The organism is Micromonospora sp. CNZ285 (assembly GCF_004637285.1).
Genome location: NZ_SPQD01000001.1, coordinates 4,771,146 through 4,827,662 on the forward strand (window position 1 = coordinate 4,771,146; position 56,517 = coordinate 4,827,662).

Consider the following 56,517-nt stretch of genomic DNA (forward strand, 5'->3'; position numbering starts at 1 on the left):
GATCACGTACTACCGCCAGCCGGGCGGGGCCTGGACGCCGTCGGTCATGTCGGCCTGCGCCGACCTGGGCCTCACCCCGCTGCACTGGAGTGTGGACCCGTCGGACTGGAAGGCGCCGGGCGCCACCACCATCGAGGCGATGGTCCGTTCGCAGATGGGGCCCGGCGCGATAGTGCTCATGCACGACGCGGGCGGGGACCGGTCCGGCACGGTCAGCGCGTTGCAGCAACTCCTGCCCGAACTGCTGGCCCGGTTCGAACTGGAGCCGCTGCCCGTCGGCAGCCCGTGACGAGCGCCACCGATCACCGTCGTCGTCGGACGCGAACCGCGGACCGCCGAGCGCTACCGTGACTCAGATGAGCAGCACCGAGCCGACGCGTGGTCCCGCCGCCGACCGGATCGACCGGGCGGACCGGCTGACGCCGGACGAGGTCGCCGAGGTGCTCGCGCTGGCCCGCGCCGCCGGTGACGCCGACGGCGCCGACCCGCTCGACGAGCACGTGCTGCTGCGGCTGCGCGACCCCGAGGCGCCCGCCGCGCACCTCACCGCCCGCACCACCGAGGGCACCCTCACCGGGTACGCGCACCTCGACACCACCGCACCGGCCGACGGCGTCGGCGTGGAGATGGTCGTGCACCCCGCGTACCGGCGGCGTGGCTCCGGCCGGGCGCTGGCCCGTGGCGTGGTGGACGCCGCTCCCGGGCCGCTGCGCGCCTGGGCGCACGGTGACCACCCGTCGGCCGCCGCGCTGGCTGTCGGCCTGGGCTTCTCCCGGGCGCGGGTGCTCTGGCAGATGCGCCGTCCGCTCACCGCCGAGATGCCGGCACCTGTCGTACCGGAGGGCGTGACGCTGCGCGCGTTCCGCCCCGGCGAGGACGACGAGGCCTGGCTGGCGGTGAACAACGCGGCCTTCGCCCAGCACCCCGAGCAGGGCAAGTGGACGCTCGACGACCTGCGCGTCCGCATCGCCGAGCCGTGGTTCGACACGGCCGGGTTCCTGCTCGCCGTCGACTCCGCCACCGGGCGGCTGCTCGGCTTCCACTGGACCAAGGTGCACGAGCGGCAGGGATCGGCCCGCATCGGCGAGGTCTACGTGCTCGGCGTCGACCCGTCCGCGCACCGGGGCGGGCTGGGCCGGGTGCTCACCGCCGCCGGCCTGACCCACCTGCGCGACGATCGCGGGCTGGACCGGGTGATGCTCTACGTGGACGAGAGCAACACCGCCGCTGTGGCGCTCTACGAGCGGCTGGGCTTCGCGCACTGGTCCGCGCACGTCAACTACCAGCTCGGCTGAGCGTTCACCGGCCCTGGAAATTCGCCACAAAGGCGATAGCAGGCTGCTAGTTCACGAAATGGACAACCCCTCCTCAGCGTACGGCCACCTCGTCGGCCGAACGTGTTCACCGCGCGTTCACTTGCGTCCGGCGAACCGTCCACCTGGCCCTCCTACCTTTCGTGTCAGCCGGTCAGCGCCGGCCCCCGGCACTCCGGGCGACCTGACCAAAGACGTGAAGGGAAACCCCTCAAGTGAAGCTCCAGCGGCACGGCGCCATCGCCTGTCTCGCTCTTACCGCGGTTCTCGGTCTCAGCGCCTGCGGCTCGGACAACAACGAGCCGGCCGGCGCGTCCGCCTCCGGTTCCGCCGCCGCGGTGGACTGCGCGACGGGCACGCTGAACGCGCAGGGCTCCTCCGCCCAGAAGAACGCCATGGCCGAGTGGATCAAGGTGTACCAGCAGAAGTGCGCCGGCACCACGATCAACTACGAGCCCAGCGGCTCGGGCGCCGGCATCCAGGCCTTCATCGCCGGCACCGCCGACTTCGCCGGCTCGGACTCCGCCCTCAAGCCGGAGGAGCAGCCGCAGGCCGACGCCAAGTGCACCGGCGGCCAGGCGCTCAACCTGCCGATGGTCATCGGCCCGGTCGCCGTCGTCTACAACGTCAATGGCGCGGACAACCTCCAGTTCAGCCCGGCCACGCTGGCGAAGATCTTCGCCGGCAAGGTGACCAAGTGGGACGACGCGGCGATCAAGGCCGACAACCCGGACGCCAAGCTGCCGTCGACCGCGATCCAGGCGGTGCACCGCTCCGACGAGTCGGGCACCACCGACAACTTCACCAAGTACCTCTCCAAGACCGCCGAGGCGGACTGGACGCTCGGCAACTCCAAGGCCTGGAAGGCCCCGGGCGGCGTCGGCGCGGCCAAGTCCGACGGTGTGGCCAGCAAGGTCAAGAGCACCGACGGCACCATCAGCTACGTCGAGTGGTCGTACGCCGAGAACTCCGACCTGAAGATGGCGAAGATCCGCAACGGCAACGGCGAGTTCGTCGAGCTGACCGGCGACTCGGCCGGCAAGACCATCGCCGGCGCCAAGTTCGAGGGTCAGGGCAACGACCTGAAGATGTCGATCGACTACAACACCAAGGAGGCCGGGGCGTACCCGATCGTCCTGGCGACCTACGAGATCGTCTGCAGCAAGGGCCTCGCCGCCGACAAGCTGCCGCTGGTCAAGGGCCTGCTCGGCCACGCCGCCAGCGCCGAGGGGCAGAAGGAGCTGGTCGAGCTGGGCTACGCGCCGCTGCCCGAGACCGTCCGCACCAAGGTCGAGGCCGCGGTCAAGAGCCTCTCCTGACGCTCTGACCGACACCTCCTCAACACGAAGCGAGCGAGCAGATGGGTGACACCCCTCACCGCTCGGCCCACGCCGGCACCGGCGGGAACCCCGTGACCACGAGTCACGAGCGACCCGCCGGTGCCTCGGCGCGTGTGGCCGAGCGCCCCGGTAACCCGGGCCGCCCCGACGGTGGCCTCGGCGGCGGCGGTGCCCTCCCCCGGGCCCGCGCCTTCGGCGCGGAACGGGCGTTCCGCGGCCTGACCCTGGCCGCCGGCACCACGGTCCTGGTGGTCATCGCGGCCATCGCGATCTTCCTGGTCGCCAAGGCCGTCCCGGCGCTGCGGGCGAACACCGAGTCGTTCTGGACGTTCGAGGGCTGGTTCCCGAACGACAACCCGCCGCAGTTCGGCATCGGCGCGCTCGCCTTCGGTACGGTCCTGAGCTCGCTGCTGGCGCTGCTCATGGCGGTGCCGGTCGCGCTGGGCATCGCCCTGTACCTGTCGCACTACGCGCCGCGGCGGCTCGGCAACGCCCTGGGCTTCCTGATCGACCTGCTGGCCGCCGTGCCGAGCGTCGTGTTCGGCCTCTGGGGCCGGGACTACTTCGCCCAGCCGGTCGCCGACCTGTCCGCCTGGCTGAACAGGTACTTCGGCTGGATCCCGATCTTCGGCGACGGCCCGTACGGCAACTCGATCCTGCTCGGCTCGGTGGTGCTCGCCATCATGGTGCTGCCGATCGTCACCTCGCTGTCCCGCGAGGTGTTCCGGCAGACCCCGACCGCCAACGAGGAGGCCGCGCTCGCGCTCGGCGCCACCCGCTGGGAGATGATCCGCACCGCGGTCCTCCCGTACGGGCGGCCCGGCGTCATCGCCGCGGTGATGCTCGGCCTGGGCCGGGCGCTCGGCGAGACCATCGCGCTGGCGCTCACGCTCGGCTCCACGTACGCCATCTCGTTCAACATCCTGGCCAGCGGCGGCAACTCGATCGCCGCGAACATCGCCAACCGGTTCGCCGAGGCGAACGACACCGGCCGGGGCGCACTCATCGCCTCCGGCCTGGTGCTGTTCGCGATCACGCTGATCGTCAACATCACCGCGCGGGCGATCATCTACCGGCGGCGCGAGTTCACGGAGTCGGCCGCATGACCACTACCCTCACCCCCCGCCGCCCGCGCCCGCCGGCCCAGCCGGCCACGCTGCGGGCGAAGCGGCTTCCCGCGTACGCCGCTCCGGCCATCGCCGTCGCGGCGCTGCTGCTCGCGGCGGCCCTGGTGTACGGCGCCGGCATCGGCGGCCCGGTCCTGGTCGTGGTGGTCGGCGCGCTGCTCTACCTGACCGGTCTGTTCGTCGCGGCGAACGCGGTGGAGGGCCGCCGGTCGGCCCGCAACCGCACCTGGAGCGCGCTGATCCACTCCGCGTTCGTGCTGGCGGTGCTGCCGCTGGCCTCGGTGGTCTGGACGCTGGTGAGCAAGGGCTCCGAGCGGCTGGACGCCGACTTCTTCGGCACCTCGATGAACAACATCGGGTCGCGGGACGCCAACGGCGGCGCGTACCACGCGATCGTCGGCACGTTGCAGCAGGTCGGCATCGCCACGCTGATCACGGTGCCGCTGGGCGTGCTCTGCGCGATCTACATCGTCGAGTACGGCCGGGGTCGGTTCGCGTTCACCATCCGCTTCTTCGTGGACGTCATGACCGGCATCCCGTCGATCGTCACCGGCCTGTTCGTGCTGGCCTTCTGGGTGCTGATCGTCTCGCCGTGGTTCAACGACGGCCGGCCGGGCTTCTCCGGCTTCGCCGCCGCGCTGGCGCTGAGCGTGCTGATGCTGCCCACAGTGGTCCGGTCCACCGAGGAGATGCTCCGGCTGGTGCCGGCGCCGCTGCGCGAGGGCGCGTACGCCCTGGGCGTACCGAAGTGGAAGACCATCCTGCGGGTCGTGCTGCCGACCGCGCTGCCCGGCATCGTCACCGGCATCATGCTCGCCATCGCGCGGGCCGCCGGCGAGACCGCGCCGGTGCTGCTCGTCGCCGGCGGCGGCGCGGCGATCAACTTCAACCCGTTCGAGAACAACCAGTCGTCGCTGGCCCTCTTCGTCTACCAGCAGGCCGGAGAGGCGTCGAAGTACTCGCCGGCACGGGCGTGGACCGCGGCGCTGACCCTGGTCGCTCTCGTCCTCGTCCTCACCGTGGCGGCGAAGCTGCTGTCCCGCCGCAACCGGCTCGGCCGATGAACCCCGGAGGTACCGCCACCATGGCCAAGCGCATCGAAGCCACGAACGTGACCGCCTACTACGGCGGGTTCAAGGCGATCGAGAACATCAACCTGACAGTCGAGCCGAAGACGGTCACCGCCCTGATCGGTCCGTCCGGCTGCGGCAAGTCCACCTTCCTGCGGTCGATCAACCGGATGCACGAGGTGCTGCCCGGCGCCCGGGTCGAGGGCAGCCTCACCATCGACGACCAGGACATCTACGACCGCGATGTGGACGTCACGGCGGTCCGCCGCATGATCGGCATGGTCTTCCAGCGGCCGAACCCGTTCCCCACCATGAGCATCTTCGAGAACGTGGTGGCCGGCCTGCGGCTCAACGGCGTCCGGCGCAAGTCGATCCTGGAGGAGGCGGCCGAGCGGGCACTGCGCTCGGCGAACCTGTGGGACGAGGTGAAGGACCGCCTGGCCAAGCCCGGCGCGGGCCTGTCCGGCGGTCAGCAGCAGCGCCTCTGCATCGCCCGCACCATCGCCGTCGAGCCGCAGGTCGTGCTGATGGACGAGCCGTGCTCGGCGCTGGACCCGATCTCGACGCTGGCCATCGAGGATCTGATGTTCCAGCTCAAGGACAAGTTCACGATCATCATCGTCACGCACAACATGCAGCAGGCCGCCCGGGTGTCGGACCGGACCGCCTTCTTCTCCATCGAGAAGACCGGCGATCCGGGCCGCCTGATCGAGTACGACAACACCCAGAAGATCTTCAGCAACCCGGCCCAGAAGAAGACCGAGGACTACATCACCGGTCGCTTCGGCTGAGCGGTGCGGCGAAGAACTGCCGCAGGTCGGCCACGAGCAGGTCGGGTACCTGGTGGGCCGCGAAGTGCCCGCCCCGGTCGTACGTGCGCCAGGAGACGATGTTCTTGTGGTCGCGCTCGGCGAGCGTACGGATCGACTGGAAGTCCCAGGCGAAGTTGGCGAGACCGAGCGGCACCGTGGTCGGCTCCGGCATGTCCGTTCCCCGTCCGTTCACCTTCTGCGTCGGGTGCACCACCTCTGCGTCCTCGTAGTAGTAGCGGGCCGCTGAGGCGGCCGTGTTCGTCAGCCAGTAGACGGTCGTGTGGGTGAGCACGTGGTCGACGTCGATCTGATCCCCCATCAGCTGGCCGAGCCAGCCGAGCAGGCCGACCGGCGAGTCGGCCAGCGCGTGCGCCACGTTCTGCGGCGCGGTCGAGTGCAGCTTGTCGTAGCCGCCCTGCCGCTGCACGAAGAACTCGGCGAACGCCACCTTGCCGCGTTCTTCCTCGGTGAGCGCGGCCAGCTCGGCCGGATCGCCGGACGGCAGGGAGAAGATCTGCGTGACGTGCACACCGAGCACGTGCTCCGGGTCGGCCCGGCCCACCTCGGGCGACACGAACGCGCCGAGGTCGTTGCCGGCCGCGCCGTACCGGTCGTAGCCGAGGCGGCGCATCAGCTCGGCCCAGGCCCGGGCGACCCGGTAGCGGTTCCAGCCGCGCTCCCGGGTCGGCCCGGAGAAGCCGAACCCCGGCACCGACGGGATGACCAGGTGAAAGGCGTCGGCCGGGTCGCCACCGTGCGCCCGCGGATCGGTCAGCGGACCGATCACGTCCAGCCACTCGGCAACGGTGCCCGGCCAGCCGTGGGTGAGGATCAGCGGGGTGGCGCCGGGCTCGGGCGAGCGGACGTGCAGGAAGTGGATCCGCTGCCCGTCGATCTCGGTGGTGAACTGTGGGTACGCGTTCAGCCGCGCCTCCCACTCCCGCCAGTCGTAGGTGGTGCGCCAGCGCTCGGCCAGGCGCCGTACCCAGCTCAGCGGAACGCCGTACTCCCAGCCGGGCGCGACGGGGCCGGCGGGGGCGGCCGGGTCGGGGTCGGGAGGTAGTTCCTCGGCCCAGCGGGTCCGTGCGAGCCGGTCGGCGAGGTCGTCCAGGTCGGCCTGCGGGACGTCGATGCGGAACGGGACGATCGCTGTGTTGTCTGCCATGCCCAGGAGCGTAGGAGGCAATTAGGAATATCCCGTTCCTAATGAACTGGCAGGATTCGCGAAATGTTGGAGACCTCCGCACGGCTGCTGCGCCTGCTGTCGCTGTTGCAGACCCCGCGTGACTGGACTGGCGCCGAACTGGCCGAGCGCCTCGCGGTGAGCACCCGGACCGTGCGCAACGACGTGGAGCGGCTACGCGAGCTGGGCTATCCCGTACACGGCACGCGGGGCGCGGTCGGCGGGTACCGGCTGGGCGCCGGTGCGGCCCTGCCCCCGCTGCTCCTCGACGACGAGGAGGCGGTGGCGGTGGCGGTCGGGCTGCGCACGGCCGCGGGCGGCAGCGTCGCCGGCATCGAGGAGACATCCCTGCGTGCGCTGGCCAAGCTGGAGCAGGTGCTCCCCCACCGTCTGCGCCGGCGCGTCGCCGCCCTGCACACCCACACCATCCGGGTGCCGCACGACCAGCCCGGCCCGACCGTGGACGCCGGGACCCTCAGCCTGATCGGGGCCGCCTGCCGGGACCGGGAGCGGCTGCGGTTCGACTACGTCCGGCACGACGGGACCGCCGATCGACGGGACGTCGAGCCGTACCGGCTGGTGAACTGGGGCAGGCGCTGGTACCTCGTGGCCTTCGACCCGGCGCGGGACGACTGGCGCACGTTCAGGGTGGACCGGCTCACCCCGCGTACCCCGACCGGCCCCCGGTTCGCGGCGCGCGAGTTGCCCGGGGACGTGGTGGACCGGGTCCGGCAGGGTGTCTCCTCGGCGGCCTGGCGGCACCGGGCGCGCGTCCGCGTGCACGCCCCCGCCGAGGCGGTGGCCGACCGGATCAATCCGGCCGTCGGCACTGTCGAGCCGGCCGGCGACAGCGCCTGTCTCCTGCACACCGGCGCCGACCGGCTGGAGAACATCGCGGTCTGGCTCGGCCTGCTCGACCTCGACTTCACCGTCGAGGAACCGCCCGAACTGGCCGATCTCCTACGTACCCTCGCGGCCCGCTACCTTCGCGCCGCCGGCTGACGTCAGGACAGACGGAAGCGGGGGGCCTCGACGTCGGAGAGGTCGAGGTGCGGCATGACGGGGACGCCGGGGTCGCGCTTCGCCGCCGCGCCGGCCACACCGCCCAGGTCGCCGGCGGCGGCCACCTCGGCCAGCGTGACCATTGTGGGCGGCAGCATGGTCAGCTCGCCGGCCTCCGCCCGGGCCAGGGCGTCCGCCGGACGCAGCCACAGCGTGTGGTCGGCCTCCCCGGAGACGTCCCGGGTCCGCTGCCCCTCGGGCAGCAGGGCGACGAAGAAGTACGTGTCGAAGCGGCGCGGCTCGAACTCCGGGGTGATCCACCGGCTCCACGGCAGCAGCAGGTCGGATCGCAGCGTCAGACCCCGACCGGCCAGCAGGTCCGCAAAGCCGACCCGCCGTCCCTCCAGATCCTGCCGGGCCGCCTCCCAGTCGTCGCCGCTCACGTCGCCGACGACCGTGCCGGGGTCCGGGCCGGCGAGCAGCACGCCCGCCTCCTCGAAGACCTCGCGGGCGGCGGCGCACACCACCGCCTGCGCAGCGGCCGGATCGAGCCGGAGCCGTTCGCCCCACGCCGCCGGCTCCGGGCCGGCCCAGCCCAGGTGCGCCTCCGAGTCGGAGCGGTCCACGCCGCCGCCGGGGAAGGCGTACATGCCGCCGAACGTCATCGCGGCCACCCGGCGGATCAGGTAGACCTCGAACTCGTCGCCGGCTGGGCGGAGCAGCAGCACTGTGGCGGCGACCCGGGGCACGGCGGGCACGCTGCCCTCGGCCTGGAACCGGCGGGCGTGCTCCACCAGGGCGGGGGGTGCGGCGAAGCCGTCGATCGTCATGCGCCGAGCCTAGTTCCCGCCGGGCGGCCCGGCCGGGGGCGGCCGGGCGGGGGCGCACGCCGCCTCACCCGCACTCCCCGACCACGCCACCTGGTCACGATGCGTAGCCCTCGGCCGAGCAACAGACACCCCTCCGCCGCCTTTGCTCTGCAGCCAGATCCGCAGCGGCAACCATCCGTGAGCGTTGCGCATAAGGCTGCAGAGCAAAGTCGGCGAGAGGTGGTCAGCCCAACTCGCGCCAACGCTGCCTTATGTCCGGTTGATCACCTTTGGACGTCTGACTTCGACGAGGAGGCGGTTGGCAGTCGTCACCCTGCGCGATCTTCACGCTACGTGTTCGCCGCGAAGCGGCATCAGCTCGTCGCGCCCGGTCGTGCGCGGCCGGCCGGACCACCCGGACCGGCGCCGGCACGGGGCAGCGTCCGCCGGTCGTGACTGGCAGGGTGGTGACCCGTGATCGACGACTTCGCGAAGCAGTATCTGCACAACGACCTGCGTCAGATCCGCGAGGCGATGCTGTGGAAGCTCGACGGGCTGTCCGAGTACGACGTGCGCCGTCCCCTGACCGCGTCCGGCACCAACCTGCTCGGCCTGATCAAGCACCTGGCGGCCGGGGAGGCCCGCTACTTCGGCGAGGTGTTCGGCAGGCCGTTCCCGGAGCCGTTGCCCCGGTGGGACGCCCCGGATCCGGACGACACCGACATGTGGGCAAGCGAGCACGAGACCCGCGAGGAGGTGATCGGCCGCTACCGGCGGACGTGGGAGCACGCGGACGCGACGATCACCGCCCTCGCGATCGACGCCCCCGGCCACGTGCCGTGGTGGCCCCGCCCCGACGTCAAGCTGTTCAACGTCATGGTCCACGTGCTGACCGAGACCAGCCGGCACGCGGGGCACGCCGACATCCTGCGCGAGCAGCTCGACGGCTCGACCGGGGCATGGGCCGAGTACGCGCACCTGGAGCCCGACCAGCCGACGCTGACGGCGCGTCGGGCGATGATCGAACGGGCCGCCCGGGCCGCCGCCGACACCCACGGCACCGCCTGACGTCCCGACGGGTGGATCACCCTGCCGGCCCCGGAGGGGGAAGGGATAGCGTGCCGGGCATGACGCGTTGGGGAATCCTGGCCACCGGACACATCGCCGCCCGCTTCGCCGAGGACCTGCGGCTGGTGCCGGACGCCGAACTGGTCGCGGTCGGCTCGCGTACCCGGGAGAGCGCCGAACTGTTCGCGCGCCGGCACGACGTGCCGCGGGCGTACGCCTCGTGGGCGGAACTGGCCGCGGACCCGGACCTGGACGCGATCTACGTGGCCACCCCGCACGCCGCCCACCACGAGGCGGCGCTCGCCTGCCTGGCCGGTGGCAAGGCCGTGCTGGTGGAGAAGCCCTGCACGCTGGACCTGCCGACCACCACCGAGCTGGTGGAGACGGCCCGCGCCCGAGGTCTGTTCCTCATGGAGGCCATGTGGATGCGGACGAACCCACTGATCCTGCGCGTGCTGGAGCTGATCCGCGACGGCGCGATCGGTGAGGTGACGCACGTACGGGCGGACTTCGGCGTGGCCGGCCCGTTCCCGCCGGAGCACCGGATGCGGGCCCGCACGCTCGGCGGCGGCGCGCTGCTCGACCTCGGTGTCTACCCGCTGAGCCTGGCCCACCTGGTGCTCGGCGTGCCGCAGCACGTGCAGGCGTGGGCCAAGCTGACCCCGGAGGCGGTGGACGAGAACACCGGCATGGTGCTCGGCTGGGACTCCGGCGCGATGGCGACGCTCAGCTGCGGCATGGTGGGCGCGACAGCGATCACCGCGTCGATCACCGGCACGACCGGCCGGATCGACCTGCCCGAGCTGTTCTTCCGGCCCGCGCACGTGGTGCTGCACCGGGCCGGCGCCGAGCCGGAGACGATCCCGGCGGACCTGACCGGCGGCGGCTACCAGTACGAGGCGATCGAGGTGCAGCGCTGCCTGGCTGCCGGGCTGACCGAGAGCCCGCTGGTGCCGCACGCCGCCACGCTCGAGGTGATGGGCCTGATCGACGACATCAAGGCCCGGATCGGCGTCTCCTACGCGTGAGGGGTCCCCCGCCACGGCGGGGAACCCCTCGACGTCAGCGCGCGGAGATCAGAACAGGGGCCGGACCAGCAGGTACGCGAGGCAGGCGATCGCGGCGGCGGCGGGGAACGTGATGATCCAGGCGATCACGATGTTGCCCGCCACGTTCCAGCGCACCGCAGAGAGCCGTTTCGTCGCGCCCACACCCATGATCGCCGAGGTGATCGTGTGCGTGGTGGAGATCGGCGCCTTCAGCACCAGCGCGTTGAAGTAGAGCACCGCGCTGGCGACGGTCTCGGCCGCGAAGCCCTCCGCCGGACCCAGGTCGATGATCTTCCGGCCGAGCGTCCGGATGATCCGCCAGCCGCCCGCGTACGTGCCGGCCGCCAGCATCGCGGCGGAGGTCCAGAAGACCCAGCCCGGGATGTGCGTCTTGCTTTCCTGGAAACCACCGGTGTAGAGCGCGAGCACGATGATGCCCATGGTCTTGGCCGCGTCCTGCATGCCGTGGCCGACCGACATGGCGGCAGCGGACGCGGTCTGCGCCCAGCGGAAGCCGCGGCTGAGCTTGCCCGGCTGCCCCTTCCGGAACAGCCACATGATCGCCAGCATCACCAGGAAGCCGAGGATCAGGCCGACCACCGGCGACAGCACCATCGGGAGGAGGACCTTCTCGATGATGGTGCCCCACTGGACGATGCCGTCGGCGGCGAACAGGGTCGCGCCGACCAGGCCGCCGAAGAGGGCGTGCGAGGACGAGGACGGCAGGCCGAAGTACCAGGTGATCAGGTTCCAGATGATCGCGCCGAGCACGCCGGCGAAGACCACGCCGAGGCTCTCCACCCCGGTCGGCAACGTCACCAGGCCGTCGCCGACCGTCTTGGCCACCCCGGCGCCGAAGTGCGCGCCGACGAAGTTGCCGACGGCGGCCAGCGCGAGCGCGATCCGGGGGGTCAGCGCCCGGGTCGAGATGCTGGTGGCGATCGCGTTGGCCGCGTCGTGGAAGCCGTTCGTGTAGTCGAACGCCATGGCGACCGCGATCACCGCCAGCACGGCGATGAGTTCGGGTGTCACTGGATCAGGACTCCTTGACCGCGATGGTCTCGACGGTGTTGGCGACGTGCTCGAAGGCGTCGCAGGCGGCCTCCAGCTCGTCGGCCACCTCCTTCATCTTCAGCACCGTGAGCGCGTCGTACTCACCGGAGAAGAGGCGGACCAGCAGCATCCGGTACGCCTGGTCGCCGTCGTTCTCGAGCCGGTTGCACTCGATCCAGTAGTCCTCGAGATCCTTCATCGACTTCAGCCGGGGCATCGCCTCGGCGGTGAGCTTGGCCTGCAGGTCGAGCACGTTGACCAGCTCGTGCAGCTCGCGCGGGAGCGACGGGAGCTTGGTCAGGCCGTACAGGTAGAGCAGGTTGCCGACCGCCTCCAGGTGGTCCATCACGTCGTCGAGCAGCGAGCCCAGCCGGTAGATGTCCTCCCGGTCGAACGGCGTGATGAACGTGGAGTTGATCTTCTTGTACAGCTCGTGCGTGATCTGGTCGCTGTCGTGCTCGATGTCGGTCAGCCGCTCGCTGATCGACTGCACGTCGGCGCCGGGCAGACCCAACTCGTTGAGCAGGTCGGTCCCCTTAACCAGGTTCTGCGCAGCCCTGGTGAAGAGCTCGTAGAAGGCGCCCTCGGTGGGACGGAAGGAAAACTTCACAGCACGGACCTCGTCGTGTCGGTGGAAGGGTGGCCGTCGCCCCCCGGGCGTCTGCTCTGCGCATGCTAGGGACCGCGCCGAACCCACTGTCGATCGGCCCACCCCTGGTCAGGCCCGATTCACCGCTCGTTCACCTTCTGTTCACCTGATCACTGACGGCGCTGGCTCCGTAACCGGTCACGCTCCCGTTCGACGTCGAAATCGGCAGGCGGATACCCCAGATCCAACCCGCCGAACGTCTCCCGCAGCAGGTGGGCGACCGCCCAGTCGCGGTACCACTTGCGGTCCGCCGGCACCACGAACCAGGGCGCGGCGTCCGTGCCGCAACGCTCCAGAGCCTCGGCGTACGCGTCCTGGTAGTCGCCCCAGCGTGCCCGGGTGTCCAGGTCGCTGGGGTTGAACTTCCAGAACTTCGTCGGGTCGGTGAGCCGCTCCATCAGCCGTTCGCCCTGCTCGGCGTACGAGATGTGCAGCATGACCTTCACCACTGTGACCGCCTGCTCGGTCAGTTCCCGCTCGAAGTCGTTGATGATCGCGTACCGGGACCGCCAGGTCGCCTCGTCGACCAGTCCTTCGACCCGAGCGATGAGCACGTCCTCGTAGTGGGAGCGGTTGAACACGCCCACGTACCCGGGTGGCGGCAGCGCCCGGCGTACCCGCCACAGGAAGTCGTGCCGCAGCTCCTCCTCGGTCGGCGGCCCGAACGAGCGGATGTGCAGCCCGAGCGGGTTCATCGCGCCCGCCACCCGCTTGACCGTGCCGTCCTTGCCGCCGCAGTCCATCGCCTGGAGAACCAGCAGCACCCGGCGCGGCCGGTTCCCGTCCAGCCCGGCGTCCGCCTGCGCCGGTGCGCTGGTGGCGCTGCCCGGCCCGGCGGCGCCCTGCGCCGAGGCGTACAGCATCTCCTGCTGCCGGCCGAGTTCCGCGCCGATCAGCTCGACCTGGGCCCGCGCCCACTCCTTGCGCGCCGGCCCGCGCCCGGCCGCCACCGGCAGCCCCGGCGTCGACCGGGGATCGACAGCCGGCAGATCGACAGTCCCCGGCCCCACCCGAAGCATTTCCCGCATAGGCCCGCCCTCGGGCCCCACCACCTCACTCATCCCCCGATCCTCACCCCCGGAGCCCTTCCTCGCTCGCCCCGCCCGCCGATCGTGCGGTTGCGGCCCCTGGCACGCCCGGAAAGCACCGTTTGCCGGGGCGGCAAGTGCAAGATCAACGAGGGTGGGTGTGGGTGGGCGGGGTGCCGTGGCGAAGGGTGGGGCGGGAGAATGTCTGGGTGGACGAGCTTGCGGGGGAGTTCGAGGCGGAACGAGGGCGTCTCCTGGCTGTGGCGCAGCGGATGCTGGGCAGCCGCAGCGAGGCCGAGGACGCGGTGCAGGAGACCTGGCTGCGCTTCTCCGGCGCGCTGAGCGACCCGGAGGAACGCGCCCGCGTACGCGATCTGCGCGGCTGGCTCATCACCACCTGCTCCCGGATCTGCCTGGACGTGCTCCGCTCCGCCCGGGTGCGCCGGGAGGCGTACCCCGGTCAGTGGCTCCCCGAGCCGATGGTGACAGCGGTGCCGGCGGCGGACGGGTTCGCGCCCGACCCGGCCGAGCGGGCGGTACGGGCCGACCAGCTCGGTACCGCGCTGCTGGTCGTGCTGGAACGGCTGACGCCGGAGCAGCGGGTGGCGTTCGTGCTGCACGACGTGTTCGCGGTGCCGTTCTCCGACGTGGCGGACGTGCTCGCGGTGACGCCGGAGGCGGCACGTCAGCTGGCGTCGCGCGCCCGGCGGGCGGTGCACGGGCCGGATGCGCCCCGGCACAGCGCCGACCTCGCCGAGCAGCGGCGGGTGCTCGCCGCGTTCGCCGCCGCGGTGGAGTCGGGTGAGCTGGAGCAGCTGGTCCGCGTGCTCGCCCCGGACGTGGTGTCGATCGGCGACGCCGGCGGCCACTTCCCGGCCGGACGCCGGCCGGTGGTCGGCGTCGACTCGGTCGCCCGCCTGCTCCTCGGCCTGTACGGCCAGGCCCGGCAGCGGGGTGGCCTGCGCGGCCGGCCGGTGCTGGTGGACGGGACGCTGGGATGGCAGTCGGAGTTCTTCCACCGCGACGGGCGGCCCATCCGCATGGTCACCTCGTTCGCCGTCCACGAGGGGCGGGTCACCGGCGTGTTCAACCAGCTCAACCCGGACAAGGTCGGCGAGCTGCCCGAACTGGGACCGGACGCCGTCTGGCCGCCGCGCTGGTGAGCCGGCTCAGACCACCAGTGCGAGCCACTTCCGGTACGACGTGGCGAACGGCTCGGTGCCGTCGCCGAGCGCGCCGAGCAGCCAGCGGGACGCCGCCTCGGCCTCGGTGACCACGTCCTCCGGGTAGCCCCAGCGGGCCCGGTGCACGGCGAACTCGTCCTCGTCGCGCAGCTCGACCAGGCCGGTCTCGCGGCGGCGCACCACGTCCAGGTCGAGGTCGATCAGGTGGACCGTCTCCTCGCCCTCCCAGCGGGCCGGGGTGGCGATGTCGCAGTAGACCTCGCTGGTGCGCGGCGGCGGGTTGAACATGCCGGTCCACCAGCCGTGGTGCGGCACCAGCAGGACGAACGGGATCCGCTCGACCGACGGGCGGCCGTGGTAGACGGACTCGGTGCCGGCGGGCACGCCGAGCCAGACGCCGAGATCGTCCTCGGCGAGCCGGCGGGCCGGGTAGTCGCGGTGTGCGCTGCCGTCGTACTTGCGGTAGATCACGCGGACCACATCGCTCGGCATGCCTGGCACCCTAACCGATTCCGGCCACGCCACGCGATCGGGAGGTAACCGGACGCGACCCGCCGTCCCGCCACGCCGTCGGAGCGGCCGGACCGCCGTCGGTGCCGGCAGGTACGGTCGCACGGTGACCCCGTCCCGCACCGCCACCGGCCCGGCCGTCCCGAAGAAGCGTCGCAAGGGCCGCGCCGGTGCGGGGGAGCTGCTGACCGCCGCGGTGGGCGCGGTTCCGGGCGGCGCGGCCCGGCCGGGTCAGCAGCAGATGGCCGAGGCGATCGAGCGCAGCATCGCCTCCGGCGAGCACCTGCTGGTGCAGGCGGGCACCGGCACCGGCAAGTCCCTGGCGTACCTCGCTCCGGCGCTGACAGTGGACGGGCCGGTGGTGGTCTCCACCGCCACGCTGGCGTTGCAGTCCCAGCTCGTCGAGCACGACCTGCCGAGGCTGGCCGACGCGGTCGAGCCGGTGCTGGGCCGCCGTCCAACGTTCGCCGTGCTGAAGGGGCGTCACCACTATCTCTGCCTGGCCCGGCTGGACAGCTCGGTCGAGGACGAGCCGGACGACGCGCTGTTCAACGCGCCGCGCTCCGGCAACGGCGGCGGCACCAAGTGGCTCGGCGAGGCGGGCCGGCTGGGCAAGCAGGTGCAGCGGCTGCGCGACTGGGCCGAGGAGACCGCCACCGGCGACCGCGACGAGCTGGATCCGGGCGTGGACGACCAGGTGTGGCGCAGCGTGTCCATGCCGGCCCGGGAGTGCGTGGGCGCGAGCCGCTGCCCGTTCGGGCAGGAGTGCTTCGCGGAGGCGTCCCGGGCGCGCGCCCGCGAGGCCGACATCGTGGTCACCAACCACAGCCTGCTCGCCGTCGACATGCTCGCCGGGCGCCACATCGTGCCGCCGCACAGGCTGCTCGTGGTCGACGAGGCGCACGAGCTGGCCGACCGGGTCTCGTCGGCCGCCCAGGCCGAGCTGGTGCCGGAGCTGATCGACAGGTCCACCCGGCGGGCCCGGCCGCTGCTGCGCCCCGACGTGGCCGAACGACTCACCGAGGCCGGTGACGCGCTCGCCGTGGGGCTGGCCGAGGCGCCGGCCGGGCGGCTCACCGCCGGCCTGCCGCCCGCGCTGCGCGAGGCGTGCACCTTGCTGGACTCGGCGACCCGGGCCGCGCTGGAGGGGATCGGCGACGTGAAGGCCGACGACCCCGATCCGGTACGCAAGCAGCAGGCCAAGGCCGTGCTGGACGAGCTGTCCACCACCGCCCAGCGGCTGCTGGAGGAGGCCGACCACGACGTCGCCTGGGTCGAGAAGCCGGACAACGGCAGCCGCCGGGCACTCGTCGTGGCGCCGCTGTCGGTGGCGGGCACGCTCGCCACCCACCTGTACGACGAGCGCACTGTGGTCGCCACCTCGGCGACGCTGGCGCTGGGCGGCCGCTTCGACACCGTGGCCCGGGCGCTGGGGCTGGACGCGCCTCCGCCCGCCCCGCCGTCCCCGGCCGCCGCCGCGATCGCCACCGCCGCCGCCGCGGACCGCTCCCCGGTCACGCCGGTGGCCGCCGCCGAGGGCAGCCGCGCGTCGATCGGCACCGTACCGGCAACCGAAGGGCCGGGCTGGAGTTCGCTCGACGTCGGCTCGCCGTTCGACTACGCCCGGCAGGGCATCCTGTACGTCGCCGCGCATCTCCCCCGCCCCAGCGTCTCCGGGTTGCCCGGACCGGCAGGTGAGGAGTTGCTGGCGCTGGTCCAGGCGCTCGGTGGTCGTACCCTCGGGCTCTTCTCGTCGCGGCGGGCCGCGCAGCAGGCCGCGGAGCTGGTCCGCGCGCGGACCGACCTGCCCGTGCTGCTCCAGGGCGAGGAGGCGCTGCCGCTGCTGGTGCGCCGGTTCCGTGAGGTACGGGAGAGCTGCCTGTTCGGGGTGATGTCGCTCTGGCAGGGGGTGGACGTGCCGGGCGACGCCTGCCAGCTCGTGGTGATCGACAGGTTGCCGTTCCCCCGCCCGGACGAGCCGCTCGCGGCGGCGCGGGCGGCGGCGGTGGATGCCGGTGGCGGCTCGGGTTTCGCGGCGGTGAGCGTGCCGATCGCGGCGGTCCGGCTGGCCCAGGGTGTCGGCCGGCTGATCCGGGCCACCGGCGACCGGGGCGTGGTGGCGGTGCTCGACTCGCGGCTGGAGACGGCGCGCGGGTACGGCCCGTTCCTGCGCCGTTCGCTGCCGCCGTTCTGGTACACCACCCGGCCCGAGGTGGCCCGGGGCGCGCTGGAACGGCTCGCCAAGAGCTGACGCCCGCGCCTCCCCGGGGCGGGGTGACGCGGGCGTCGGCGGATCGTGCCTGGTCAGGGCGCCTGGGAGGCGACCACCACCGCGTCCGGCGGGGTGTCCGGCACGGTACGCGCGGCGAGCCGGCGCACCGCGGTGTTCAGGACGGCGATCAGCGGCACCGCGACCAGCGCGCCGGCGATGCCGGCGAGCACCACACCGGCGGCGATGCCGATGATCACGGCGAGCGGGTGGATGGCCACCGCGCGGCCCATGATCAGCGGCTGGAGCACGTGGCCCTCGACCTGCTGCACGCCGATCACCGCGCCCAGGATGATCAGGGCGGTCACCGGGCCGCTGTCGACCAGCGCCACCAGCACGGCCACCACGCCGGACAGGAACGCGCCGACGATCGGGATGAACGCGCCCAGGAAGACCAGCGCGGCCAGCGGGAACGCGAACGGGATGTCGAACAGCACCAGGAAGATGCCGATGCCGACCGCGTCGATGAAGGCCACCAGCACCGTGGCCCGCACGTACGCGCCAAGCGTCGCCCAGGACGCGCGACCGGCGTCGTCGACCTTCCAGCGGGCGGCCACCGGCAGCAGCCGGACCAGGAACCGCCAGATGTTGTTGCCGTCGCGCAGGAAGAAGAACGTGGCGAACATGACCAGGACGGTGCCGGTGAGCACCTCGGCGAGCGTGGCGGCGGTGCTTATCGCACCGCTGGTGAACCGCTCGGTGTTGCCGTTGATCCAGTTCTGCGCCTCGTCGATGTAGCGGTTGAGCTGGCTGTCGGACAGATGCAGCGGGCCGGTCTTGAACCAGTCCTGGATCTGCCGGACGCCCTCGGAGGACTTCTGGCTCAGCTCCGGCACGCCCTTGATGAACTCGTTGACCACGAGCGTGAGCGTGCCGACGACGGCGGCCAGGCCGCCGACGAGCACCACTGCGGTCGCCAGCGAGCGGGGCAGCCGGGCCCGGAGCAGCCAGCCGACAGCCGGGGCGAGCAGCGCGGAGAGCAGCAGCGCGACGGTCAGCGGGATGATCACGATGCTGATGGTGCCGACGATCTTGAGCAGAGCCCAGGTGACGATGCCGATCACGATCAGACGCCAGCACCACGCGGCGGCGATGCGCAGCGCGTGCGGCACCTCGGTGTCGTCCCGGCTCACAGTCGAGGAGTGCAACGCCGCCGGCGGCTCGACGCCCACCACCGTCGCCTCCGGCGAGGCGGCCGGCCCCGGTGAGGCGGGAGAGGCCACGCCCCCGTCCGCCGCCTCCGCGGCTTCTGCTCGCCGGGTCCGGGCCGCATCCCGGCCCGACTCGTACGCACGGCGGAGCCGTCCGCGCATCCGCTCCATGCGGCTCAAGCGCACCTCCGGCAAATCGGCCCCACCGGGTCACAGGGGGCACAGGATACGTCCGTACGCCCCACCCTAGGGCGACTCGGCCACACATTGCCCGCCCGGCGCTCTCACCAACCACGCCGGAATCGACGGACGGCCACGCGGTAGCGTCTTCGCGTGACCGCCGACCAGAGTCTCGACGCCGGGCTGCCGATCCGCCTGCTGCACGACCGCGTGCTGGTGCGTACCGAGGGTGCGGAGGGGGAACGCCGCTCCACCGCCGGCATCGTGATCCCCGCGACGGCAGCCGTGGGCAAGCGGCTGGCCTGGGCCACCGCGGTCGGCGTCGGGCCGAACGTCCGCGCGATAGTGGCCGGTGACCGGGTGCTGTTCGACCCGGACGACCGCTCCGAGGTCGAGCTACACGGACGGGCGTACGTGCTGCTGCGCGAGCGGGACGTGCACGCCGTGGCGGCCGAGCGGGTGGAAAGCACCGCCGCCGGCTCCACCGGTCTCTACCTGTAGTCGCGCACCGGCACCGGTAGCTCTGCGGCGGCGCCGTTTGCGGCGCTGCCCGGCGGGAAGCCCAGGCACCTCAGCGCGCCCTGGGGAGGGACACCATGCCGGTAGTGATCAAGAAGATCCTCGCCTGGGGATTCCTCGCGTTCCTGATCTACTTCATGGCGTTCCGGCCGGACGGTGCGGCGCAGGTGTTCAAGGGCATCGGGGCCGCGCTGATGGCCATCGCCCAGGGGCTCGGCGACTTCCTGACCGGCCTGATGAGCTGACCGAGCCCGCACGAGCCGCGCCGGCGTCAGCGTCCGGGGTGCCAGGGCGCGCCCGGGTCGTGCCAGCCGCCCGGTCCGTGCCCGGCACCCGGACCGCCGTGCCAGCCGCCCGGACCGTGACCACCAGGGCCGTAGCCGCTCGGGCCGTACCCGCCCTGGGGGAAGGCGGGCGGCGGGGCCAGCACCACCGGGATCGGCACCACCGGGTCGTCCGGCGCCTCCACCGGGCGCTGCGAACCGTCCGGGAACCGCAGGTGGTAACGCTGACCGTCCCAGACCCCGATCGGCGCCTGCGGGTCACGACCGACGAAGAACGACCGGTACGCGGTGATCGCGTCCAGCAGCTCCCGTTCCTCCCGTGCCGTCCGCTCCCGCTCGGCGGGCTTGTGATCGAGTCCCCGGCGCATCCCGTCGCGCAGCAGCGCCAGCCGGGTCGCGGCGAACTGGTAGCCGCGCATCGCGCGTACCCCGCCCTCACCGGCGACCCGCCGGGCCCAGGTACGCGCCGCGTGCCGCCGGCCCAGGCTCCCCAGCGCCGCCACCTCGGGCGGAGTGAGCCAGCCCGCGCGGACGTAGTCGGGCAGCGTGCGCTCGGTGAGCCGGCCCTCCCAGGCGCGCAGCCAGATCGCCAGCCCCACCATCGCGAAGAAGATCGGCATCATCAGGCCGATGAAGCCGTAGAGCGCGATCACCGGCTGCCCGATGGCCTGGGCCAGCGACGGCAGCAGGTTCCAGGTGCCGTGCAGGATCATCGCCACGAGCAGCCCGGCGAGCGGCGCGAGCACCCGTACCCGGCGGTCGGCGGTACGCGCCGCGATACCGAGGCCGACGCCGGTCATCGAGGTGAACAGCGGGTGGGCGAAGCCGAACAGCAGGATCCGGCCGATGAACAGCGCGATCACCAGCTGCGTGCCGGTGGCCGGGCCGTACTGCTCCACGCCGGTGCGGTAGCCGTACCCGCCCAGGTAGAGGATGTTCTCCACCATGGCGAAGCCGACCGCGGAGAGCCCGCAGTAGACCAGGCCGTCGGTGATCCCGGAGAACTCGCGGCGCCGGAAGATCAGCAGCAGGAGCGGGCCGGCCGCCTTGGTCAGCTCCTCGATGAACGGGGCGACGAGCACCGCGGTGAGCGCGGCGGGCAGCCCCAGGTCGTCGAAGATCTGCGCGCCGGTCTGGTTGACCTTCAGCGAGATGGCGGTGGAGACGAAGGCGCCCCAGGCGAAGCAGAAGACCAGGTAGGGCAGCGGCTCGGGCTCGTAGCGGTCGAGCCACAGCAGGCACGCGACCAGCACCGGCACCGGCAGGACCGCCGCGACGGCACCCACCAGGAGCGCCTCCGCGCCCAGGCTCTCACTCAGCTCGTAGACCATGTAGAGCGCGCCGGCCGCGATCAGCAGCACCACCCCGGCCAGCACCATCGCCCGTCGCCAGCCGAACCGGCGCGACGGCATCCCGGGCGTCGGCGCACCCGCGGGCGGGGCGGCGGGCGCGTGCGGTGGCGGCGGTGCTGCGCCGGGCGGGGTGTCGGCCATGCGGTCAGCGTAGTCACCCGCGACCCACTGGTCCGGTCGCATCGTCACGGCTATGCTCCCGAACAGGTCACGAGCGCCAGCGTCAAGCCCCGGCTTGCTGGCCGGCAACCCTCGTCGAGGTTCGCGGTGGGGTGCCCCGGGTGATGACCGGGCCCGGTGCCGTTCCGCGTGCCGGGCAAGCGCGGACCCCGTCCCGGCACGCCTGGGGTCCCTGTGACCCGGAGGCTCCGGCATGACCGTCACCCTCGTACCCTCGCTGCCCGTGCTGCCCGCGCCGGCCCGGCCCGACCCGCTCGGCGTGCTCGGCGTACCGGGGGAGATCAACCTGGACCACGCCGCCAGCGCGCCGTGCGCGCGGGCCGCGGCCGATGCGGTGGCCGGGCTTCTTCCCTGGTACGCGAGTGTGCACCGGGGCGCCGGCGCGCTGTCGCGGCGCTGCACGCTGGCCTACGAACGGGCCCGGCAGACGGTAGGCGACTTCCTCGGCGCCCGCCCCGACGACCACGTGATCTTCACCCGGAACACCACAGACGCGCTGAACCTGCTGGCCCGGGCGCTGCCCGCCGGCACCACCGTGATCACGTTCGGCGGCGAGCACCACGCCAACCTGCTGCCCTGGCCGCGCGGCTCGGTACGGCTGCCGGTGCCGGACAGCCCGGCCGGCGCGGTCCGGTCCCTCGCGGCGGCGCTCGGCGAACTCGCCCGCGATGCCCGGCCCGGCCTGCCGGTGCTGGTGGCGGTCACCGGCGCTGGCAACGTCACCGGCGAGTGCCTGCCGGTCGCCGAACTGGCCCGGGTGGCGCACCGGTACGGCGCCCGCATCCTGGTCGACGCCGCGCAGCTCGCCCCGCACGCCCCGGTCGACCTGACCGCGCTGGACGTGGACTACGTGGCAGTGTCCGGGCACAAGCTGTACGCCCCGTTCGGCGCGGGCGTGCTCGCCGGGCGGGCGGACTGGCTGGACGCGGCCCCGCCGTACCTCGCCGGAGGCGGCGCCACCAGCCACGTCGGCGCGGCGACGCACGAGGTGCGCTGGACGACCGGCCCGGCCCGGCACGAGGCCGGCACCCCGAACCTGCTCGGCGCGGTGGCGCTCGCCGCGGTCTGCGAGGCGCTCGGCGCGGCCGACCGGGACGCGCTGCACGCCCGGGAACAGGCGCTGCTGGCGCGGCTGCGTACCGGCCTGGCCGCGCTGCCGGACGTGGTGGAGCTGCGCATGTTCTCCCCCGAAGCGCCCCGGGTGGGCATCGTCAGCTTCGTGGTCGCCGGACGGGACTCCGCCGAGGTGGCCGCCCACCTGGCGAGCCGGCACCGGATCGGGGTACGCGACGGCCTGTTCTGCGCCCACCCGCTGACCCGGCGCCTGCTGGCCGAGGCCGCCGCCCGTACCGGCCGCACCGACCTGCCCCCGACAGCCCTGCGCGCCAGCCTCGGCCTGGGCACCACGCCGAGCGAGGTAGACACCCTCCTAACGGCCCTGACCCACCTCCCCTAGCCCTCTCCCCCTCCCCCCCTCCAGATCTTGGTACGGACCCGCCCTTGTGGGGCGGGCCCGTACCAAGATCCCCCCGCCTCGTCGATCATGATGTTGACCGGCCCGGAAAGCGCTTTCCCGGCAGCCAACCTCATGATCACCACCGGACGGGTAGCCGGCGAGCCCGCCCCCGCGCGCAGCCTCACCCCCGCCCGGACCACACGCACGGCGGCCGGGCGGGGTCAGCCGACGGGTGGGGCTGTGGGTGGGTGGGCGGCGGGGTTCCGGGCTGCGGGTTCGCCCTGGCGGTTCTCGCCGAACGCCTGCCGCACCAGCCGGTTCGCCTCCTCCTGGTCGATTCCGGAGGCCACCATCAGGTCGCTCGCCGTGGTACGCACCTGCGCGATCACCACGCTGCCGGAGAAGCCGACCCCCTCGGCGTACGCCCGGCCGGCCTCGCTCACCGCGCGCAGCGACCGTTCGCGGGCCTCCTGGGGTTCCTGTCCGGCGGCGAACTCCTGGCGGAGGAGGCGTACCGACTCGGCCAGGTGACCTATCGCGTCCGGCATCGGGTCGGGGGCCGGTTCGTCGTCCTCGATCATGGTGACGGCGCGGCGGATCAGCGTGCCGGTGTTGCGCATGGCCCGGTCGATCGGGTCGGCCGCCTCCGCGTAGTGGGTCAGCTCGCTGCGCCGGTGCCAGCGGGCCGGGGACAGCGTGCTGGTCTCCTTGGCACCCTCGATCGCCTCGGAGAGGGCGGCCAGCTCCTCCTTGTTCTCCCGCAGCCGGAACAGCGCCTGCTGGGCCGCGTCCCGGTCCCGGCTGCGCACCGCGTCGGCGCAGGCGTCGAGCTGGCCGGCGAGCAGGTCCAGCGCGGGCCGGGCGGCCCGGTTGATCACCCGTAGCGGGTTGAGCGGCAGCAGGATGGCGGTGACCAGCAGCGCGATGCCGCCGCCGAGCAACGCGTCGATGAACCGGGGGAACTCCAGGTTCTCGGTGGACGGGCTGAGCGTCACGATCAGCACCGCGGTGGCCGCGGCCTGGATCACGATGGCGACACTCGCCCCGGCGAAGATGCTCAGCAGGATCGCCGAGGTCACCACGAGCGCGAGCTGCCAGGCGCCGGTGCCGACGAAGTAGATGAGCGCGTCGCCGACGAGCACGCCGACGGCCACCCCGGCGATCAGCTCGACCGTACGCCGGAACCGCTGCCCCACCGAGGCGGCGAGCGTGCCGACGGCGGAGATCGGGGCGAAGACCGGCTGCGGGTTCTTCAGCAGCCGGTGCGAGATCAGATAGGCCAGGCCGGCCGCGAGGCCGGCCTGCACGGCGAGGCCGAACGCGGTACGGACCCGGTGCAGCCGGTCGTGCAGCGTCGCCTTGCCCCGGTGCCGCAACTCCTCCATCGCGGAGGCGATCCGCTGCCCGTCCCGGTCCGCCAGCCCTTCGCGCAGCTTGCCACGACGCAGGAACTGCAGTCGTCCGTCCCGGGCCATGGCCGGTACTACCCGTACCGCTCCGGCTGAATCCCTCCGACCGGGCCGGAGTGGGGCAGACTGCACCCGATGGACGACCTGACGGCACGGTGGCGGGACACGGCACGGGCGGCGGGCGCGACCGATCCGGCGGCTGTCGACAGGGCCGGTGCCCGGCTGCTGGCGGGCTGGCGGGAGCCGCACCGGCGCTACCACGACGAGGCGCACCTGCGGGCGGTGCTCGACGTGGTCGACGCGTACGCCGGTCTGGCCCGCGACGCGGACCTGGTCCGGCTGGCGGCGTGGTGCCACGACGCGGTCTACGACCCGCGCGCGGCGGGCGACGCCAACGAGCGGGCCAGCGCCGACCTGGCCGGGGAACTGCTGGCCGCCGCCGGGCTCCCGGCCGCGACGGCGACCGGGGTACGCCGCCTGGTGCTGCTCACCGCCGGTCACGTGGTCGGGCCGGACGACCCGGACGGCGCGCTGCTGTGCGACGCGGACCTGGCGGTGCTCGCCGCCCCGCCGGAGCGCTACGACAGGTATGCCGCGGCGATCCGCGCCGAGTACGCGCACGTGCCCGATCCGGACTTCCGGGCCGGCCGGGCGGCGGTGCTGCGGCACCTGCTCGCCCTGCCGGCGCTGTACCGCCTACCCGAGCCGCACGCCCGCTGGGAGGACCGGGCCCGGGCCAACCTGTCCCGGGAGCTGGCCGCGCTCACCTGAGACGCGGTGCTTCGGGCGGCGCAGACCGGCGTCCCGCAGCAGGCGGACGATCTCCCGCGACGGCACGACCGTGGCGCCGAGCCAGACCGCCGCCCGGAACCGCTCGGCGGGCACGTCGTAGTGGTCGCGGTCGAAGCCGCGCCGGGGCGCGCCGAGCATCTCGGCGAACGCGTGCAGCTCGGCGTAGGAGACGTCGCTGATCAGGTGCGACCAGAGCCGGCCGCGCCAGGGCACGGCGGGCGGGTCCAGGTAGAGCACGGCAACAGACGGTACGCCGGTAGCCTTCCCGGCATGGCCGCCCATCCCCTCCTCGACGACCTGCGGGCCGCGCTCGGTGACGCCGCCGTGCTGACCGACCCGGATCTGCTGGCCGGGCACGAGCGCGACGAGGCCGACCTGTGCGACTCGGGCACCCCGCTGGCGGTGGTGCGTCCCCGCGACACCGACGAGGTGGTGGCGGTCATCCGCGCGGCCGGGCGGCACGGCGTACCCGTGGTGCCGCAGGGTGCGCGGACCGGGCTGGCCGGCGCGGCGAACGCGGTCGACGGCGCGGTGGTGGTGAGCACTGTGGCGATGGACGCGGTGCGGGAGATCGACCCGGTCGGCCGGATCGCCGTGGTGCAGCCGGGCGTGGTGAACGCGGCGCTGGCCCGCGCGGTACGGGAGCAGGGCCTCTGGTATCCGCCGGACCCCGGCTCGTGGGAGTCGTCCACCATCGGCGGCAACGTGGCGACGAACGCCGGCGGCATGTGCTGCGTGAAGTACGGCGTGACCAGCGAGTACGTGCTGGGCCTGGAGGTGGTGCTCGCCTCCGGCGAGGTGCTGCGCACCGGGCGGCGTACCGCCAAGGGGGTCGCCGGGTACGACCTGACCCGCCTGTTCGTGGGCTCGGAGGGCACGCTCGGCGTGATCACCGAGGTGACTGTGGCGCTGCGTCCGGCCCCGGAGGAGTCACTGACCCTGGTCGCGGTCTTCCCCACCGTGGCGACCGCCGGTGGCGCGGTCGCCGGGATCGCCGAGCGCGGGCTCACGCCGAGCCTGCTGGAACTGCTGGACCGGACGCATCTGCGGGCGATCGAGGCGTACCGGCCGATGGGTCTGCGCACCGATGCCGAGGCGCTGCTGCTCGCGGCGGTGGACACCGGCACGCGGGCCGCCGACGACCTGGCCCGGCTCGCCGAGGTGTGCACGGCGGCGGGCGCCGACGAGGTCTACGCGGCCACCGACGCGACCGAGGCGGCGGCCCTGCTCCAGGCGCGGCGGCTGGCCCACCCGGCGATGGAGCGGTTCGCCGCCGAGACGTTCCCGGGCGGCAACGGCGGCCTGGTCATCGACGACGTGGCGGTGCCGCGCGGCCGGCTGGCGGAGCTGCTCGACGGGGTGGCCCGGATCGCCGAGGCGTGCCGGGTGCCGATCGGGGTGGTCGGTCACGCCGGCGACGGCAACATGCACCCGAACATCGTGGTCGACCGGGCCGATCCGGCGAGCCTGGCCCGGGGACGGCAGGCCTTCGACGAGATCATGCGGCTGGGGCTGGACCTGGGCGGCACCTGCACCGGGGAGCACGGCGTCGGGCTGCTCAAGCGGGACTGGCTGGCCCGCGAGGTCGGCCCGGTGGGCGTACGCGTGCACCAGGCGATCAAGGCGGCGCTGGACCCGGCCGGGCTGCTCAACCCCGGCAAGGTGTTCTAGCCCTTGTCCTCCGCGGGCGTGGCCTGGGTGACGAGCAGCAGCACGTCGTAGGCCACCTTCGGCTTGGGCTCGCCCGGGCAGTCCTGGATGGTGACCGTCAGGTCCGGCGGCACGAGCAGCGTCGAGGTCAGCACGCCGATGCAGCCCTGCTTGTAGCTGCGGGCCTGGTCGGTCTCCTTCGCGATCGCCGGGTCGGCGAGCATCCGCTGGAGCCGCGTGGTCTGCTCCGGGCTCAGCGTGCCGGTGGCGTCCACGCCGTCACCGGCGCAGTCGCGGCACTGCCAGCGGCCGGACGGGTCCACCTCCAGGTTGCGGACCGGGCCGTCGCCGAGCCGCTGCACCAGGGAGACGCGTCTGCCCTCCGGTGTCGGGCTGGCCGTGCCCGCCGCCCCGGGTGTGGTGGCGCCTTCCGCCCGGCCGAAGGAGCAGCCGGTCAGAGCCAGCAGCACGACGACGGACAGGGCGGGGACGCGCGACCAGGAGGGGCGAACCACGCCGGGAAACCTACACTTCCGTAGGTAGCGCGCACCAGCGGCCGAGCGCCCGGGGCGGGATCCCCTACCTGGGGGAGGCCGGAAGTTCAACGCCCGGGCCGTCGGTGCCCCGGTCTGCCGCGAATCCGCGTACGTCGGGCGCGCCGAGGCGGGCCGCGTCGGCCGCGATGTCGTCCGGCATGAGCTGCGACTCCCGCTCGGCCAGCACCCGCGCCCGGTAGTGGGCGACCTCCCGGTCCCGGGTCGCCGCGTCCCAGCCGAGCACCGCACCCATCAGCTCCGCGGCGTGCTCCGCCGACTCCAGGCCGCGGTGGCTGGTCTCGATCGAGATCCGGGTACGCCGGGTGAGCACGTCCTCCAGGTGCAACGCGCCCTCGGCGCGGGCGGCGTACGTCACCTCGGCGGCCAGGTATTCCGGCGCGCCCGCCAGCGGCGAGCCGAGCAGCGGATCGGCGTCGACCAGGGCGAGCAGTTCCAGGGTGAGGGTGCCGTAGCGCTCCAGCAGGTGCTCGACCACGCCGACCGCCACCCCGTGCCGGCGGGCCAGGTCGGCCCGGTCCCGCCACATGGCCGCGTACCCGTCGGCGCCGAGCAGCGGCAGGTCGGCGGTACGCGAGGGGCGGGTCCGGCCGAGCCGGTGCATCGCGCGGTCGACCACGTCGGAGGCCATCACCCGGTAGGTGGTGTATTTCCCGCCGGCGACCAGCAGCAGGCCGAGCATCGGCTCCACCACGGCGTGCTCGCGGGACAGCTTGGAGGTGGAGTCCGCCTCGCCGGCCAGCAGCGGGCGCAGCCCGGCGTAGACGCCCTCGATGTCGGCGGTGGTCAGCGGCCGGTCCAGCACCATGTTGACCTGCGACAGCAGGTAGTCGATGTCGCTCGCGGTCGCGGCCGGGTGGGACCTGTCGAGTTGCCAGTCCGTGTCGGTGGTGCCGATGATCCAGTGCCCGCCCCAGGGGATCACGAACAGCACGCTCGTCGCGGTACGCAGGATCAGGCCGGTCTCGCCGACGATCGCCGAGCGGGGCACCACGAGGTGCACCCCCTTGGAGGCCCGGACCCGCAGCTTCGGGCGCAGCCCGACGTCGTTGAGCATCCGCGACATGTCGTCGCTCCACACGCCGGTGGCGGCGATCACGGTGCGGGCGCGTACCTCGAACTCGGCGTCCGGCGAACCGGCGGGCGCCTCCAGGTCGCGGACCCGCACGCCGGTAACCTCCCGGGCCTGCCGGGTCAGGCCGACCGCGCGGGCGCTCGTCACCACAGTCGCGCCGAGGCTCGCCGCGGTGCGCGCCAGCGTCACCACCAGGCGGGCGTCGTCGACCTGGCCGTCGTAGTAGCGGATCGCGCCGGCCAGCTTGTCCGGCCGGAGGCTGGGGAAGATCCGGCGGGTGCCCTCGCGGGTGAGGTGCCGGTGCAGCGGCATGCCGCGCCCGCCGCCGAACACGCCGGCGAACGCGTCGTACGCGGCCACGCCGAGGCCGTAGTAGGAGCGGCGGAAGAACCGCCGGGGCAGGTCACGGGCGCCGCCCTCGGCGGGCAGCGGCACCAGGATCGGCACCGGCCTCACCAGGTGCGGCGCGAGCCGGGTGGCGAGCAGGCCGCGCTCGGTCAGCGCCTCGTGGACCAGGTGGAACTCCAGCTGCTCCAGGTAGCGCAGGCCGCCGTGGATCAGCTTGCTGGACCGGCTGGACGTGCCGGCGGCGTAGTCGCGCGCCTCCACCAGGGCCACTTTCAGCCCTCGGGACGCGGCGTCGAGCGCGGCGCCCGCTCCGGTCACGCCACCGCCGATGACCAGCACGTCGAACCGCTCGGCCCGGAGCCGGCGCAGGTCGTCGGCGCGGCGCTCGGCGGACAGCCGGCCGGCCGTGGATCGGGACACACTCGGGTCACGCACCAGTCAACGGTAACCGTCCCGGGCGCGCGGCGACACGGCCCGGCCGTACCGTGATGACCATGCTGACCGGTCCGCCGCTCGCCCCCGTACCGCCGCCGCCACCGCGCGAGACCGGTCCGTGGCCGGTCGTCGCGGCGGTGGCGACCGGGGTGTGGATCGTGCTGGTCACCGTGCCGGGCCAGGTCACCGGCTGGCTGGTCGACCAGGTGGCGCTGGTCATCGGCGCGGACCGGCCGGTGGCGGCCTGGCCGGTGGTGGCGGTGGCCACGGTGCTGCTGGCGGGCGCCCCGGCGCTGGCGCTGGCGCTCGCGCCCCGCTCCCCCGCGCTGCGGGCGACCGGCCGGGCCTGGACCGCCGCCGTGGTGGCGCTCGGCGCGACCACGCTGCTGCGGACGGTGCCGCCGGTGCACCACGAGGCGTACCTGGCCGCGCTCGCGGTGACCGCCGCGGTGCTCGCGCTCGTCGCCGTCCGCCTCGCCCGCGTCCGGCCACCGGTGGTGGTGGACGCGACCCCGGAGGGCCGGTTCGGGTCGGTGTCGCTGCTGGCGATCGCGGCCGGGCTGGCCGTACTCCTGCCGTGGGCCTGGGTGGGCGCGCTCGGCGGAGCGCTGGAGACGTTGCTGGCCGGCCTGGCCGCCGCCGCGCTGGGCGCGCTCGCCGGGGCGCTGCTCGGCGCCGGCTTCTGGGCCGCGTTCGGGCCCGGTCCGGTCCGGCTGGTGCTCGTCGGCGGCCTGGTCGCGGGTGTCGCGCTGACGCCGCTCGCGGCCGGCGCCGGGCAGACGGGCGTGCAACTGCCGGCGCTGCTCCTGCTGCCGCCGCTCGGGTTCGTGCTGGCCGCGCTGGAGGCGGCGGCCCGCCACGCGGGCCGTCCGGCCGGGCCCGCGCCGGTGCGCCGGCTGGTCGGGCTCGCCCTGCTGGGGCCGCTGGCGTTCACCGACCCGGAGGAGATCAGCCTCCTGCTCTCCGCCACCCGCGACATGCCGTTCTGGGTCGCGGTGGGCACCGGCGTGGCGTTCGCCGTCGCGGTCCTGCTCGCAGTCGGGTACGGCGTGCTGCTCGCCCGGCCCCGCGCCCGCGCGCCCCGGCGCGGTCCGGCCGCGCTGACCGCCGCCGCGCTGCTCGCCGCCGTCGCCGTGGTGTACGTGGTCCCCGGCCAGCCGGGACTGTACGGCGAGCGGCTGCTCGTGGTGCTGCGCGAGCAGGCCGACCTGACCGGCCTGCCGGCCGGGACGCCGGGCCGGCCCGGACGGGACGCCCGGGCGACCGAGGTCTACCGGCGGCTGGTGGCGACAGCCGACCGCACGCAGGGCGACCTGCGCCGCACGCTCACCCGGATGCGGCTGAACCCGACGCCGTACTACCTGGTCAACGCGATCGAGACGGACGGCGGGCCGGCGGTGCGGGCCTGGTTGTCGAGTCGTCCCGAGGTGGCCCGGGTGCTGGTGAGCCAGCGCCTGCGCCCGCTGCCCGCGCTCGCCCCGCAGGCGCGCGGCGACGCCCCGGTGCCGACCGGCCCGGCCTGGAACATCTCGCTGATCGGCGCGGACCGGGTCTGGTCGGACCTGGGCGTCACCGGGTCCGGCGTGGTGGTCGGCAGCTCCGACTCCGGGGTGGACGGCCGGCACCCGGCACTCGCGGGCGGCTTCCGGGGCGGCGACGACTCCTGGTACGACCCGTGGGAGGGCCGCCGCGCCCCGGCCGACCGGGGCGGCCACGGCACCCACACGCTGGGCAGCGCGGTGGGCCGGGACGGGATCGGCGTCGCGCCCGGCGCGAGCTGGGTCGGCTGCGTCAACCTGGACCGGAACATGGGCAGCCCGGCCCGCTACCTCGACTGTCTCCAGTTCATGCTGGCCCCGTTCCCGCCGGGCGGGAACCCGCTGACCGACGGCCGTCCCTCCCGCGCCCCGGACGTGCTCACCAACTCGTGGGGCTGCCCGCCGGTGGAGGGGTGCGACCCGGGGGCGCTGCGACCGGCGACCGCCGCGCTGACCGCGGCCGGCATCCTGGTGGTGGCAGCGGCCGGGAACACCGGCCCGTCGTGCGGCTCGATCGCGGACCCGCCCGCGCCGTACCCGGACGTGCTGACCGTCGGCGCGGTGGACCGGCAGCGCCGCGTCACCGAGTTCTCCAGCCGGGGCCCGGCACCGGACGGCCGGGCCAAGCCGGACCTGGTCGCCCCCGGCGCCGATGTGGTCTCGGCGATGCCGGGCGGCGGGTACGCGGCCCTGGACGGCACCTCGATGGCGACGCCGCAGATCGCCGGCGTGGTGGCGCTGATGTGGTCGGCGAACCCGGCGCTGCTCGGGGACCTGGAACGGACCCGGGCGATCCTGCGCGACACCGCGCAGCCGGTCGCGTCGCCCGCCGGCACGTGCGGCGGACCGCAGGACGTCTCCGGCGCCGGGCTCGTCGACGCGTACGCGGCGGTGCGCGCGGCCCGCACCGCGACCACCGGTTAACAACCCTGTCCATTGGCCTGCCGATGCCCTACTGTCGGCGTCCATGGACGTGGAGATCATCGAGCTGGGCCGGGACCGGCTGCCCGAGGTGGTCGAGCTGTGCCGGCTGTCGTTCGACCTGCCGGAGGACGCGGCCGAGGCGTCAGCGGTGGTGGTCACCGTGGCGGAGCGGGCCGAGGCCGACCGCCCGGTGCTGCGCCTCGGCGCGGTACGCGACGGCGCGCTGGTCGGCGTACTCGTCGGGTCGCTGTCGGCGGCCGATCCGCGCCTCGGCCACGTCGACCTGGTCGCCGTCGCGCCCAGGGAGCGCCGCCAGGGCGTGGGCGGGGCGCTGCTGACCGAGGCGGAGAGCCGGCTCGGCGCGCTCGGCGCGGCCGAGGTTCTGCTCGCCGGCAACCCGCCGCACTACGCCTGGCCGGGCATCGACGTGCGCTACACCCCGGCGGTCTGCGCCGCGCAGCGGCTCGGCTACCGGCAGGACCGTACCGCCTGGAACATGACCGCCGACCTGACCGAGGGGTCGGCGGCGCTGCGTCCCACCGAAGCCGCCGAGCAGCGGCTGGCCGGGCGGGGCGTGACGGTACGCCGGGCCGGCTCCGACGACCTGCCGGCGCTCGCCGCGTTCGCCAGGTCCACGTTCGGCGGCACCTGGGACGGTGAGCTGACCGGTTCGGTGGGGCGGCCGGACGCGGGTGTGCACCTGGCCGAGCGGGACGGCGAGATCCTCGGGTTCGCCGCGTACGGGTCGGCGCGGCCGACCTGGTTCGGGCCGATGGGCACCGCACCGGCGGCGGAGGGCTCCGGGATCGGCGGCGTGCTGCTGCGCCGCTGCCTGCGTGACCAGGCGGCGGCCGGGATCACCGCGGCGCAGATCGGCTGGGTGGGGCCGGTGCCGTTCTACTCGAACGCGGCGGGCGCCCGGATCGAGCGGGTGTTCTTCCTCTACCGGAAAGCCGCCAAAAGGGCATAGACGTCAATAGCGCCATTCGGCCTCCTTCGCCATCGACCGGGCTCTACGGTCGGAGCAGAGGAGGCGGTGCATGACCACGAATGACGAACGGGCCGAGGACCCGGCGGCGAGCCGGCGCCCGTCCGACGAGCTTCCCGGCCGGCGCCCGTCCGACGAGCTCCCCGGCCAGCTTCCGTTCGACCGGCTCGACGTCGGCGACGCCGAACAGCTCGCCGAGCTGACCGGCGGCGACGGGCCACCGGTGGAGGAGTCACGGCAGCCGGTGGACGAGCCGAGGCGACTGCCGCCGCCGTACGACAGGGCGCACAAGCGGCGCAATCAGCGCCCGCTGCCCACCTGAGCCGGGTACGCGGAAAGGGGGCGGACCGCTGACGCGGCCCGCCCCCTTCGGCGTACTGGTTGGAGCTGGACTCAGAAGTCCATCTCCCCGCCACCCGGGCCGGCCGGGGCGGCCGGGGTCTTCTCCGGCTTGTCCGCGACGACGGCCTCGGTGGTGAGGAACAGCGCCGCGATCGAAGCGGCGTTCTGCAGCGCGGAACGCGTCACCTTGGCCGGGTCGATGATGCCCGCGGCCAGCAGGTCCACGTACTCGCCGGTCGCGGCGTTGAGGCCGTGACCCGGGTCGAGGTTGCGAACCCGCTCGACGACGACGCCACCCTCCATGCCGGCGTTGACGGCGATCTGCCGCAGCGGGGCGTCCAGCGCGACCTTGACGATCTGCGCGCCGGTGGCCTCGTCGCCGGCCAGGTCCAGCTTGTCGAAGGCGGTCTTGCCGGCCTGCACCAGCGCGACGCCACCACCCGGGACGATGCCCTCCTCGACGGCGGCCTTCGCGTTGCGGACGGCGTCCTCGATGCGGTGCTTGCGCTCCTTCAGCTCGACCTCGGTGGCCGCGCCGACCTTGATCACCGCAACACCGCCGGCCAGCTTGGCCAGACGCTCCTGCAGCTTCTCCCGGTCGTAGTCGGAGTCGCTCTTGTCGATCTCGGCCCGGATCTGGTTCACCCGGCCCTGGATCTGCTCGGCGTCGCCGGCACCGTCGACGATGGTGGTCTCGTCCTTGGTCACCACGACCTTGCGGGCGCGGCCCAGCATCTCGAGGCCGGTGGCGTCCAGCTTCAGGCCGACCTCCTCGCTGATGACCTGGCCACCGGTGAGGATGGCGATGTCGGTCAGCATGGCCTTGCGGCGGTCACCGAAGCCCGGCGCCTTGACGGCGACCGACTTGAAGGTGCCACGGACCTTGTTGACCACCAGGGTGGCCAGGGCCTCGCCCTCCAGGTCCTCGGCGATGATCAGCAGCGGCTTGCCCGACTGCATGACCTTCTCCAGGATCGGGAGCAGGTCCTTCACCGACGAGATCTTGCTGTTGACGATCAGGATGTACGGGTCGTCGAAGACGGCCTCCATACGCTCCGGGTCGGTCATGAAGTAGGCGGAGATGTAGCCCTTGTCGAAGCGCATGCCCTCGGTGAGCTCGAGCTCCAGGCCGAAGGTGTTGCTCTCCTCGACGGTGATGACACCTTCCTTGCCCACCTTGTCCATCGCCTCGGCGATGATCTCGCCGACGCTGGGGTCGGCGGCGGAGATGGAGGCGGTGGAGGCGATCTGCTCCTTGGTCTCCACGTCCTTGGCGAGCTTGAGCAGCTCCTCCGAGACGCTGGCCACGGCCGCCTCGATGCCCCGCTTCAGGGCCATCGGGTTGGCGCCGGCGGCCACGTTGCGCAGACCCTCACGGACCAGGGCCTGGGCCAGGACGGTCGCCGTCGTCGTGCCGTCACCGGCGACGTCGTCGGTCTTCTTCGCGACCTCCTTGACCAGCTCGGCGCCGATCTTCTCGTACGGGTCCTCGAGCTCGATCTCCTTGGCGATGCTCACACCATCGTTGGTGATGGTGGGGGCACCCCACTTCTTCTCGAGCACGACGTTGCGGCCCTTGGGGCCGAGGGTCACCTTCACGGCGTCGGCGAGCTGGTTCATGCCCCGCTCGAGGCCGCGGCGCGCCTCTTCGTCGAACGCGATCATCTTGGCCATACGGCGTTGTCCTCCTGGACACTCACGGGCCACCCGGGATGCCCGGATGGGCCGTCTGGTGTACGCACCTTGGGGACGTCGCCACCTGGCGACGACGACGTCTCCTCGGTCGGGCCGGACAGCCCGCGACGACCGGCCTCGTACCGCTCCGGCACCCCTTCGGACACCGGTGCGACCGTGGCCCTACCGCCCCGACCTTCTGGCACTCACCGTACGCGAGTGCCAATGACTTGTTTAGCACTCTCCCTAGCCGAGTGCAAGCACGACAGCCCCGCTCAGCCGAGTTCCGCCGCCAGCCGGGCCGCGTTCACCGGGCCTTCGTGAGCCCGCTGTTCGGCGTACGTGACGACCAGCCCGACCTGCTGCGCCAGGTAGGCCGGGGCGGCGAGCAGGGCACCGAACACGGCGAGCACCACGGCGCCGATCGCGGTGCCGACCGCGTTCATCGGCGTGACGCCGAACGCCGCCCCGCTGATCCCGCCCACCACGGCGTCGAGCACCGTCGCCGCGAAGAGCACCGCGATCACCAGCGCGACCCGGCCCAGCACCATGCCGAACCGGCTGTGGAACATCCGCCACGCCCGCCCGATCGGCTCCCGCCGCTCGAACAGGTAGACCGGGCCGAACAGGGCCAGCGCGAACGCGGCGTAGAGGCCGGGCAGCAGGCAGAAGCAACTCCCGAGCACGACCAGCAGCGAGACCAGGAGCGTCCAGCCCCACAGTCCGAGGGCGCGGCGCAGCCCGTACCGGAAGGCGGCGCCGAGTTCGGCCGGCTCGCCGGCCGCCTGGCGGGTGACCACCCAGGTGCCAGCGGCCCAGCCCATCGCCTGGAGCAGGCCGAAGATCAACCCGGCGGACAGGAGCACGCCGTAGAAGGCGAACATCTGCCCCCAGAAACCGGCCGGCAGCACCGGCGCGCCGTCCGGCGCGGTCGCCAGCTCGCCCTCGGGGCTGAAGACGAGCGTGAGGACGCTGATCACCGAAGCCGGGAGCACCTGGGTCAGCAGCACGATCGGCAGCAGTTGCCGCCAGCCGCGCCGCAGCGCGCCGGTGCAGCGGGCGAACCAGGGACCGATGCCCGCGTGCGGCGGGTTGACGAGCGGATCCTGCGGGTCGAGGCCGGGGAACCAGCCGGCGTACGCACCGGGACCGGCCTGCATCGGGTACGCGGCCCCGGGCACCGGGTATGCCGCGCCGGGCATCGGATGGCCCGGGTACGCGGGAGGGCCCCAGCCCGTGGGCGGCGTGCCGGGCGGCGCGTTCCAGCCGTGCGGCGGGGTGCTCGGGGCGCTCCAGCCTTCCGGCGACGTGCCCGGGGCGCTCCAGCCCTGCGGGGTGTGACCGGGGGGGACGTCGCCCGGGGCGGACCAGCTGGATGAGGCGTCACCCGGCGCGGTCCAGCCGGGCGGGGTGCCCCAGGCGGGTTGGCCGGCCGGGTTCGGGGCGCCGGGCTGCGGGCTGCCGTACTCCGGAACGATCGGGGCGTGGCCGGTCTGGCCGGCCCACGGGTCGGCGCCGGGCGGGCCGGAGGCGGGTGTGGGTCCGCCGGTGGTCCCCGACGGTGCCGGCGCGGCGGCCGGCGGTGGGGGCGCGGTCGGGTCGGCCGGAGGGCCGGACGACGCCGGCGGCACCGGATCGGTGGAGCCCGACGGGGGCAGATCGGACATGGGCCCTCCTCAGCGACTACGGCTGGAACGGCTCATGATCTTCCATGGTGGTCGGCCGCGACGCAGCCCCGGTCCGGCGTCCGGTCGCGGGAGCACCGCCCGCCGCAGGTCAGGCGATGACGCGGACCCGCTCGGCCTGCGGACCCTTCTGCCCCTGCGCGATCTCGAACTCGACCCGCTGGCCGTCGTCGAGCGCCTTGTAGCCGTCCATCTCGATCGCGGAGAAGTGGACGAAGACGTCCTGCCCGCCGTCGACGGCGATGAAGCCGTAGCCCTTTTCGGCGTTGAACCACTTCACGGTGCCCTGTGCCACGGTGCACTTCCTCACTCTGCGCGGCGTTCCAAGACCCGGAAACCGGCGGACCGGCACCGGCGGCGCACCGGTTCGGCGATCGGTAACGCTGAATTCGGTGACCGAAATCGCACGCTACACGAGGCGTGACGACGGCGCACGACCACAAATCGGGCATATTCCGGGCGTGGAACAGCCCGGTCGCACACGCGCGCCGGGCCGTCCGGTATGCATGCGGCATGACCAGCGCGACCGCCACGACCACCGTCCGCCGGGTCCGGCCGACCGACGCCGCCCGGATGCGGGCGCTCCGGCTGGAGATGCTGGCCGACTCCCCGCTGGCGTTCCTGGAGACGGTGGCCGAGGCGGCCGCCCGGCCGCACGCGGAGTTCGCGGCCCGGGTCGCGGCCGTCTCCCGGGGCGACCACACCGCGCAGTTCGTGGCCGACCCGGGCGGCCGTCTGGTCGGCCATGCCGGTGGCATCGCCGCGCCGGACGAGCCGGGCCTGACGCTCGTCTACGCGGTCTACGTGACCCCGGCCCGGCGGGGCACCGGCCTGCTGGCGGCGCTCGTGGACGAGGTGGCGGCCTGGTCCCGCGCCTGCGGGCGGCCCGAGCTGATGATGGAGGTGGTGGTCGGCAACGACCGCGCCTACCGGGCCTATCAGAAGCTGGGCTTCGTGGACACCGGGGTACGGGTGCCGCACCCCCGGATCACCGGCCTGTACGAACTCCAGATGCGCCGCCCGGCCTGAGAACGCCCGCCGGGTGCGTCGGTCGTCACCGCGACGACCGACCGCACCCGAAGGCGGTGACTCAGGCGTGGCGGCGGCTCTGGACGATGCGGAACCGGTTTGCCACGTACGCGCCGTCGGTCAGCGCCGAGTTGGCCGCGGCGTTCGCGCCGGAGCCGTGGAAGTCGGAGAACGCGGCCGACTGGTTGACGAAGACCCCGCCGGTCAGGTTGCAGGACAGGTGCACCCCGGCGTCGACCGCCGCCGCCTCGGCCGCGTCCAGCACCGCCTCGTCAGTGGAGTAGACGCCCGCTGTGAGCGCGCCCTTCTCCCCCACCGTCTCGCGCAGGATGCGCAGGCTGTGCTCGGTCGAGTCGGTGGCGATGGCGAACGAGATCGGCCCGAACCACTCCCGCGAGTAGGTCGCGGTGTCGGACGCGTCGAGCTTCACCACGGTCGGCGTACGCACCACCGCGCCGGGGAAGGACGGGTGCTCGACGGTGCGCGACTCCAGCACCGGCTCGCCGACCTTGGTGACCTCCTCCAGCCGCTCCAGCACACCGTCGTTGACGATCGCGCCGGTCAGCTCGACGCCCCGGGCCGGGTCGGCGGTCAGCTTGGCGACCGCGCCGGCGATCCCGGCCGCCACCTCGTCGAAGCTCTTGTGCCCCTGGTCGGTGGAGATGCCGTCGCGCGGGATCAGCAGGTTCTGCGAGGTGGTGCACATCTGGCCGCTGTACAGCGTCAGCGTGAAGCCGAGGTTGCGGCAGAGCCCGGCGAAGTCGTCGGTGGAGTCGATCACCACCGTGTTCAGGCCGGCCTTCTCGGTGTAGACGGCGGCCTGCCGGGCGTTCGCCTCCAGCCAGTCGCCGTACTCGGTGGAGCCGGTGAAGTCGACGATCTTCACGGCCGGGTGCAGCGCCAGCGTGGTGGCGAGCTTCTCCCCGTCGGTCTCGGGGGCGAGCTGCACCAGGTTCGGGTCGAAGCCGGCCTCGGCGAGCACCTGGCGGGCGTACTTGACGGTGATCGCCAGCGGCAGGACCGCCCGCGGGTGCGGCTTCACCACGACCGGGTTGCCGGTGGCGAGCGAGGCGAACAGCCCGGGGTACGAGTTCCAGGTCGGGAACGTGTTGCAGCCGATGACCAGCGCGACCCCGCGCGGCACCACGTGGAACGTCTTCGTCATCCGCAGCGGGTCGCCCTTGCCGGCGGCCTTCTCCCAGCCCGCGGTGCCCGGGTGGCGGGTCATCTCGGCGTACGCGTAGGCGATCGCCTCCAGCGCCCGGTCCAGCGCGTGCGCGCCACCGGCCTGGAACGCCATCACGAACGCCTGGCCGCTGGTGAACTGCACCGCGTTCGCCAGCTCGAACACGTTGCGGTGCAGCCGGTCCAGGATCTCCAGGCAGACACCGGCACGGGCCTGCGGGCCGGCGTCGCGCCAGGCGGGCAGCGCGGCGCTCGCGGCGGACACCAGCTGGTCGGCGCTCGCGTGCGGGTAGCGCACGTCCAGCGGCACCCCGAACGGGCTGGCCTCGGTGGCCACTGTGGTGCCGTCACCGGCCTGGTCGAGCGGGAAGTCGCCGCCCAGGTACGCCTCGAAGGCGGCCTTGCCGTCGGCGGCGGCGGTCTCGCCGTACACCCGTGGGCTGGGCGACTCGGGGTAGGCCGACCAGTACCCGCGCTCCGCGATGGCGGTCAGCGCCCGGTCGAGGGTCTCGCGGTGCCTGTCGTACAGGGGGTGCGGGGTCTCCGTCATGCCCGCCATCATGCAACAGGAAGGCACCAGATCAGTAGGGGCGTGTCACAACTCAGATCGTCAACTGCCAGTCGACGGAACCGGCGGCGGGACGGAAGCCGAGCTGTTCGTTGATCGCGATCATGTGCCGGTTAGCCGCCGCGTTCCAGGTGTCGACGGCCCGCAACGCCGGTTCGTGCGCCAGCGCGTACGCCAGGTTCTCCGCCTTGCAGAGCAGGCCGAGCCGGTGGCCGCGGTGATCGGGGTCGACCAGGGTGATCTGCTGCCAGGCGTGGTCGGTGCTGCTCGCGTCCAGGCTGAGCTGGGTCCAGCCGACCAGGCGACCGGTCACCTCGTGCACCGCGCCGGTGTTGTACCGGCGTACGCCCCGGGCATCAAGCGCCCGTTCCGCGTCCCGCACCCGCGCCGCGTCCATCCGCTCCGGTTCCCAGTCCAGCTCGCCCATCGGCGCGTCGAGCAACAGCCGGCCTTCCAGGTAGGCGGCGTCCGCGACGTACTCGTCGGGCGCGTGCTCGCGCCACCGCACCAGCCGGTAGCCGGTGGCTGCGGCGCGCGCTTCGGCCAGCAGCGCGGCGAGCCGGTCACGGTCGAGCCCGGTCACGTCGAGCCGGCGGCGGACGTCGGCCAGTGCCGGCTTGGCGCCCAGGGCGGCGGCGAACGCGGCGCCGGGGAAGACCCGGTCCTCCTCGCCGGGCAGCGCGGCGGCGGTCGAGCCGACCAGGCGTTTGCCGCCGTGCTCGCGGAGCAGCCGGACGCCGTGCTCGTGCAACGCGCGTCCGATGCCGCGCCGCCGGTACGCCGGGTCGACGGTCAGCTCGACGCTCGCGTTCTCGGTGTTCTCGATCGTGTGCAGGTGCAGCCGGAGCCAGCCGACCGGCAGCCCGTCCAGGCGGGCGACGAGCCAGCGTCCCTCGATGCCGGGCATCGGGTGCGACAGCAGGGCCTCGAAGCGGCGGCGGCAGGTCGGCGGAAGGTCCGGCTCGTCGACGGCCTGGGCGGCGCAGGCGATCCGGTACACCGCGTCGAGCGTCTGCCGGTCGGTGGGATCCAGCGGCGTCACGGTGAGCGTCATGCCACCGAGCGTGCGCCGGACACAGCGAAGGGGCCAGCGGTTTTCCGCCGGCCCCTTCGAACGTTGGTCGGGAGGGACGTCCGCACAACGCCTCCGGCGTTGGGTCGCAAGAACTTGAAAAGTCTCCGGCGGATGCCCTCCCGCACGAAGCATCTTGCGCCGTCCGGTTCCTGCCGTCAAGTCCTTGAGGGTGGTTTTCTGGCACTCACCGCACATCACCGGTTACCCACCGGTCTCACCCGATCCCCCGCCCGGGCGAGCCCCACCTCCCCCGCCCGGCCGAGGAGCCGGCTCCGAGGTCAGGCGAGGAGGCCGGCGTCCCGGGCGGCGCGCAGGCTGGGCTTGATGCGGTGGGTGGGGCCGACCTGGGCGGCCACCGCGTCGAGCGTCTTCAGGCCCTCGCCGGTGTTGAAGACGACTGTCTCGGCGGACGGGTCGAGCCGGCCCGACTCGACCAGCTTGCGCAGCACGGCGACGGTCACGCCACCGGCCGTCTCGGCGAACACCCCTGTGGTACGGGCGAGCAGGCGGATGCCGGCGCGGATCTCGTCGTCGTCGGCGTAGTCCATCCAGCCGCCGGTACGGCGCACCGCCTCCAGCGCGTACAGCCCGGCGGCGGGGTCGCCGATGTTCAGCGACTTGGCGATGCCGGCCGGCTTGACCGGCGTGATCGTGTCGGTGTCGCCGTGCAGCGCGGTGGCGATCGGGTTGCAGCCGGCCGACTGCGCGCCGAACACCTTCCAGCCACCGGCCGGCGCCTCGACCAGCCCGATCTCGACCAGCTCGCTGAACGCCTTGTCGATCTTGGTGAGCAGCTCGCCGCTGGCCATCGGGATGACCACCTGGGCCGGGATCCGCCAGCCGAGCTGCTCGGCCACCTCGTAGCCGAGCGTCTTGGAGCCCTCGGCGTAGTAGGGCCGCACGTTCACGTTGACGAACGCGGTGTCCTCGAACTCGTCGGTCTCGACCAGTTCGCCGCAGAGCCGGTTCACGTCGTCGTACGAGCCGTCGATGGCGACCAGGTCGCCGCCGTACACGGCGGTGGTGACGACCTTGCCCTGCTCCAGGTCGCCGGGGATGAAGACGACCGACGGCACGCCGGCCCGGGCCGCGTGCGCGGCGACGGAGTTGGCGAGGTTGCCGGTGGAGGCGCAGGCGTAGCGGGTGAAGCCGAGCGCCCTGGCGGCGGTGAGCGCCACCGAGACGACCCGGTCCTTGAACGAGTGGGTGGGGTTCGCGCTGTCGTCCTTGACCCACAGCGGCGCGGTGAGTCCCAGCTCGGCGGCGAGGTTCGGGGCGGCGACGAGCGGGGTCAGCCCCGGGTCGAGCGTGACCCGGGTGCCCGGGTCCTGACCGGCGGGCAGCAGTGCCGCGTACCGCCAGATGTTCGCCGGACCGGCCTCGATCTGCTCCCGGGTGACGGTGGCGAGCGCGGCGGTGTCGTAGTCGACCTCCAGCGGCCCGAAGCACTCGTAACAGGCGTGCTGGGCGGCCAGCGGGTAGCGCGCCGAACAGGCACGGCAGACCAGGGCGCGGGCCGGGCTGAGGGTGGTGTCGATACCGGTGGCGACGGAAAGCGTCGACGTCATGTCGAGGAGTTCCTCTCATCTTTCCCCGCATCGCCGGGTGCGGCGGGGACGGAATTGGCACCTGCCCGCTGTCGCTCGTCGTCGAGCGTGCGGGTGGTTGCCGGGGCGTCGTCGGGCCGTATCCCTCAGCCCCTCTGGATGAGGTATTCAGTTGTGCCGCCGAGTCTATGCGCTGCTCACGGCCGCGCCACCTCGGGATCCCACGCTGTGGGCCGGCTCAGCGTCCGACCACCGCGACCGGGTCCACCACCGCGGCCCGGTCCACCACCGCGACCGGCTCCGGCGCCGTCGTGGTCACCGCTGCCGAGGGGGTACGGGTGACGAGGTTCGCGGCCACCAGGGCGGCGATGGTCAGCCCGGCGCCCACCAGCTCCACCGCGACCGGCCGGTATCCGCGCACGATCTGCACCGCGAACGTGGCCACCGGCACCAGGTTCATGAACAGCGCGGCATTCGCCGGGCCGAGCCGCCGGACGCCGGTGTTCCACGCCAGCACCGCGAGGACAGCGGCGACCAGCACCGCGTACGCGAGCTGCGGAGCGACGGCGACGAGGTCGGCGGCGGCCGGCGCGTGCTGGAGCCCGGTGAGGTCGGCGATGGCGCTGGCGCCGATCATGGCGATCATGCCGGCGACGGCGGTCAGCGTGGTGTAGCGCAGCGCGGACCACTCGGGGAACCGGCTCGCGCCGTGGGTGTAGAACGCCCAGCCGAACACGGCACCGATCATGAGCAGCCCGCCCCAGCCGAACTGGCCCAGTCCGTCGAGCCGGCCGCGGGTGATCACCAGGCCGACGCCGGCCAGGGCGACGAGCGAGATGCCGAGCAGTACCGGTCGCGGGCGGACGCCGTCGCGCGCCCAGCGGACGAACTGGGTGACCAGCGGCACGGTGGCCGCGAACAGCGCGATCTGCTGCGGGGCGGCGTGGCCGAGGGCGAGGTTCGTCAGCGTGTTGAACCCGGCGAAGCCGAGCGCGCCGAGGAGCACCACCTCGAGCCCGCGCCGCTGGGTGGACAGGGCGGCCACGCCCTCGCGGGCCAGCAGCAGGGCGAGCAGTACGGCGGTGGCGAGCACGTACCGGACGGTGGTCAGGTTGAGCGCGTCGACGCGGGTGAGCGCGCTGGCGAGCACGGGGAACATGACGCCCCAGCTGACCACGGCGAAGATCGGGAGGGTGGCGTGACGGGAACGCATCGCAGCTCCTATGTTCGAGTACCGTCGAACCAACGCCCCGACTCTAGGAACTTGTTCGATGGTTGTCGAACATGGGTTATCGTTGTCACATGGAGCTGCACGAACCGGAGCTGCGCGAGGTGCCCGTCACCGCCGTCCTGGCGGCGCTGGCCGACGACGTCCGGCTGCAGATCGTGCGCGCGCTCGCGCCGGGCGGGGAACACGCCTGCGGCTCGTTCGAGTTCGGTGTCTCCAAGGCCACCCGCAGCCATCACCTCAAGGTGTTGCGGGAGGCCGGCCTGACCCGCACCCGGGTCGCCGGCACCACCCGCTACGTACGGCTGCGCCGCGAGGAACTGGACCGCGTCTATCCGGGCCTGCTCGACGCGGTCATCGCCGAGCGGGACGGAGTGGCATGATCGCCGGATGCGGAGACCGGCGCGCCTGATCGGCACCCTCACCGGCGTGGCGCTGCTGACCGCCTGCGCCCCGGCGCAGGGGCCCGCCGACGGGCGCCTGCCCGACCCGCCGCTCACCGGTGCCGACCCGCTGACCACGGTGCCGCCGCGACCGGGCGCCCCCACGGCCGAGCCGGCACCCGCCGCCACCTGCTCCCCGGAGGGCATCGCGATCACCGAGCTGGGCGTGAGCGCCGCGATGGGGCTGCGGGCGATGGGCCTGGACCTGCTCAACTGCGGCGACCGGCCGTACGAGCTGCGCGGCTATCCCGCGGTCACGCTCCGGGACGCCGACGGTGACCCGATCGAGGTGCGGATCATCCCGGGTGCCGAGCCGATCACCTCCGGCTTCGACCACCCGCCCACCCGGATCGTGCTGGCCCCCGGCGAGCGGGCCGGCGCGGCGCTGATCTGGCGCAACCTGGTCACCGACGCGACGGTGCCGGCGACGAACGGCACCGGACTCGACGTCGCCCCGGTGGCCGGCCGGCCCGCATACCCGGTCGCCCTGGACGGGCCGATCGACCTCGGCAACACCGGCCGGCTGGGCGTCAGCGCGTGGGAGCGCCGGGAGCCCGGCCCGGGCGACACGCCCACGCCGGTCGCCCCACCGCCGCCCACGACGCCGCCGGTCAACCCGCTGTAGAACCAGAACCCGGCGCGGGAGCACCCCCGACCGGGATCTGGTTCGGCGCGGTCGCTCAGACCGGGACCGAGGCCGGCGCGGCGGCGGGCTCGGCCGGGACGGCGTTGCGGCGGGCCAGCAGCGCGTCGAGCGCCCAGTTGCCCGGGCCGAGCACCGCGACCAGCAGGAACGACCAGCAGAAGAGCGCGGCCAGCTCGCCGCCGTTCTGCATCGGCATCAGGTGGTGCGGCTGGTGCACCACGAAGTACGCGTACGCCATCGAGCCGGAGGCGAGCAGCGCGGCCGGCCGGGTGAACAGGCCGACGAGCACCAGCGCGCCGCACACGAGCTGGATCAGCGCCGCCCACCAGCCGGGCCAGGTGGCGAACGGGACGGCGCCGCCGGTGGCCGGATTGCCACCGAGGACGCCGAATATCGAGGCGGCGCCGTGGCAGAGGAAGAGCAGGCCGGTGACGATGCGGAACAGGGACAGCACGGGGGCCTTCAGCTGTGCCGGGATCATGGGAAACCTCCTGGTACGGGTGGCGGACGCCGTCCAGGATGGCGGGACTATTGATAGATGTTAATCGATATCTTTGCAGGCGGGACAATCTCGTGGGAACGCTCCCATGATATGGGCCGGGCGGCCCTCGCCGCGACCCCGTCCGGTCACCTCAGCTCGTGACGTCCTTGCGGGTGAAGCGCCAGAAGGCCAGACCCCAGAACAGCGTGGCGTAGACGACCGCCGAGAAGGCGCCCTTCACCACGTCGTCCGTCTGCATCGGCGTGGACAGCAACCCCAGCCAGGCGCTGCTGTAGTGGGTCGGCAGCAGGTTGCGCAGCCCGCCCAGCGCGGTGATCTGATCCAGGATGCTGGACAGGATCCACAGCAGCACCGCCCCACCGACCGCACCCAGCGCGGCATCGGTGGTCACCGACAACAGGAACGCCAGCCCGGCCACCACCAGCAGCACGACCGCGAGATAGCCGAGCACGCCGAGCAGCCGCAGCAACCCGTCGGCCGGCGCCAGCTCGGCCGAGACCTGGCTGCTCAGCGGCTTCCAGCCGTACCGGAGCGTGCCGGCGAGCAGCGCGGTGCCGGCGAGCAACAGCAGGGCCAGCCCGGAGTACGCGAGCGCGACCACCAGCTTCACCGCGAGCAGCCGGGCCCTCGGCACCGGCACCGCCAGCAGGTAGCGCAGGCTGCCCCAGCTCGCCTCGCTCGCCACCGTGTCGCCGCAGAACAGCGCCACCACCACGACCAGCAGGAACGACGCGGACACCAGGATGGAGAACAGGGTGAAGTTGAGCCCGCCCGAGGTGGCCAGGTCGGCCAGGCTGGAGAACTCGCCCCGCCCGCCGCCGTCGTCGTCCCCGGCGTCGAACTGGAACGCCACCAGGATGATCAACGGCAGCAGCACCATGAACCCCAGCGCGAGCTGGGTACGCCGGCGCGACGCCTGCCGCCGGAACTCCGCCGCGAACGGGAGCGTGGCGGAGGGCCGGTAACCGGCCGCCGCACCGCCCGCGCCCGGCGCAGACGTACCGGACGTGCCGCCACCAGGCGACGATGCCGCAGACGAACCCGCCATCACCGGTCCCCGCTTCCCCGAGAGTTCTCGCCCACCAGGGCGAGGAACGCGTCCTCCAGGCGGCGCCGGGGCACCACCCGGTCCACCCCGATGCCGGCGCGGACCAGTTCGGCCACCACCTCGCTGCGGGCGGTGCCGTTGGTGTCGACCACCAGCCCGCCCTCGGTGTCGGGCAGCACCCGTACGCCGTCGAGCCGGTCGAGCACCGTCCGCGCCGCGTCCGGGTCGCTCACCTCGAACAGCACGCTCGGCGACTCGCCGACGATCTCCTCCACCGGGCCGGACGCCACGATCCGCCCCTTGTTCACCACCACCGCGTGCGTGCAGGTCTGCTCCACCTCGGCCAGCAGGTGGCTGGAGACCAGCACCGCCCGGCCGTCGGTGGCGTACCGCTGGAGCACCCGGCGCATCTCGGCGATCTGTGGCGGGTCCAGCCCGTCCGTCGGCTCGTCCAGCACCAGCAGCTCGGGCAGGCCGAGCATGGCCTGGGCGATGGCCAGCCGCTGCCGCATGCCGTGGCTGTACTTCTTCGTCCGCCGGTGCACCGAGTCGCCCAGGCCGGCGATCTCCAGCGCCTCGCCGAAGTGCGCGTCCTCCCACGGCCGGCCGGTGGCCCGCCAGTACGCCTTGAGGTTGTCCAGGCCGGACAGGTGCGGCAGGAAGCCCGGCCCCTCGACCAGCGCGCCGATCCGGGACAGCACCGGCGAGCCGGGCACCAGCCGGTGCCCGAAGACGTAGATCTCTCCGGCCGTGGGCTGGGTCAGCCCCATCAGCACCCGCAGCGTGGTGGTCTTGCCCGCGCCGTTGGGCCCGAGCAGGCCGACCACCTGACCGGGGTGCACCTCGAAGTCGACGTCGGAGACCGCGACGAAGCCGTCCGCGTACTCCTTGCGCAGGTTGCGCACGGCGAGCGGGACGCCCGCGTACTCCGGGTGCACGGAGTCGTCCTGGCGGCGGTGCCGGCGGCGGGTGAGCAGCACGACCACGACGAGCCCGGCCACGATCGCGGCGAGCAGGCCGGCCAGCGCCCAGCGCCAGATCGTCGCGGTGGTGGGGATCGGCGTGGAGTCGACGGTGGGCAGCGTCAGCGGCCCGTCGGCGAGCGCCACCGTGTGCACGGCCGGTTCGGCGGGCGAGGCGTACGCCTGGTCCGACGTCGCCACCACGAGCCGCAGCCGGTGACCGGCCTCGACCCGCCGGACGATCCCCGGCAGCGTCACGGTGACCGGCGTGGCCGCGTCGACGGTGGCCGGCAGGCCGGTCAGGCGCACCGGCGCGACCAGGCCGGACGGCAGCGTGGCGGCGCCCTGCGGGTCGACGTCGTAGAGCTTCACGAACAGCACCGCCTCGCCGGTCGGTGAGGCCGCCCTGATCCGTACGGTCGGCGCGCCCACCACGTCGACCGGCTCGTCCAGCGGCGCCGACTCGAAGCGGGCGTGCTGGCCGGGGATGTCACCGGCGACGCCGTCCAGCAGCGAGCCGAGCGCTCCCGCGAACGGCACCGAGGAGATCGCCGCCGGGTTGCCGTTCGGCGGTACGGCGACCGGCTGCGGCGGCCCGGCGAGCGTCACCTCGCGGCGGTCCTGCCCGGCCAGGCCCGGATAGTCGGCGGTGCGGAAACCGGTCGCCACCAGGCCCCGGTCGAGCGCGTCGAAACCGGCGATCCGGGAGAACGTGAACGTGTCGCCGGGGGCCGCCCCGTCGCCCTTGACGTAGTGGTCGAGCCACTGCGCGGTCAGGAACTTCACCCGGTCGGAGTCGGAGGTGGGCCCGGAGCCGCCGTCGTGGCCGCCGGTGAACCAGGCGACCCGTACCGGGGTGCCGGCGGCGGCGATGCCCCGGGCGTTGGCGTCCGCCTCGGCCAGCGGGAACAGCGTGTCCGCCTCGCCCTGCACCAGCAGCGCCGGCGACTTGATCCGGTCCAGCACACCGGCCGGCGACGACCGGCGCAGCAGTTCGACCGCCGCCGCGTCGGCCCGGCCGGTGGTGGCGATGCGCAGGTACGCGGCGCAGACGTCGGCCGCGAAGCGCCCGCAGGACGGGTCGGCGGCGCCGGACGGCGCGCGACCGGAACCGGTACCCGGCCCGGCGCCCGGCTGCGGGCTCGGCGGGCCGGCCGACTCGGGCGCGCCCTCCGGCGCGGCGGCGGTGGCCCCGGAGAGCCCGGCCGGGCCGGAGCCGGCGTTCCCGCCGCCGCCGAAGAAGATGCCCGCCCAGCCCTTCTTGAACACCCCGTCGGTGGGCTGCCGGCCGCTGCTCTCCGGCAGGAACGCGCGGGACAGGTCGTTCCAGGTGATCATCGGGACGATCGCGTCGATCCGCTGGTCCTGCGCGGCCAGCAGCAGGGCCAGGCCGCCGCCGTACGAGCCGCCGACCACACCGACCCGGGGGTCGCCGGCCGCGTCGAGGCGGATGTCCGGGCGCCCGGCGAGCCGGTCGAGCAGCCGCTGCGCGTCCCGCACCTCGTAGTTGGGGTTGTCCAGGTGGATCTGGCCGCCGCTGCGCCCGAACCCGCGGGCGGTCCAGGTGAGCACCGCGTACCCGCGGGCGACCAGGTCCTCGGCGTCGGAGCGGACCGAGTCCTTGGTGCCGCCGAAGCCGTGCGCCAGCAGCACCGCCGGTACCCGGTTGGACGAGGAGGCGTCGGCCGGCAGGTAGAGCGTGGTGTCCAGGTCGACGGGCTCGTCACCGGAGGGCCCAGAGCGTACGGTCACCAGCGCCGACTCGGTCCGGAAGTCCCCGCCCTCCGGCCGGGCCGCCCAGACCAGCGCGGCGGCGACGAGGACGACCACCGCCACCGCGGCGACGATGCGGCGCGGATGGCCGGCCAGGGCGCGCCGGAGCCGCGCGGCGGTTGATCTCATGCGGCACACGGTACGGGCCGACGGCTGAGCATTCGCTGAGATCCGCCGTACGTCTGTCCGGTTGCGCCGATCGTCGCGTAGCGTCCGTCATCCGCCAAAGGTCCAGAGCATCCCAGCGGGACGTATTCGGATCATGTGAATTCACATCTACAGGCGCAAACCATCGTCGATGTCATTTCTCGGCAACACGATCACACGCTACGTACCTTTCGCCCTGACGCAGGGTCACCCAAAATGGACTGACGTGAAGCCGACTCATCGGCCGAGGTCTCACGCCCGTCCGGTTCGGCTACTTTTCCGGTCCGGTGCACGGGACTGCGTACGGCGACCTCCCGGGGCACCGATCGCCCCGCCGTCGCCGGAGGAGAACACATGACAGTCCCCGCGTCGCGGGTCCGTCGGCGGCCCGCCGTACCGGGCCGTACGCTCACCCTGGTTCTGGTGCTGGCGCTGCTGGCCCCGCTCGGGCTGATCTTCATCCAGGCCGAACGCGACTTCGCCGACGACCACGACCTGGTGAGCCGGGAACGGCTCGGCGTCCGCTACCTGCGCGCCCTCGGGCCGGTCACCGACACGCTGGTGGAGGCCCAGGCCATCGCCGTCGCCGAGGGGGCCGTCTCCCGGGCCTCGCTCGCCGCCGCCATCGAGGGCGTCGCGGAGGTGGACAACGCGGTCGGCGACGAGCTGCGCACCCACGAACGCTGGGCCGGGCTGCGAGCCAAGCTGGAGGCGCTGCCGGACCGCGGGATCGGTGACCCCGAGGCGGCGTACCGGGCCTACGGCGAGGCGTCCGACCTGCTGCTGGCCCTCTACCGCAAGGTGCGGGAGAGCTCCGGCCTGATCCGCGACCCCCGCTCCGACTCGTTCTTCCTCCAGGACGGCATCGGCGGGGACCTGCCCACCGCGACGGTGCTGGCCGGGCGGCTCGTCGACCTGGCCCGGCTGTCCGCCAAGCGCCCCGCCGCCGAGCGCGCGCGGGTGGGCGCCGAGCTGGCCGAGCTGCGGGTCTCCGCGCTCGGTCCCGCCACCGACCTGGTCACCGACCTGCGCTCGGCGGTGGACAGCTCGGAGAGCACCGACCTGGGCGCCAACGTGCTCACCCCGCTGGACACCTACCAGCGGTCCCTGGAGACGTTCGCCGTCTACTCGGCACCCGGCGCCGGCCGGTCCGCGCCGAGCACCGACCAGCTCACCAGCGCCGGGATCAGCGCGCAGAACGCCGCCAAGCAGCTCCGTACGGTCATCCTCGACCAGCTCGACGCGCTGCTGCGGGAACGGCTCGACACCCTGGAGCGGGACCGGCTGCTCGGCCGGATCGCCGCCGGGACGGCGGTGCTGCTGATCGCCGGCATCGTCGCGCTGCACGTGGCCGCGCTGCGCCGGGACCGCTCCCGGGCCGCCCCGGCCCGCCGGGAGCCGGCCGAGGCCGCCCCGGCGCCGACTGCCCACCCCGCCCCGCCGCCCGCCGCGCCCGAGGACGACCGCCAGCCGGTCGCCGTCGGACGCGGTGGCGACGCCGACCGGTGGAGGCCGTTCGATGCTGCTCGGTAGGTTACGCATCCGGGGCAAGCTCGCCCTGCTGGTGATCATCCCGCTGCTCAGCATGGTCGGCCTGGCCGTTCCGGTCGTCATCGACCGGGTGACCGCCGCCCGGCAGGCCGCCGACACCGCCGAGACCGTCCGCGTCGCCAGCCGGGTCGGCAGCCTCGTCCAGGACCTCCAGCAGGAACGCCTGCTCTCGATCGGTCTGCTGCTGCGGCGGGTGAGCCGCACCGAACTGATCCAGAAGTCGGCCACCGTCGACGACCGGGTCGCCGACCTGCGCGCCGAGCCGCTCCCGGCGGCCGTCCGCGACAGCCTCGACGGGGTACGCCGGCTGGAGGACGTCCGCAACGCCACGCTCGCCGGCCGGGCCACGCCGCAGCAGATCCTGACCGTGTTCGGCGAGGTCGACACCGCCCTGATCGACGCGCTGCGGCTGCCCTTCCGGGTGGACACCGACACCGCCGCCGGACGGCAGGTGCTCGCCCTGGACGCGCTGCTGCGCGTCGACGAGGCCCTCAGCTCGTGCACCACCCAGATCGTGCTGGTCAAGGCCACAGGCGATCCGCTGGTCTCCCGGGCGTTCGTGGCCTGCATGGCGGCACTCAACGTCGACAACCGGCGGTTCCGCAAGCTGATCACGCCCGAGCAGCTCAAGGTGGCCCAGCTGGACGACGCCGCGGTGGCGGCCCGGACCAGCCCGACGTTCCTGGTGGACAGCCTCCGCGACCCGGACGGCGCGATCGCGCCGGTGCCGCTGGACGTGCTGTTCCCCTCGGCCCGGTCGATGATCACGCTCGGCCAGTTCGTGGAGAAGAAGGTCGTCGCGGACGTCATCGCGGAGACCCGCGCCCGGGAACGAGAGGCGCTGACCGCGGCCTGGCTGGTCAGCCTCGCGGCGGCGGCGATCCTGCTCGTCGTGGTGCTGCTGAGCATGACCGTGGCGCGTACGGTGGCCCGGCCGCTGAGCCGGCTCACCCGCTCGGCCGAACGGGTCGCCCGGGTCACCGAGGCCGAACTGACCCGCGTCGCCGACGACGAGTCCGAGACGGTCCCCCCGGTACGCCTCGACCCGCTGGAGATCAGCGCCCGGGACGAGATCGGCGACCTGGCCCGCGCGTTCGACCGGGTGCAGCACACCGCCGCCCGGCTGGTCGAACGGCAGGTCGCCGGCCGGCGCAACGTGGCGCAGATGTTCGGCCACGTCGGCCGCCGTACGCAGAACCTGGTCGGCCGCCAGATCGCGCTCATCGACCGGCTGGAACGGCAGGAGACCGACCCGGGCCGCCTGGAGCACCTGTACCGGCTCGACCACATCTCCAGCCGGTTGCGCCGCAACGCGGGCAGCCTGGTGGTGCTCTCCGGCGCCACCGGCTCGGACGGCCACGTGGCGCCGGTCCCGCTGGCCGACGTGGTCCGGCTCGCGCTCGGTGAGATCGAGGACTACACCCGTGTCGACGTGGAGGTCCCGCCCGGCGTGGCGGCGGCGCCCGCCATCGCCGGTGACCTGGTGCTGACGCTCGCCGAGCTGATGGAGAACGCCACCTCGTTCTCGCCGCCGCACACCCGCGTGGTGGTGACCGGCGAGCTGACCGACGGCGGAGCCCGGCTGGTGGTGGTCGACCACGGCATCGGCCTGACCGGCGACCGGATGGCCGAGGAGAACGCCCGGTTCACCCGGCGGGAACGCCTCGACCTCGCCCCGACCGAGGTGCTCGGCCTGTTCGTGGTCGGCCGGCTGGCCCGCCGGCACGGCTGGAGCGTCCAGCTGAGCCACACCCCCGGCGGCGGCGTCACCGCGGCCCTGGAGATCCCAGGTGCCTCGCTCGTGATCCGCCGTCCCGAGCCGGTCGGCGTCAGCGCCGGCCGGGCCGCCGTACCCGGCGCCCGCGAGCCGGAGCCGACCGCCGTCGAGGCGCCGGCCGGCTTCGACGCCGAGCTGCTCAGCCGGGCCACCCGCAGCATGTCCAGCGGCGACCCGTGGAACGCGTTCGGCAACCAGACCGAAGGCGCGGAGCCGGCCGAGGACCAGGGCCCGCCCACCGGCGGTCCGCCTCCGGCCTGGCCGCCGTCGGCCGTACCGCCGGCGCGTCCCGGGCACCTCTCCCCACCGACACCGGTCGCCGGCCCGGCCCCGGCCGCTCCCCCGGCCGCCAGGCCGGCGACCGGCCCGACGATGACGCCGCCGGTCACCCACCCGGCCCTGGCACCGACCACCGGTCCGGCGCTCGCGCCACCGTACGGTCCCGGGATCGCGCCACCGCACGGTCCCGGCATCGCGCCACCGCACCGCCCGGGGCTCGCGCCGCCACCGGGTGGCGCGCGCCCGCCGGCGCCGGCCGGGTCACCCCCGGCCATGCCGGCACCGACCGGGCCCAACCCGGTCGGCCCGCCCGCCGGCCGCCCCGGCACCCGGTCGCCGATCCGGCAGCGGGTGCCCGGCGCGAACCTGCCGGCCGCCCCACCCGCCGGACCGGCCGGACCGGCCACCGGCGGGCCGCTGATCGGCGTACCGGCGGATCCGTCGAGCGTCCGAGCACTGGTCGAGGCGTTCCAGGACGGGGTACGGCGGGCCGAGGGCGCCGTCGATCCCACGCCCCCGGCGACGGAACGGCCCCGGCTCAGCCGCCGGGTGCCCGGCGCGAACCTGTCCGTCTCCCCGGCACAGTCCGCGCCCCCCACCAGTTCCGACCCCGGCGACCCCGTCGAGGTCCGCAACCGGATCAGCGAATTCGAGGCGGGCGTCGCCCGTGCTCTGCGCGAAGTCAGTACCGACCGCCGCTACGAAGAGGACCCATCACGGTGACCAGCCCCTTCCTCCACGAGAACGTCGAACAGAGCACCACCGGCGACCTCAGTCCCGAGGCACGCACCTTCAACTGGCTGCTCGACTCGTTCACCTCCAGCACCGCCGGGGTGATGGAGGCGATCGCGGTCTCCTCGGACGGGCTGCTGATGGCCATGTCCGCGATCAAGGACCGGTCCAACGCGGAACGGCTCGCCGCCGTGGTCTCCGGCATGACCAGCCTCGCCGGGGGCGCCGCGAGCTGGTACGCGCTCGGCGCGCTCAACCGGGTGATCGTCGACATGGCCGAGGGGTACCTGCTGATCAGCGCGATCAGCAGCGGCTCGGTCCTCGGCGTCGTCGCCGACCGCACGGCGAACCTGGGCACCGTGGCGTACGAGATGACGCTGTTCGCCGGACGCGCCGGCGGCGCTCTGAGTCCGCGTCTGATCGCCGAGCTGAAGAACGCCGTACAGCAATGATCCCAGGGGCCGCCGGCGCGGACCCGGAGCCGGAGCCCGGCGTCCGGATCCGCCCCTTCCTGAACGCGTCCGCTCCGGTGCCGGAGCCGGACGCGGGCGACGGGGAGCCGACCGGCCCACGCCCCTTCGTGCTGACCTCCGGACGGGTGGACGGTGACCCGGCGATCGGCCTGGAGACCCAGGTCACCGCTCGTCCGGGCAGCACCTCGTGGGCGGTGACCGCCCGGTTGGCCCCGGAGCTGGCGGCGATCGTCGCGATCTGCGCCGAGCCCGTCTCGGTGGCCGAGATCTCCGCCCGGACCCGGATGCACTTCGGGGTGACCCGGGTGCTGGTCGGCGACCTCCGGGCCGCCGGCCATCTCGACGTGCACGTCGCGGACGTCGACGACGCCCTCGATCCCGACATCATCCTGCGAGTGATTGATGGACTTCGTGCGATCTCCTGAATGGCCGGCGGCCGCCACGGGCGGGCCGGCCGCGAACAGCGCCCCGAGCCGCTACGGCGGCCCGGCGCCGCTGATCGGCCGGGCCACGCCGCCCCCGCCCACGCCGCCGCTGCCGTACCTGCCGCCGGGTGTGCCGCCGGCCGAACCGGCCCCGATCGTCAGCCGGGTGCCGGCGCCCCGGCCGCCGATCCCGGTCAAGATCCTCATCGCCGGTGGCTTCGGGGTCGGCAAGACCACCACCGTCGGCGCGATCTCCGAGATCGCGCCGCTGACCACCGAGGCGGAGATGACCACCGCCGGCATCGGCATCGACGACCCGGGCGGGGTCGCCGGCAAGACCACCACCACCGTGGCCATGGACTTCGGCTGCGTGACCATCGACCGCAGCCTGAAGCTCTACCTCTTCGGTACGCCCGGACAGGCGCGCTTCGGGTTCATGTGGGACGACCTGGCCCGGGGCGCGCTCGGCGCGCTCGTGGTGGTGGACAGCGCCCGGCTCGACGACTGCTACCCGGCGATCGACTTCTTCGAGCGGTCCGGGCTGCCGTTCGCGGTGGGTGTCAACGCCTTCGACGGCCGGCTGGCCCTGGACCTGCCGTCGATCCGCTGGGCGCTGGCGATCGGTGAGCACGTGCCGCTGGTGCAGTTCGACGCCCGGGACCGCCTCTCGGTGCGGGACGCCCTGCTCGTCGTCCTGGACCGCGCGCTGGACCGGGCCACCCGATCCCGGGCAGGCTGAACCGGCAGTCGTTTCGATCCGTTGTCTGGCGAAGGGGTGGACGCCATGAGAGGTGATCTGGACGAGACACTGGCCCGGATGGCACGGCGCGAGGAAGCGCTGCGCCGGCGGGCGCCGATGCCCGGCGAGCCGGCCGGGACGCCCGAGCGGGACGTACCCGTGGAGGCGGCGGACGAGCCGGGCGACGGGCGGGCGGGGCACGGCGCGTACCGGCTGCGCGGTGGTGAGGCGCCGGCGCGGCGTGACCCGGTCGAGGAGGTCGCCGAGGCGGTCCGCCGGGTGGTGGCCGAGCACCCCGGGCTGGCCGTGACGCTGCGGGTGGAACTGGGCGAGCAGGCGTACCCGCTGCGGGTCTCCTGGTCCGGCACGGCGGTGACGGTGGGCCCGGCGGCGCCGCCCGCGCCGCCGCCGGCGTGGCCCATGTCGGTGAAGACGGTGCCGGCGCCCGGCCACGACCCGCTGGAGTCCGACCCGGCGGCCCGGCTGGCCGAGATGATCCGGCGCGACCCCTCGCTGCTGGACGATCCCGGCCCGCGCTGACCGGCACCCGATGATCGGGGCGGCTACTGTCGGCGGGTGGCCGAACCCGACCTGACCCTGACCGCGACGCTGCGGCCGGCCGCGCTCGACGCCCGCCGCGGCGTGGTGCGCCTGCATCCCGAGGTGCTCACCGCGCTGGCGCTGCGCCCCGGCGATCCGGTCCGCCTGACCGGCCGCCGGGTCACCGCCGGCATCGCGGCCGCCGCCGAGCCGAGCACCAGCGGCGCCCTCCTGCACGCCGACGACCTGCTGCTGGGCAACCTCGGCCTGCGGGCCGGCGGCCAGGTCACGGTGAGCCCGCTGCCGGCGGCCCCGGCACGCCGGCTCACCCTGTCCGGCCCGGCCGCTGTGGTCGCCGCGGTCCCGCCGGAGATGCTGCGGCTCGCGCTGCTCGGCAAGGTGGTCACCGCCGGGGACGACGTCTCGCTGCTGCCGCAGGACGTGCTGCCGGACGCCGCCGTGCGCGGCCTGATCGAGGCCGCGCGGCGCAGTCTGGCGAGTTCCGTCGGGTACGCCTGGACGAGCACGCTGCTCACCGTCGTGTCGGCCGAACCGGCGGTCGGCGCGCTCGTCACCATGGACACGGTGGTGGGCTGGGAACACGGTCCCGCCACCCGGGGTTCCGGCCCGGCGTCCTCCGCCTCCACCGCACGCGTCTCCGCCCCCGCCACGCCGCCCGGGACGGAACCCGACGGGGACCTGCTCGGCCCGGAGGACGCGCCCGACGTGGACGAGCTGCCCGGCCTGCGCGCCCAGGCCGAGGAGCTGACCGAGCTGCTGGACCTGGGCTTCCACCACCGTGAGGTGCTGGGCCGGCTCGGCACCACCGTCTCGCTCGGTGTGCTGGTGGAGGGCCCGGCGGGCTCGGGCAAGTCCGCGCTGGTGCGTGCCGTCGCCGCCCGGGTCGGCGCGGGCGTCCGGCCGCTCTGGGCGCCGGAGCTGGCCGCGCTCAGCAATGACGCGGCGGCCCGCCAGCTGCGCGAGGCGGCCTCGGCGGTACGCGCCGGCGGACCCGCCGTGCTGCTGGTCACCGACGTGGAGTCGATCGCCCCGGCCGACGAGCCGGGCCCGCTGGCCACCGTGTTCCGCCAGGTGGTGGCCGAGACGCTGCGGGCCGGTGCCGCAGTGGTGTGCACCAGCGGGCGCCCCGAGGCGGTCGACCCGGCGCTGCGCGGCCCGGACCTGCTCGCGCTGCGGATCACCGTGCCGCTGCCCGACGCGGCGCTGCGCCGGGAGCAGTTGACGGTGCTGACCCGTGAGGTGCCGCTCGCCGGTGACGTCCGGCTGGACGAGGTGGCCGCCCGTACCCCCGGGTTCGTCGCCGCGGACCTGGCGGCGCTGGTCCGCGAGGCCGGGGTACGCGCGGCGCTGCGCCAGAAGACGGCGGAGACGCCGACGGTGGCGATGGCCGACTTCACCGCCGCGCTGGAGGTGGTGCGGCCGACCACGATGTCCGCGTCCACGCTGGAGCTGGCGTCGGTGACGCTGGACGACGTGGGCGGGCTGCACGAGGTCAAGCAGACGCTCACCGAGTCGGTGCTGTGGCCGCTCACCTATCCGGACACGTTCGCCCGGCTGGGTGTGACGCCGCCGCGCGGGGTGCTGCTCTACGGTCCGCCCGGCTGCGGCAAGACCTACCTGGTGACCGCGCTGGCCGGGTCCGGGCGGGCGAACGTGCTGTCGGTGAAGGGCGCGGAGCTGCTCTCGAAGTGGGTGGGTGAGAGCGAACGGGCGGTCCGGGAGCTGTTCCGCCGCGCCCGGCAGGCGGCGCCCACGCTGGTGTTCCTGGACGAGGTGGACGCGCTGGCCCCGGTACGCGGGCAGGCCACCGACGGCGGTACGACCG

51 protein-coding genes and 2 riboswitches (2 of these 53 running past the window's edge) are annotated in these 56,517 nt (G+C 73.7%); of the genes, 29 read left to right on the forward strand and 22 right to left on the reverse strand.

The features are described from left to right. From CLT75_RS21750 to pstB, 6 genes are all read left to right on the forward strand, one after another. A protein-coding gene (locus tag CLT75_RS21750) for a polysaccharide deacetylase family protein (RefSeq protein WP_135242229.1) crosses the window boundary here: on the forward strand, positions 1-289 show its 3' end. It extends 566 nt beyond the left edge of the window; the window shows 289 of its 855 coding nt (coding positions 567-855); its start codon lies beyond the left edge, outside the window; its stop codon occupies positions 287-289. Between the two features lie 67 nt (positions 290-356). Further along, positions 357-1,295 (forward strand): mycothiol synthase, encoded by a 939-nt coding sequence (mshD, locus tag CLT75_RS21755; protein ID WP_135242230.1) that lies wholly within the window; start codon positions 357-359, stop codon positions 1,293-1,295. 233 nt (positions 1,296-1,528) lie between these two features. Then, positions 1,529-2,632, forward strand: coding sequence for a phosphate ABC transporter substrate-binding protein PstS (gene pstS, locus CLT75_RS21760; protein ID WP_135242231.1), 1,104 nt, complete (start codon positions 1,529-1,531; stop codon positions 2,630-2,632). A gap of 41 nt (positions 2,633-2,673) precedes the next feature. Further along, positions 2,674-3,759 (forward strand): phosphate ABC transporter permease subunit PstC, encoded by a 1,086-nt coding sequence (gene pstC, locus CLT75_RS21765; RefSeq protein WP_135242232.1) that lies wholly within the window; start codon positions 2,674-2,676, stop codon positions 3,757-3,759. Next, positions 3,756-4,844, forward strand: coding sequence for a phosphate ABC transporter permease PstA (gene pstA, locus CLT75_RS21770; RefSeq protein ID WP_135242233.1), 1,089 nt, complete (start codon positions 3,756-3,758; stop codon positions 4,842-4,844). The genes pstC and pstA overlap by 4 nt, the downstream gene beginning before the upstream one ends. 20 nt (positions 4,845-4,864) lie before the next feature. After that, positions 4,865-5,641: a phosphate ABC transporter ATP-binding protein PstB gene (gene pstB, locus CLT75_RS21775; protein ID WP_120572908.1), complete on the forward strand. Its 777-nt coding sequence runs from the start codon at positions 4,865-4,867 to the stop codon at positions 5,639-5,641. Here pstB and CLT75_RS21780 read toward each other — a convergent pair. Then, positions 5,622-6,827, reverse strand: a complete 1,206-nt coding sequence (locus CLT75_RS21780; RefSeq protein ID WP_091425444.1) for an epoxide hydrolase family protein — start codon at positions 6,825-6,827, stop codon at positions 5,622-5,624. The two genes, pstB and CLT75_RS21780, sit on opposite strands and share 20 nt — an antisense overlap. A 63-nt stretch (positions 6,828-6,890) precedes the next feature. On the opposite strand from CLT75_RS21780, the gene CLT75_RS21785 reads away from it, so the two are divergent. Continuing rightward, a complete protein-coding gene (locus CLT75_RS21785) occupies positions 6,891-7,847 on the forward strand; it encodes a helix-turn-helix transcriptional regulator (RefSeq protein ID WP_091425447.1) in 957 nt (318 codons plus the stop codon). A 2-nt stretch (positions 7,848-7,849) separates the two neighbouring features. On the opposite strand, the gene CLT75_RS21790 is transcribed toward CLT75_RS21785, so the two are convergent. Beyond that, positions 7,850-8,677 (reverse strand): NUDIX domain-containing protein, encoded by an 828-nt coding sequence (locus tag CLT75_RS21790; RefSeq protein WP_135242234.1) that lies wholly within the window; start codon positions 8,675-8,677, stop codon positions 7,850-7,852. Positions 8,678-9,130: 453 nt separating this feature from the next. Between CLT75_RS21790 and CLT75_RS21795 the strand changes: the two genes are divergently transcribed. Together CLT75_RS21795 and CLT75_RS21800 are read left to right on the forward strand one after the other, a co-directional pair. Beyond that, on the forward strand, positions 9,131-9,724 hold the full coding sequence (locus CLT75_RS21795) for a DinB family protein (RefSeq protein WP_135242235.1): 594 nt from the start codon (positions 9,131-9,133) through the stop codon (positions 9,722-9,724). A gap of 59 nt (positions 9,725-9,783) precedes the next feature. After that, entirely contained in the window at positions 9,784-10,752 is a 969-nt protein-coding gene (locus tag CLT75_RS21800) for a Gfo/Idh/MocA family protein (protein ID WP_135242236.1), read from the forward strand. 48 nt (positions 10,753-10,800) lie between these two features. On the opposite strand, the gene CLT75_RS21805 is transcribed toward CLT75_RS21800, so the two are convergent. The 3 genes from CLT75_RS21805 to CLT75_RS21815 all read right to left on the reverse strand — a co-directional run bounded on the left by CLT75_RS21805 (position 10,801) and on the right by CLT75_RS21815 (position 13,536). Beyond that, the gene (locus CLT75_RS21805; RefSeq protein WP_135242237.1) at positions 10,801-11,805 is read right to left on the reverse strand and encodes an inorganic phosphate transporter; all 1,005 of its coding nucleotides are present in this window, start codon (positions 11,803-11,805) and stop codon (positions 10,801-10,803) included. 4 nt (positions 11,806-11,809) lie between these two features. After that, complete coding sequence (locus CLT75_RS21810; protein WP_030504473.1) at positions 11,810-12,436, reverse strand: DUF47 domain-containing protein; 627 nt, start codon at positions 12,434-12,436, stop codon at positions 11,810-11,812. A 149-nt stretch (positions 12,437-12,585) separates the two neighbouring features. Continuing rightward, entirely contained in the window at positions 12,586-13,536 is a 951-nt protein-coding gene (locus tag CLT75_RS21815) for a PPK2 family polyphosphate kinase (protein WP_135242238.1), read from the reverse strand. A gap of 176 nt (positions 13,537-13,712) precedes the next feature. Here CLT75_RS21815 and sigJ point away from each other — a divergent pair, with 176 nt between their 5' ends. Continuing rightward, positions 13,713-14,666, forward strand: coding sequence for an RNA polymerase sigma factor SigJ (gene sigJ, locus CLT75_RS21820; protein WP_135242239.1), 954 nt, complete (start codon positions 13,713-13,715; stop codon positions 14,664-14,666). Between the two features lie 6 nt (positions 14,667-14,672). On the opposite strand, the gene CLT75_RS21825 is transcribed toward sigJ, so the two are convergent. Then, on the reverse strand, positions 14,673-15,179 hold the full coding sequence (locus CLT75_RS21825) for a DUF402 domain-containing protein (protein ID WP_123110811.1): 507 nt from the start codon (positions 15,177-15,179) through the stop codon (positions 14,673-14,675). 124 nt (positions 15,180-15,303) lie between these two features. On the opposite strand from CLT75_RS21825, the gene CLT75_RS21830 reads away from it, so the two are divergent. After that, on the forward strand, positions 15,304-17,448 hold the full coding sequence (locus CLT75_RS21830) for an ATP-dependent DNA helicase (RefSeq protein WP_135242240.1): 2,145 nt from the start codon (positions 15,304-15,306) through the stop codon (positions 17,446-17,448). A gap of 53 nt (positions 17,449-17,501) precedes the next feature. Here CLT75_RS21830 and CLT75_RS21835 read toward each other — a convergent pair whose 3' ends face one another. Further along, positions 17,502-18,788, reverse strand: coding sequence for an AI-2E family transporter (locus tag CLT75_RS21835; RefSeq protein WP_135244087.1), 1,287 nt, complete (start codon positions 18,786-18,788; stop codon positions 17,502-17,504). A 162-nt stretch (positions 18,789-18,950) separates the two neighbouring features. Here CLT75_RS21835 and CLT75_RS21840 point away from each other — a divergent pair, with 162 nt between their 5' ends. Both CLT75_RS21840 and CLT75_RS32725 read left to right on the forward strand, forming a co-directional pair. Then, complete coding sequence (locus CLT75_RS21840) at positions 18,951-19,298, forward strand: GroES family chaperonin (protein ID WP_013288840.1); 348 nt, start codon at positions 18,951-18,953, stop codon at positions 19,296-19,298. Positions 19,299-19,393: 95 nt separating this feature from the next. Beyond that, positions 19,394-19,561: a hypothetical protein gene (locus tag CLT75_RS32725; protein WP_167796936.1), complete on the forward strand. Its 168-nt coding sequence runs from the start codon at positions 19,394-19,396 to the stop codon at positions 19,559-19,561. 26 nt (positions 19,562-19,587) lie between these two features. Here CLT75_RS32725 and CLT75_RS21845 read toward each other — a convergent pair whose 3' ends face one another. Then, entirely contained in the window at positions 19,588-21,135 is a 1,548-nt protein-coding gene (locus CLT75_RS21845) for a PrsW family glutamic-type intramembrane protease (RefSeq protein WP_209310477.1), read from the reverse strand. A gap of 23 nt (positions 21,136-21,158) precedes the next feature. Beyond that, positions 21,159-21,281: riboswitch (SAM riboswitch) on the forward strand. Between the two features lie 44 nt (positions 21,282-21,325). Here CLT75_RS21845 and CLT75_RS21850 point away from each other — a divergent pair. Further along, positions 21,326-22,588 (forward strand): aminotransferase class V-fold PLP-dependent enzyme, encoded by a 1,263-nt coding sequence (locus CLT75_RS21850; protein WP_135242241.1) that lies wholly within the window; start codon positions 21,326-21,328, stop codon positions 22,586-22,588. Positions 22,589-22,809: 221 nt separating this feature from the next. On the opposite strand, the gene CLT75_RS21855 is transcribed toward CLT75_RS21850, so the two are convergent. Then, positions 22,810-24,063 carry an FUSC family protein gene (locus CLT75_RS21855; RefSeq protein WP_135242242.1) on the reverse strand — a complete coding sequence of 418 codons (1,254 nt, stop codon included), beginning with the start codon at positions 24,061-24,063 and terminating at the stop codon, positions 22,810-22,812. 69 nt (positions 24,064-24,132) lie between these two features. On the opposite strand from CLT75_RS21855, the gene CLT75_RS21860 reads away from it, so the two are divergent. After that, positions 24,133-24,768, forward strand: a complete 636-nt coding sequence (locus tag CLT75_RS21860) for an HD domain-containing protein (RefSeq protein WP_135242243.1) — start codon at positions 24,133-24,135, stop codon at positions 24,766-24,768. Here the strand turns inward: CLT75_RS21860 and CLT75_RS21865 are convergent. Beyond that, positions 24,694-25,026, reverse strand: coding sequence for a DUF4031 domain-containing protein (locus CLT75_RS21865; protein ID WP_013475092.1), 333 nt, complete (start codon positions 25,024-25,026; stop codon positions 24,694-24,696). The two genes, CLT75_RS21860 and CLT75_RS21865, sit on opposite strands and share 75 nt — an antisense overlap. A 33-nt stretch (positions 25,027-25,059) precedes the next feature. On the opposite strand from CLT75_RS21865, the gene CLT75_RS21870 reads away from it, so the two are divergent. After that, a complete protein-coding gene (locus CLT75_RS21870) occupies positions 25,060-26,460 on the forward strand; it encodes an FAD-linked oxidase C-terminal domain-containing protein (RefSeq protein WP_135242244.1) in 1,401 nt (466 codons plus the stop codon). Here the strand turns inward: CLT75_RS21870 and CLT75_RS21875 are convergent. After that, positions 26,457-26,954, reverse strand: a complete 498-nt coding sequence (locus tag CLT75_RS21875; RefSeq protein WP_135242245.1) for a hypothetical protein — start codon at positions 26,952-26,954, stop codon at positions 26,457-26,459. The two genes, CLT75_RS21870 and CLT75_RS21875, sit on opposite strands and share 4 nt — an antisense overlap. A gap of 64 nt (positions 26,955-27,018) precedes the next feature. After that, on the reverse strand, positions 27,019-28,836 hold the full coding sequence (locus CLT75_RS21880; protein ID WP_135244089.1) for a glycerol-3-phosphate dehydrogenase/oxidase: 1,818 nt from the start codon (positions 28,834-28,836) through the stop codon (positions 27,019-27,021). A gap of 68 nt (positions 28,837-28,904) precedes the next feature. On the opposite strand from CLT75_RS21880, the gene CLT75_RS21885 reads away from it, so the two are divergent. The 3 genes from CLT75_RS21885 to CLT75_RS21895 all read left to right on the forward strand — a co-directional run bounded on the left by CLT75_RS21885 (position 28,905) and on the right by CLT75_RS21895 (position 32,623). Next, entirely contained in the window at positions 28,905-31,313 is a 2,409-nt protein-coding gene (locus CLT75_RS21885) for a S8 family serine peptidase (RefSeq protein WP_135242246.1), read from the forward strand. 43 nt (positions 31,314-31,356) lie between these two features. Continuing rightward, positions 31,357-32,283 (forward strand): GNAT family N-acetyltransferase, encoded by a 927-nt coding sequence (locus CLT75_RS21890; protein WP_135242247.1) that lies wholly within the window; start codon positions 31,357-31,359, stop codon positions 32,281-32,283. A 70-nt stretch (positions 32,284-32,353) separates the two neighbouring features. Continuing rightward, complete coding sequence (locus CLT75_RS21895; protein ID WP_135242248.1) at positions 32,354-32,623, forward strand: hypothetical protein; 270 nt, start codon at positions 32,354-32,356, stop codon at positions 32,621-32,623. A 71-nt stretch (positions 32,624-32,694) separates the two neighbouring features. Here the strand turns inward: CLT75_RS21895 and groL are convergent, their stop codons facing one another. From groL to CLT75_RS21910, 3 genes are all read right to left on the reverse strand, one after another. After that, a complete protein-coding gene (gene groL / locus CLT75_RS21900) occupies positions 32,695-34,317 on the reverse strand; it encodes a chaperonin GroEL (protein ID WP_030502773.1) in 1,623 nt (540 codons plus the stop codon). Between the two features lie 275 nt (positions 34,318-34,592). After that, on the reverse strand, positions 34,593-35,984 hold the full coding sequence (locus tag CLT75_RS21905; RefSeq protein ID WP_135242249.1) for a hypothetical protein: 1,392 nt from the start codon (positions 35,982-35,984) through the stop codon (positions 34,593-34,595). 109 nt (positions 35,985-36,093) lie between these two features. Next, a complete protein-coding gene (locus tag CLT75_RS21910; protein WP_013288855.1) occupies positions 36,094-36,297 on the reverse strand; it encodes a cold-shock protein in 204 nt (67 codons plus the stop codon). 218 nt (positions 36,298-36,515) lie between these two features. On the opposite strand from CLT75_RS21910, the gene CLT75_RS21915 reads away from it, so the two are divergent. Beyond that, positions 36,516-37,031 carry a GNAT family N-acetyltransferase gene (locus tag CLT75_RS21915; protein ID WP_135242250.1) on the forward strand — a complete coding sequence of 172 codons (516 nt, stop codon included), beginning with the start codon at positions 36,516-36,518 and terminating at the stop codon, positions 37,029-37,031. 61 nt (positions 37,032-37,092) lie between these two features. On the opposite strand, the gene paaN is transcribed toward CLT75_RS21915, so the two are convergent. The 4 genes from paaN to CLT75_RS21935 all read right to left on the reverse strand — a co-directional run bounded on the left by paaN (position 37,093) and on the right by CLT75_RS21935 (position 42,619). Beyond that, a complete protein-coding gene (paaN, locus tag CLT75_RS21920; protein ID WP_209310365.1) occupies positions 37,093-38,766 on the reverse strand; it encodes a phenylacetic acid degradation protein PaaN in 1,674 nt (557 codons plus the stop codon). 52 nt (positions 38,767-38,818) lie between these two features. Next, positions 38,819-39,838 carry a GNAT family N-acetyltransferase gene (locus CLT75_RS21925; RefSeq protein ID WP_135242252.1) on the reverse strand — a complete coding sequence of 340 codons (1,020 nt, stop codon included), beginning with the start codon at positions 39,836-39,838 and terminating at the stop codon, positions 38,819-38,821. A gap of 299 nt (positions 39,839-40,137) precedes the next feature. Further along, on the reverse strand, positions 40,138-41,427 hold the full coding sequence (thrC, locus tag CLT75_RS21930; protein ID WP_135242253.1) for a threonine synthase: 1,290 nt from the start codon (positions 41,425-41,427) through the stop codon (positions 40,138-40,140). A gap of 12 nt (positions 41,428-41,439) precedes the next feature. Further along, positions 41,440-41,572, reverse strand: a riboswitch (SAM riboswitch). A gap of 72 nt (positions 41,573-41,644) precedes the next feature. Further along, positions 41,645-42,619: a DMT family transporter gene (locus tag CLT75_RS21935; RefSeq protein ID WP_135242254.1), complete on the reverse strand. Its 975-nt coding sequence runs from the start codon at positions 42,617-42,619 to the stop codon at positions 41,645-41,647. Between the two features lie 89 nt (positions 42,620-42,708). On the opposite strand from CLT75_RS21935, the gene CLT75_RS21940 reads away from it, so the two are divergent. Continuing rightward, a complete protein-coding gene (locus CLT75_RS21940; RefSeq protein WP_135242255.1) occupies positions 42,709-43,017 on the forward strand; it encodes an ArsR/SmtB family transcription factor in 309 nt (102 codons plus the stop codon). A 7-nt stretch (positions 43,018-43,024) separates the two neighbouring features. Beyond that, positions 43,025-43,702, forward strand: a complete 678-nt coding sequence (locus CLT75_RS21945) for a DUF4232 domain-containing protein (RefSeq protein WP_135242256.1) — start codon at positions 43,025-43,027, stop codon at positions 43,700-43,702. 55 nt (positions 43,703-43,757) lie between these two features. Here CLT75_RS21945 and CLT75_RS21950 read toward each other — a convergent pair whose 3' ends face one another. The 3 genes from CLT75_RS21950 to CLT75_RS21960 form a co-directional block, all read right to left on the reverse strand. Further along, on the reverse strand, positions 43,758-44,204 hold the full coding sequence (locus tag CLT75_RS21950; protein WP_135242257.1) for a DoxX family protein: 447 nt from the start codon (positions 44,202-44,204) through the stop codon (positions 43,758-43,760). A 151-nt stretch (positions 44,205-44,355) separates the two neighbouring features. Further along, positions 44,356-45,273: an ABC transporter permease subunit gene (locus CLT75_RS21955; protein WP_135242258.1), complete on the reverse strand. Its 918-nt coding sequence runs from the start codon at positions 45,271-45,273 to the stop codon at positions 44,356-44,358. After that, the gene (locus tag CLT75_RS21960) at positions 45,273-48,137 is read right to left on the reverse strand and encodes an alpha/beta fold hydrolase (RefSeq protein WP_135242259.1); all 2,865 of its coding nucleotides are present in this window, start codon (positions 48,135-48,137) and stop codon (positions 45,273-45,275) included. The genes CLT75_RS21955 and CLT75_RS21960 overlap by 1 nt, the downstream gene beginning before the upstream one ends. A 372-nt stretch (positions 48,138-48,509) precedes the next feature. Between CLT75_RS21960 and CLT75_RS21965 the strand changes: the two genes are divergently transcribed. The 7 genes in view from CLT75_RS21965 to CLT75_RS21995 are tightly spaced (at most 45 nt apart) and all read left to right on the forward strand, a layout consistent with a single transcriptional unit that may run on beyond the window. Beyond that, positions 48,510-49,688, forward strand: a complete 1,179-nt coding sequence (locus tag CLT75_RS21965; RefSeq protein ID WP_135242260.1) for a hypothetical protein — start codon at positions 48,510-48,512, stop codon at positions 49,686-49,688. Then, positions 49,675-52,485, forward strand: a complete 2,811-nt coding sequence (locus CLT75_RS21970; protein WP_135242261.1) for a nitrate- and nitrite sensing domain-containing protein — start codon at positions 49,675-49,677, stop codon at positions 52,483-52,485. The genes CLT75_RS21965 and CLT75_RS21970 overlap by 14 nt, the downstream gene beginning before the upstream one ends. Further along, positions 52,482-52,946, forward strand: a complete 465-nt coding sequence (locus tag CLT75_RS21975; RefSeq protein ID WP_013288866.1) for a roadblock/LC7 domain-containing protein — start codon at positions 52,482-52,484, stop codon at positions 52,944-52,946. The genes CLT75_RS21970 and CLT75_RS21975 overlap by 4 nt, the downstream gene beginning before the upstream one ends. Then, positions 52,943-53,392, forward strand: a complete 450-nt coding sequence (locus CLT75_RS21980) for a DUF742 domain-containing protein (RefSeq protein WP_018787957.1) — start codon at positions 52,943-52,945, stop codon at positions 53,390-53,392. The genes CLT75_RS21975 and CLT75_RS21980 overlap by 4 nt, the downstream gene beginning before the upstream one ends. Beyond that, positions 53,370-54,131 (forward strand): GTP-binding protein, encoded by a 762-nt coding sequence (locus CLT75_RS21985; protein WP_013288868.1) that lies wholly within the window; start codon positions 53,370-53,372, stop codon positions 54,129-54,131. Before CLT75_RS21980 ends, CLT75_RS21985 begins: the two co-directional genes overlap by 23 nt. Positions 54,132-54,176: 45 nt before the next feature. Beyond that, positions 54,177-54,671 carry a hypothetical protein gene (locus tag CLT75_RS21990; RefSeq protein ID WP_135242262.1) on the forward strand — a complete coding sequence of 165 codons (495 nt, stop codon included), beginning with the start codon at positions 54,177-54,179 and terminating at the stop codon, positions 54,669-54,671. A 36-nt stretch (positions 54,672-54,707) separates the two neighbouring features. Then, on the forward strand, positions 54,708-56,517 hold the 5' portion of the coding sequence (locus CLT75_RS21995) for an AAA family ATPase (RefSeq protein WP_135242263.1). The gene runs 431 nt beyond the window's last position; only the first 1,810 of its 2,241 coding nucleotides appear in the window; its start codon is at positions 54,708-54,710; its stop codon lies beyond the right edge, outside the window.

Bases quoted from the DNA above. Each gene is read 5' to 3' on its own strand.
- CLT75_RS21800 (WP_135242236.1), top strand. From the start codon at position 9,784: ATGACGCGTTGGGGAATCCTGGCCACCGGACACATCGCCGCCCGCTTC.
- CLT75_RS21990 (WP_135242262.1), top strand. From the start codon at position 54,177: ATGAGAGGTGATCTGGACGAGACACTGGCCCGGATGGCACGGCGCGAG.
- CLT75_RS21860 (WP_135242243.1), top strand. From the start codon at position 24,133: ATGGACGACCTGACGGCACGGTGGCGGGACACGGCACGGGCGGCGGGC.
- thrC (WP_135242253.1), bottom strand. From the start codon at position 41,427: ATGACGTCGACGCTTTCCGTCGCCACCGGTATCGACACCACCCTCAGC.
- CLT75_RS21825 (WP_123110811.1), bottom strand. From the start codon at position 15,179: ATGCCGAGCGATGTGGTCCGCGTGATCTACCGCAAGTACGACGGCAGC.
- CLT75_RS21870 (WP_135242244.1), top strand. From the start codon at position 25,060: ATGGCCGCCCATCCCCTCCTCGACGACCTGCGGGCCGCGCTCGGTGAC.
- CLT75_RS21785 (WP_091425447.1), top strand. From the start codon at position 6,891: ATGTTGGAGACCTCCGCACGGCTGCTGCGCCTGCTGTCGCTGTTGCAG.
- CLT75_RS21935 (WP_135242254.1), bottom strand. From the start codon at position 42,619: ATGCGTTCCCGTCACGCCACCCTCCCGATCTTCGCCGTGGTCAGCTGG.
- CLT75_RS21815 (WP_135242238.1), bottom strand. From the start codon at position 13,536: ATGAGTGAGGTGGTGGGGCCCGAGGGCGGGCCTATGCGGGAAATGCTT.
- CLT75_RS21780 (WP_091425444.1), bottom strand. From the start codon at position 6,827: ATGGCAGACAACACAGCGATCGTCCCGTTCCGCATCGACGTCCCGCAG.
- mshD (WP_135242230.1), top strand. From the start codon at position 357: ATGAGCAGCACCGAGCCGACGCGTGGTCCCGCCGCCGACCGGATCGAC.
- CLT75_RS21945 (WP_135242256.1), top strand. From the start codon at position 43,025: ATGCGGAGACCGGCGCGCCTGATCGGCACCCTCACCGGCGTGGCGCTG.
- CLT75_RS21980 (WP_018787957.1), top strand. From the start codon at position 52,943: ATGATCCCAGGGGCCGCCGGCGCGGACCCGGAGCCGGAGCCCGGCGTC.
- CLT75_RS21940 (WP_135242255.1), top strand. From the start codon at position 42,709: ATGGAGCTGCACGAACCGGAGCTGCGCGAGGTGCCCGTCACCGCCGTC.
- CLT75_RS21915 (WP_135242250.1), top strand. From the start codon at position 36,516: ATGACCAGCGCGACCGCCACGACCACCGTCCGCCGGGTCCGGCCGACC.
- CLT75_RS21960 (WP_135242259.1), bottom strand. From the start codon at position 48,137: ATGAGATCAACCGCCGCGCGGCTCCGGCGCGCCCTGGCCGGCCATCCG.
- CLT75_RS21950 (WP_135242257.1), bottom strand. From the start codon at position 44,204: ATGATCCCGGCACAGCTGAAGGCCCCCGTGCTGTCCCTGTTCCGCATC.
- CLT75_RS21955 (WP_135242258.1), bottom strand. From the start codon at position 45,273: ATGGCGGGTTCGTCTGCGGCATCGTCGCCTGGTGGCGGCACGTCCGGT.
- CLT75_RS21905 (WP_135242249.1), bottom strand. From the start codon at position 35,984: ATGTCCGATCTGCCCCCGTCGGGCTCCACCGATCCGGTGCCGCCGGCG.
- paaN (WP_209310365.1), bottom strand. From the start codon at position 38,766: ATGACGGAGACCCCGCACCCCCTGTACGACAGGCACCGCGAGACCCTC.
- CLT75_RS21890 (WP_135242247.1), top strand. From the start codon at position 31,357: ATGGACGTGGAGATCATCGAGCTGGGCCGGGACCGGCTGCCCGAGGTG.
- CLT75_RS21845 (WP_209310477.1), bottom strand. From the start codon at position 21,135: ATGCGACCGGACCAGTGGGTCGCGGGTGACTACGCTGACCGCATGGCC.
- pstB (WP_120572908.1), top strand. From the start codon at position 4,865: ATGGCCAAGCGCATCGAAGCCACGAACGTGACCGCCTACTACGGCGGG.
- groL (WP_030502773.1), bottom strand. From the start codon at position 34,317: ATGGCCAAGATGATCGCGTTCGACGAAGAGGCGCGCCGCGGCCTCGAG.
- pstA (WP_135242233.1), top strand. From the start codon at position 3,756: ATGACCACTACCCTCACCCCCCGCCGCCCGCGCCCGCCGGCCCAGCCG.
- CLT75_RS21850 (WP_135242241.1), top strand. From the start codon at position 21,326: ATGACCGTCACCCTCGTACCCTCGCTGCCCGTGCTGCCCGCGCCGGCC.
- CLT75_RS21895 (WP_135242248.1), top strand. From the start codon at position 32,354: ATGACCACGAATGACGAACGGGCCGAGGACCCGGCGGCGAGCCGGCGC.
- CLT75_RS21790 (WP_135242234.1), bottom strand. From the start codon at position 8,677: ATGACGATCGACGGCTTCGCCGCACCCCCCGCCCTGGTGGAGCACGCC.
- CLT75_RS21835 (WP_135244087.1), bottom strand. From the start codon at position 18,788: ATGGAGCGGATGCGCGGACGGCTCCGCCGTGCGTACGAGTCGGGCCGG.
- CLT75_RS21985 (WP_013288868.1), top strand. From the start codon at position 53,370: ATGGACTTCGTGCGATCTCCTGAATGGCCGGCGGCCGCCACGGGCGGG.
- CLT75_RS21970 (WP_135242261.1), top strand. From the start codon at position 49,675: ATGCTGCTCGGTAGGTTACGCATCCGGGGCAAGCTCGCCCTGCTGGTG.
- CLT75_RS21925 (WP_135242252.1), bottom strand. From the start codon at position 39,838: ATGACGCTCACCGTGACGCCGCTGGATCCCACCGACCGGCAGACGCTC.
- pstC (WP_135242232.1), top strand. From the start codon at position 2,674: ATGGGTGACACCCCTCACCGCTCGGCCCACGCCGGCACCGGCGGGAAC.
- CLT75_RS21885 (WP_135242246.1), top strand. From the start codon at position 28,905: ATGACCATGCTGACCGGTCCGCCGCTCGCCCCCGTACCGCCGCCGCCA.
- CLT75_RS32725 (WP_167796936.1), top strand. From the start codon at position 19,394: ATGCCGGTAGTGATCAAGAAGATCCTCGCCTGGGGATTCCTCGCGTTC.
- CLT75_RS21855 (WP_135242242.1), bottom strand. From the start codon at position 24,063: ATGGCCCGGGACGGACGACTGCAGTTCCTGCGTCGTGGCAAGCTGCGC.
- CLT75_RS21965 (WP_135242260.1), top strand. From the start codon at position 48,510: ATGACAGTCCCCGCGTCGCGGGTCCGTCGGCGGCCCGCCGTACCGGGC.